Origin of the sequence: Candidatus Enterococcus myersii (genome assembly GCF_017316025.1) — a bacterium.
Classification (GTDB): domain Bacteria; phylum Bacillota; class Bacilli; order Lactobacillales; family Enterococcaceae; genus Enterococcus_C; species Enterococcus_C montenegrensis.
Map to the genome: position 1 here is coordinate 1 of NZ_JAFLVT010000011.1, position 48,632 is coordinate 48,632.

General features: G+C 36.0%; 42 protein-coding genes and 1 pseudogene. 35 read left to right on the top strand and 8 right to left on the bottom strand.

Annotated elements, in window-relative coordinates; all coding sequences use genetic code 11:
• Nucleotides 1-164: 164 nt before the first annotated feature.
• Entirely contained in the window at nt 165-518 is a 354-nt protein-coding gene (locus JZO76_RS09005; RefSeq protein ID WP_206903762.1) for a YxeA family protein, read from the bottom strand.
• A 328-nt stretch (nt 519-846) separates the two neighbouring features.
• Here JZO76_RS09005 and JZO76_RS09010 point away from each other — a divergent pair, with 328 nt between their 5' ends.
• Entirely contained in the window at nt 847-2,448 is a 1,602-nt protein-coding gene (locus tag JZO76_RS09010; protein ID WP_206903763.1) for a CTP synthase, read from the top strand.
• A 403-nt stretch (nt 2,449-2,851) separates the two neighbouring features.
• Nucleotides 2,852-3,721 carry a class II fructose-bisphosphate aldolase gene (locus tag JZO76_RS09015; RefSeq protein WP_206903764.1) on the top strand — a complete coding sequence of 290 codons (870 nt, stop codon included), beginning with the start codon at nt 2,852-2,854 and terminating at the stop codon, nt 3,719-3,721.
• A gap of 139 nt (nt 3,722-3,860) precedes the next feature.
• Here the strand turns inward: JZO76_RS09015 and JZO76_RS09020 are convergent, their stop codons facing one another.
• Complete coding sequence (locus tag JZO76_RS09020) at nt 3,861-4,694, bottom strand: MerR family DNA-binding transcriptional regulator (protein ID WP_206903765.1); 834 nt, start codon at nt 4,692-4,694, stop codon at nt 3,861-3,863.
• Nucleotides 4,695-4,770: 76 nt separating this feature from the next.
• Here JZO76_RS09020 and JZO76_RS09025 point away from each other — a divergent pair, with 76 nt between their 5' ends.
• From JZO76_RS09025 to JZO76_RS09100, 16 genes are all read left to right on the top strand, one after another.
• On the top strand, nt 4,771-6,510 hold the full coding sequence (locus tag JZO76_RS09025) for an ABC transporter ATP-binding protein (protein WP_206903766.1): 1,740 nt from the start codon (nt 4,771-4,773) through the stop codon (nt 6,508-6,510).
• Entirely contained in the window at nt 6,491-8,290 is a 1,800-nt protein-coding gene (locus tag JZO76_RS09030; protein WP_206903767.1) for an ABC transporter ATP-binding protein, read from the top strand. The genes JZO76_RS09025 and JZO76_RS09030 overlap by 20 nt, the downstream gene beginning before the upstream one ends.
• A 258-nt stretch (nt 8,291-8,548) precedes the next feature.
• Entirely contained in the window at nt 8,549-9,292 is a 744-nt protein-coding gene (locus JZO76_RS09035; protein WP_206903768.1) for a MurR/RpiR family transcriptional regulator, read from the top strand.
• A 148-nt stretch (nt 9,293-9,440) separates the two neighbouring features.
• The gene (locus JZO76_RS09040) at nt 9,441-10,865 is read left to right on the top strand and encodes a 6-phospho-beta-glucosidase (protein ID WP_016172682.1); all 1,425 of its coding nucleotides are present in this window, start codon (nt 9,441-9,443) and stop codon (nt 10,863-10,865) included.
• A 16-nt stretch (nt 10,866-10,881) separates the two neighbouring features.
• The gene (locus JZO76_RS09045; RefSeq protein ID WP_206903769.1) at nt 10,882-13,002 is read left to right on the top strand and encodes a glycoside hydrolase family 3 N-terminal domain-containing protein; all 2,121 of its coding nucleotides are present in this window, start codon (nt 10,882-10,884) and stop codon (nt 13,000-13,002) included.
• Nucleotides 13,003-13,269: 267 nt separating this feature from the next.
• Complete coding sequence (locus JZO76_RS09050) at nt 13,270-14,283, top strand: LacI family DNA-binding transcriptional regulator (protein ID WP_016172680.1); 1,014 nt, start codon at nt 13,270-13,272, stop codon at nt 14,281-14,283.
• A gap of 22 nt (nt 14,284-14,305) precedes the next feature.
• A complete protein-coding gene (locus tag JZO76_RS09055) occupies nt 14,306-15,253 on the top strand; it encodes an ABC transporter permease (protein ID WP_016172679.1) in 948 nt (315 codons plus the stop codon).
• Between the two features lie 14 nt (nt 15,254-15,267).
• Nucleotides 15,268-16,182: a carbohydrate ABC transporter permease gene (locus tag JZO76_RS09060; protein ID WP_016172678.1), complete on the top strand. Its 915-nt coding sequence runs from the start codon at nt 15,268-15,270 to the stop codon at nt 16,180-16,182.
• 12 nt (nt 16,183-16,194) lie between these two features.
• Nucleotides 16,195-17,835 carry a hypothetical protein gene (locus JZO76_RS09065; RefSeq protein ID WP_016172677.1) on the top strand — a complete coding sequence of 547 codons (1,641 nt, stop codon included), beginning with the start codon at nt 16,195-16,197 and terminating at the stop codon, nt 17,833-17,835.
• Nucleotides 17,836-17,919: 84 nt separating this feature from the next.
• A complete protein-coding gene (locus JZO76_RS09070; protein ID WP_016172676.1) occupies nt 17,920-18,546 on the top strand; it encodes a YesL family protein in 627 nt (208 codons plus the stop codon).
• Between the two features lie 4 nt (nt 18,547-18,550).
• The gene (locus JZO76_RS09075) at nt 18,551-19,495 is read left to right on the top strand and encodes an ROK family protein (RefSeq protein ID WP_206903770.1); all 945 of its coding nucleotides are present in this window, start codon (nt 18,551-18,553) and stop codon (nt 19,493-19,495) included.
• A 306-nt stretch (nt 19,496-19,801) separates the two neighbouring features.
• Entirely contained in the window at nt 19,802-20,653 is an 852-nt protein-coding gene (locus JZO76_RS09080) for a PRD domain-containing protein (RefSeq protein WP_206903771.1), read from the top strand.
• A gap of 2 nt (nt 20,654-20,655) precedes the next feature.
• On the top strand, nt 20,656-22,626 hold the full coding sequence (nagE, locus tag JZO76_RS09085; RefSeq protein ID WP_206903772.1) for an N-acetylglucosamine-specific PTS transporter subunit IIBC: 1,971 nt from the start codon (nt 20,656-20,658) through the stop codon (nt 22,624-22,626).
• Nucleotides 22,627-22,830: 204 nt separating this feature from the next.
• The gene (locus tag JZO76_RS09090) at nt 22,831-24,108 is read left to right on the top strand and encodes a UDP-N-acetylglucosamine 1-carboxyvinyltransferase (RefSeq protein WP_206903773.1); all 1,278 of its coding nucleotides are present in this window, start codon (nt 22,831-22,833) and stop codon (nt 24,106-24,108) included.
• Nucleotides 24,105-25,403: a transcription termination factor Rho gene (gene rho, locus JZO76_RS09095; RefSeq protein WP_206903774.1), complete on the top strand. Its 1,299-nt coding sequence runs from the start codon at nt 24,105-24,107 to the stop codon at nt 25,401-25,403. Before JZO76_RS09090 ends, rho begins: the two co-directional genes overlap by 4 nt.
• 96 nt (nt 25,404-25,499) lie before the next feature.
• Nucleotides 25,500-25,763 (top strand): type B 50S ribosomal protein L31, encoded by a 264-nt coding sequence (locus JZO76_RS09100; protein ID WP_071863514.1) that lies wholly within the window; start codon nt 25,500-25,502, stop codon nt 25,761-25,763.
• A gap of 31 nt (nt 25,764-25,794) precedes the next feature.
• Here JZO76_RS09100 and JZO76_RS09105 read toward each other — a convergent pair whose 3' ends face one another.
• From JZO76_RS09105 to JZO76_RS09120, 4 genes are all read right to left on the bottom strand, one after another.
• Complete coding sequence (locus JZO76_RS09105) at nt 25,795-27,018, bottom strand: site-specific integrase (RefSeq protein WP_242595843.1); 1,224 nt, start codon at nt 27,016-27,018, stop codon at nt 25,795-25,797.
• A 94-nt stretch (nt 27,019-27,112) separates the two neighbouring features.
• Nucleotides 27,113-27,388, bottom strand: coding sequence for a DNA-binding protein (locus tag JZO76_RS09110; RefSeq protein ID WP_077452078.1), 276 nt, complete (start codon nt 27,386-27,388; stop codon nt 27,113-27,115).
• A 21-nt stretch (nt 27,389-27,409) separates the two neighbouring features.
• A complete protein-coding gene (locus tag JZO76_RS09115) occupies nt 27,410-28,255 on the bottom strand; it encodes a rolling circle replication-associated protein (RefSeq protein WP_206903775.1) in 846 nt (281 codons plus the stop codon).
• Between the two features lie 206 nt (nt 28,256-28,461).
• A complete protein-coding gene (locus tag JZO76_RS09120; protein WP_206903776.1) occupies nt 28,462-28,812 on the bottom strand; it encodes a hypothetical protein in 351 nt (116 codons plus the stop codon).
• A 181-nt stretch (nt 28,813-28,993) separates the two neighbouring features.
• On the opposite strand from JZO76_RS09120, the gene JZO76_RS09125 reads away from it, so the two are divergent.
• From JZO76_RS09125 to JZO76_RS09135, 3 genes are all read left to right on the top strand, one after another.
• On the top strand, nt 28,994-29,860 hold the full coding sequence (locus JZO76_RS09125; protein WP_206903777.1) for a helix-turn-helix domain-containing protein: 867 nt from the start codon (nt 28,994-28,996) through the stop codon (nt 29,858-29,860).
• 228 nt (nt 29,861-30,088) lie between these two features.
• Nucleotides 30,089-33,697 (top strand): DUF7149 domain-containing protein, encoded by a 3,609-nt coding sequence (locus tag JZO76_RS09130; RefSeq protein ID WP_206903793.1) that lies wholly within the window; start codon nt 30,089-30,091, stop codon nt 33,695-33,697.
• 671 nt (nt 33,698-34,368) lie between these two features.
• Nucleotides 34,369-35,349, top strand: a complete 981-nt coding sequence (locus JZO76_RS09135; RefSeq protein ID WP_086270779.1) for a hypothetical protein — start codon at nt 34,369-34,371, stop codon at nt 35,347-35,349.
• A 436-nt stretch (nt 35,350-35,785) separates the two neighbouring features.
• Here JZO76_RS09135 and JZO76_RS09140 read toward each other — a convergent pair whose 3' ends face one another.
• A complete protein-coding gene (locus tag JZO76_RS09140) occupies nt 35,786-35,923 on the bottom strand; it encodes a hypothetical protein (protein WP_206903778.1) in 138 nt (45 codons plus the stop codon).
• Nucleotides 35,924-36,075: 152 nt separating this feature from the next.
• Between JZO76_RS09140 and JZO76_RS09145 the strand changes: the two genes are divergently transcribed.
• The 13 genes from JZO76_RS09145 to JZO76_RS09205 all read left to right on the top strand — a co-directional run bounded on the left by JZO76_RS09145 (nt 36,076) and on the right by JZO76_RS09205 (nt 46,156).
• Nucleotides 36,076-37,224 carry a cation:proton antiporter gene (locus JZO76_RS09145; protein ID WP_206903779.1) on the top strand — a complete coding sequence of 383 codons (1,149 nt, stop codon included), beginning with the start codon at nt 36,076-36,078 and terminating at the stop codon, nt 37,222-37,224.
• A 72-nt stretch (nt 37,225-37,296) separates the two neighbouring features.
• Entirely contained in the window at nt 37,297-37,614 is a 318-nt protein-coding gene (locus JZO76_RS09150) for a DsrE family protein (protein ID WP_206903780.1), read from the top strand.
• A gap of 205 nt (nt 37,615-37,819) precedes the next feature.
• The gene (locus tag JZO76_RS09155) at nt 37,820-38,851 is read left to right on the top strand and encodes an SPFH domain-containing protein (RefSeq protein WP_206903781.1); all 1,032 of its coding nucleotides are present in this window, start codon (nt 37,820-37,822) and stop codon (nt 38,849-38,851) included.
• A gap of 53 nt (nt 38,852-38,904) precedes the next feature.
• Complete coding sequence (locus JZO76_RS09160; protein ID WP_206903782.1) at nt 38,905-39,084, top strand: TA system antitoxin ParD family protein; 180 nt, start codon at nt 38,905-38,907, stop codon at nt 39,082-39,084.
• Between the two features lie 171 nt (nt 39,085-39,255).
• A complete protein-coding gene (locus tag JZO76_RS09165; RefSeq protein ID WP_206903783.1) occupies nt 39,256-40,242 on the top strand; it encodes a LacI family DNA-binding transcriptional regulator in 987 nt (328 codons plus the stop codon).
• 182 nt (nt 40,243-40,424) lie between these two features.
• Nucleotides 40,425-41,165, top strand: a complete 741-nt coding sequence (locus tag JZO76_RS09170) for a sugar phosphate isomerase/epimerase family protein (RefSeq protein ID WP_206903784.1) — start codon at nt 40,425-40,427, stop codon at nt 41,163-41,165.
• Nucleotides 41,162-41,407, top strand: coding sequence for a hypothetical protein (locus JZO76_RS09175; RefSeq protein WP_206903785.1), 246 nt, complete (start codon nt 41,162-41,164; stop codon nt 41,405-41,407). The genes JZO76_RS09170 and JZO76_RS09175 overlap by 4 nt, the downstream gene beginning before the upstream one ends.
• Nucleotides 41,408-41,419: 12 nt before the next feature.
• The gene (locus tag JZO76_RS09180; RefSeq protein WP_206903786.1) at nt 41,420-42,691 is read left to right on the top strand and encodes a gluconate:proton symporter; all 1,272 of its coding nucleotides are present in this window, start codon (nt 41,420-41,422) and stop codon (nt 42,689-42,691) included.
• Between the two features lie 24 nt (nt 42,692-42,715).
• Entirely contained in the window at nt 42,716-43,675 is a 960-nt protein-coding gene (locus JZO76_RS09185) for a sugar kinase (protein WP_206903787.1), read from the top strand.
• Nucleotides 43,676-44,311 carry an orotidine 5'-phosphate decarboxylase / HUMPS family protein gene (locus tag JZO76_RS09190; protein WP_206903788.1) on the top strand — a complete coding sequence of 212 codons (636 nt, stop codon included), beginning with the start codon at nt 43,676-43,678 and terminating at the stop codon, nt 44,309-44,311.
• Nucleotides 44,298-44,840: a 6-phospho-3-hexuloisomerase gene (gene hxlB, locus JZO76_RS09195; protein WP_206903789.1), complete on the top strand. Its 543-nt coding sequence runs from the start codon at nt 44,298-44,300 to the stop codon at nt 44,838-44,840. Before JZO76_RS09190 ends, hxlB begins: the two co-directional genes overlap by 14 nt.
• Before the next feature lie 9 nt (nt 44,841-44,849).
• Nucleotides 44,850-45,488 (top strand): bifunctional 2-keto-4-hydroxyglutarate aldolase/2-keto-3-deoxy-6-phosphogluconate aldolase, encoded by a 639-nt coding sequence (locus JZO76_RS09200; protein ID WP_206903790.1) that lies wholly within the window; start codon nt 44,850-44,852, stop codon nt 45,486-45,488.
• Between the two features lie 197 nt (nt 45,489-45,685).
• Nucleotides 45,686-46,156 (top strand): glutathione peroxidase, encoded by a 471-nt coding sequence (locus JZO76_RS09205; RefSeq protein ID WP_206903791.1) that lies wholly within the window; start codon nt 45,686-45,688, stop codon nt 46,154-46,156.
• A 203-nt stretch (nt 46,157-46,359) separates the two neighbouring features.
• On the opposite strand, the gene JZO76_RS09210 is transcribed toward JZO76_RS09205, so the two are convergent.
• A complete protein-coding gene (locus tag JZO76_RS09210; protein ID WP_206903792.1) occupies nt 46,360-47,865 on the bottom strand; it encodes a helix-turn-helix domain-containing protein in 1,506 nt (501 codons plus the stop codon).
• Between the two features lie 175 nt (nt 47,866-48,040).
• Between JZO76_RS09210 and JZO76_RS09215 the strand changes: the two are divergent.
• Nucleotides 48,041-48,632: pseudogene (locus JZO76_RS09215) on the top strand (hypothetical protein); the annotation flags it as partial.

Genomic DNA, 48,632 nt, shown 5'->3' on the forward strand with positions numbered 1-48,632 from the left:
AAGGAATTGAACCACCGACGCGCCAAAGAGTGGAAAATGCTCAAGCATTATTACATGTTGCAGATTACAGTGGCTATAAAAAAGAAACACTGCTAGTGGTTTAATGTAAAACCTCACGCTAGCACCAATTTAAAAAGTACGGTTTATTTAAGACGTGTATGTTTTTAGTTTAAGTGATTTTCAGCTTTTTTAGGTAGTTGACTTTTCGCGATTTCTTCCCACCCCATAACACCTTTTTTATGATTTACATGAACAATCAGGTAAGCATCTTTTTTCATGGGATGGTCTTTTCTCGAGTTGAAATCAATGTCTAATTCTTCGCCACAAGCATTAAAACTGGCTAATTTGTAACGATATTTATAGACCTTATGTCCAGCTCCTTCACCGATATACGTACGTGTTCCAGCTTGGTTAATTTTTGTGTAATAATCATTGGTTCCGTAGTTATCATGGTACCAATAAAATATCCCGCCACTAGCTAACAAAAATGGGAGGGCAGTAAAAATAATTTTTTTCATACTGATTCTTCCTTCTTTCTAACAGCCTAATTTTAGCTGAGAAGAAATTTTAAAAAAACAGGCACAAGTCGGAAATGAATTTGCGACTTTAGTCGTAAAAAATGAATTAAAATTAAGTTTTAAGGTTTCAGACTTTTTTAAATTGAAACCCCTTTACAAAAATCGATAGTTGACAAAAGAAAGGAGAGATTGTAATATCCTACTTGGGCACCCTAATTACTTAGGGTCAAAGTTCTGGAAAATATGCTCCCTATTCATTTTGGATAGGGAGCATATTTATTTTACAGAAGCTTTTCCTGCGAAAAAATATAGAGGGAGTTTTTAATTAATGACAAAATATATTTTTGTAACCGGCGGCGTTGTGTCGTCGATTGGTAAAGGTATTGTGGCAGCATCGCTAGGACGCTTATTGAAAAATCGTGGATTAAAGGTAACGATTCAAAAATTTGATCCTTATATCAATGTCGATCCTGGTACGATGAGTCCTTACCAACATGGAGAAGTTTTTGTAACAGATGACGGGGCAGAAACGGATTTAGACCTTGGTCACTATGAACGTTTTATCGATATTAACTTAAATAAGTATTCCAATGTAACAACCGGTAAAATTTATTCTGAAGTTTTGCGTAAAGAACGCAAAGGAGAATATTTGGGCGCAACTGTTCAAGTAATTCCACACATCACGAATGAAATTAAAGAAAAAATCATGCGGGCTGCAAAATTAACCGATTCTGATGTCATTATCACAGAAGTCGGCGGAACAGTTGGTGATATTGAATCATTACCATTTTTAGAAGCATTGCGCCAAATGAAAGCTGACGTGGGTTCAGATAATGTGATGTACATTCACACGACGTTGATTCCATACTTAAAAGCAGCTGGGGAAATGAAAACTAAACCAACACAACATAGCGTAAAAGAATTACGTGGTTTAGGTATTCAACCAAATATTTTAGTAGTTCGGACAGAACAGCCTGTTTCACAAAGCACGAAAAATAAATTAGCGCAATTTTGTGACGTGGCACCAGAAGCGGTCATCGAATCTCGGGACGTGGAAACATTGTATTCCATTCCATTAGCATTGCAAGCACAAAAAATGGATCAAATTGTTTGTGAGCACTTGAAATTAGATGTACCAGAAGCAGATATGACTGAATGGCAAGCGTTGGAAGAAAAAGTACTCAACTTGAAGAAAACCACCCGAATTGCCTTAGTTGGTAAATATGTTGAATTACCAGATGCATACATTTCAGTAGTAGAAGCATTAAAACACGCTGGTTTTGCATTTGATTCTGATATTGCTATTGATTGGATTCAATCAGCTGATGTGAATAAAGACAATGTAGCAGAAGTGTTAAAAGATGCTGATGGTATTTTGGTTCCTGGTGGTTTTGGCGATCGTGGAGTAGAAGGTAAAATTGAAGCGATTCGTTATGCCAGAGAAAATGATGTCCCATTTTTAGGTATTTGTTTAGGCATGCAAATGGCTTGTGTGGAGTTTGCCAGAAATGTAGTGGGCTTAAAAGATGCTAATTCAGCTGAAACAAATCCTGATACACCAAACAATATTATTGACCTAATGGCAGATCAAGAAAATATTGAAAACATGGGGGGGACATTGCGCCTTGGTTTGTATCCATGTAAGTTGAAAAAAGGAACAAAAACAGCAGCTGCTTATAACGATGCCGAAGTTGTACAAGAACGTCACCGTCATCGCTATGAATTTAACAATAAATACCGGGAAATGTTTGAAGCAGAAGGCTTAGTCTTCTCAGGTGTTTCGCCAGATAATCGACTAGTAGAAATCGTGGAACTACCAGACAAGAAGTTCTTTGTTGGTTGCCAATTCCATCCAGAATTAATTTCTCGACCAACACGCCCACAACAACTAATTAAAGCCTTTGTTGGTGCTGCGTTAGAAAACCAATAGGCGTGTCTTTCCTGAGTAACATTTAAATAAAAGCCAAATACCTGAAACAAAAAATACCTGCGTCTTGATGTAAAAGTTGCAGAAGTATATTTTTGTTTCAGGTTTTTTGTTAGTTGTTCAAGCTAATTTTCAAAAATTAAGAAAAAGTCTGTGAAATAATTTGCAGAGCAAAATAATTGCTGATGTTATCTTTTGAATTAGAAAAGCAATGGCAAAGGGGAATGTACCAAAGTTTTTCAGAAAAATATTTGAAAACAGCCGCTATTTAAATTTGTGCAATCTTTTTATGAAAGAATTAATCTGCCATTTTAGTGGTAATAGCAGGAAATATTTGCTAAAATAGTAGCGTTGGTTAGGATATGCCTAACAAATAAAGTTTATTAAAACTTAGGAGGAATTTTTTATGCCAGTAGTATCAGCAGCAGAATTTCTAAAAGCAGCCCGTAAAGGTGGTTACGCTGTCGGCGGTTACAACACAAATAACTTAGAATGGACTCAAGCGATTTTGGAAGCAGCAGAAGCTAAAAAAGCCCCTGTTCTAATCCAAACTTCAATGGGTGCAGCAAAATACATGGGTGGTTACAAATTAGCTGTTAACATGATCAACGACTTGGTTGAATCAATGAATATTACAGTTCCAGTTGCAATCCACTTAGACCATGGTGACTACGAAGCAGCTTTAGCATGTATCGAAGCTGGCTACACTTCAGTTATGTTCGATGGTTCTCATTTACCATTTGAAGAAAACTTGAAATTAGCTAAAGACGTTGTTGCAAAAGCACACGCTAAAGGTATCTCAGTTGAATGTGAAGTTGGTTCAATTGGTGGGGAAGAAGACGGTATCATCGGTGCTGGCGAATTAGCTGACATTGAAGAATGTAAACAAATGGTTGCTACAGGTATCGACTACTTAGCATGTGGTATTGGTAACATCCACGGTGTTTACCCAGAAAACTGGAAAGGTCTTGCATTTGACCACTTACAAGAAATCGCAGATGCTGTTGGTCATGATGTACCATTAGTATTACACGGCGGTTCAGGTATTCCAAAAGAACAAATCCAAAAAGCTATCTCAATGGGTGTTTCTAAAGTTAACGTTAATACTGAATTCCAATTATCATTTGCTAAAGCAACTCGTGAATACATCGAAGCTGGCAAAGATCAAGAAGGTAAAGGCTTTGACCCTCGTAAATTATTAGCACCAGGTAAAGCTGCTATCGTTAAAGATGCTGAAGAACACATTGACTGGTTCGGTTCAGCTGACAAAGCTTAATTACATTAAACTTTTAAACTTCAGATCAATTTGGTCTGAAGTTTTTTCTTTTTAAATGACCAAAAACCTCGTTAGAATCAGCTGATTTTAACGAGGTTTTATTTTGGCAGTGAATATCGGTTTATTTGTTTGGATATGCTTAATTAGCTGGTCTAACGGGAATTAAGACTTCAAAAATTTGATCTTCAGGATTTTCTGAGGCGGCTTCATCTTGCCAAAGCAATTCCCAAATATCGCCATTTAAAACCAAATTATTATCTTTTAAGTAATTACGAAAGCGATTGTTAAAAATATTAATATAATGAATTTCATCTTTCATAAAACCAGAAACATAATAACCGGCTGGTCGTTGTATGATACGTTGTTTCTCGTAATGGGCTAAGCGTTCAGGTGGAATTTTAACTAAGGCACGATAAGGCGCAGCATGAAAATTTTCTTCATAAAACGCCGCACCGTCTACTAAAAAACCAATCGGATAGCCACTAAAAAGATCGCTGCTGTCAACAGAATTATAAAAACGTCCATAGACTTGCAGAGCATCAATGTCATCAAAGTTTTCGATAATATCTGAGATTACAAAATACTCAGCTTCTCTGTAAGTATATGTGATTGATTTTAAATCGAAATTTTCTAAAGTAGTGTAGCGTGTAATATAACTATCAAGGGAATTACGAATGCGTTTAAGTTTATTTATCTCTTCGTCGACTTTTTCTTTTTGGCGTTTGAAACCAGCTAAAACAGCAGTAACGTTTCTATTTTTCAAAAAAGTATCAATTTCATCAAGTGAAACGTCAAGATTTTTCAAAAGTAAGATAACGTCCAGTTCAAAATACTGTTCAATGCCGTAATAGCGATAGCCGTTTGGGCCAATTTTTGCAGGCTTGAAGAGATTTATTTGATCATAATAAATTAACGTTCGGCGGCTGATGCCGGCATAATTTGCCATTTCACTTACGGTTAAATATTTTTTCATCAAAAAGTTTCCTTTCTGTCTTGACTGTAACGTTGCGTTACAGTTTATCCTACCATAGGAGAAGGAGGGAAAAAAGATGAAATTATTTAAAATCTTTTTTAAAGAGTATCAGAAGATGTTCTTTGTCACCTTCATTTTAATGGTAGCACAAGCAGTTGGAACATTGTTGATTCCTTATTATGTCGCTGAAATTATTGATGAAGGTATTTTGACACAAAACCAAGGAGCAATTTGGAAAAACGGGCTGTTGATGTTAGCAATTGCCCTTATCACAGGCGTAGTTGCGATTGCCGCGAGTTATTACTCTGCTATTTTAGCTGGTCGATTTGGTTATTTTTTGAGAAAAAAATTAGTAGCTAAAACCCAGAAATTATCCTTAGCAGATTTGGATGCATTTGGGACGCCAACACTTTTGGCCAGAACCACAAGTGATATTACCAATATTCAACAAATTTTGATGATGGTTTTTCAAATGATTGTGCCAGCACCCCTTATTTGTTTGGCGTCAATTGTTTTGACAGGGATGATTTCATGGCAGTTTATTTGGATTCCCATTGCTTCGATCACTTTATTTTCACTTGTAGCACTGCTGGTTATTAAAAAAGCTATTCCTTTAGCAGATGTGATGCAGCAACGAATGGATAAAATGATGCAGATTTTGCGGGAATTTTATACCGGTGTTCGGGTGATTCGTGCGTTTAACAAAACAAATGATGAGAAAAAAAGAACGGATCAAACTTTTAGCAGTTATGCAGAAGTTATGATTGCGGTCAATAAACTTTTTGCAGTGTTAAATCCAACGGTAAATTTAGTGATGGGTTTAGGTATGACAGCTGTTTTAGCCTTTGGTGGTGTTTTTGTGATGCAAGGTATGGTGCCAATCGGCAGTTTAACTGCGATTAGTGAATATACGGTTTTAAGTTTATGGTTTTTGACTATGGCTGCAATGGTAATTGTGATGATACCAAAAGCACTCGCTTCGTTAGAGCGGATTGGTGCAGTTTTAGCGGCAAATGAAGAAATCGTGGATGGTGATATAACCGAATTTGTGCTGGCAGATAATAAACCGATTGTTTCTTTTAAACAGGTTGATTTCACATATAGTGGTGCACAAGAGCCGGTCTTATCTAATATTACCTTTGATATTTTTAAAGGCGTGACGGCAATTGTTGGTGGAACAGGCTCTGGTAAAAGTACAATTGCAAAAGCACTATTGCGCTTTAAAGATACGGCTGAAGGTGAAATCCTCTTTGGTGGAGTGCCGATTAAAAACGTCACGCAAGAAGCATTGCGACAAAAAATCAGTTATGTGCCACAAAAAGCTTTTCTATTTAGTGGTACGATTTTCGATAATTTCCTTTTTGGGAATCCTGCGGCAACAAAAGAGCAAGTGGCTAAAGCCGCTGAAGTTGCCCAAGCCGCTGACTTTATCACTTCTTTACCACAAAAGTATGAGGCCCCAATTGCTCAAAAAGGAAACAATTTTTCTGGTGGACAAAAACAACGCCTAAGTATTGCACGGGCATTGATTAAACCAGCAGCAGTATATTTCTTTGATGACAGTTTTTCAGCGCTGGATTATCAAACCGATGCTAAATTACGTCAAGCTTTAAAAACGTATTTAAAAGATGCAGCAATTGTGATCGTAGCACAACGCCTTTCGACTATTAAGGATGCGGACCAAATTATCGTATTAGATGAAGGAAAAATTGTGGGTCAAGGTACTCATGAGACCTTAATTACAACTTGCAGCGTTTATCAAGAATTTGCCAAGTCCCAAGGAATGGAGGAAAAACATGAGCACAAAGCAGGTTGAGTTAAAGAATCGCGAAATGCCACAAGATTTCAAAAAAACGGGTCAGCGGCTATTTCGTTTATTATTAGAGCAAAAGCGCCGTTTTGTAGTGATTGTTATTTCTGCCATTTTCTTTGCAACATTAATGGCAATTACACCTTTAATTTTAGGCTGGGGGCTAGATGCCATTGTTGCTTTATTACGTGCGGGTGAAATAACAACAGCCAATTTAAGACGGGTATTGTGGCAGCCAGTCTTATTATTATTTTTGGCATGGGGCGGTATTGCGCTATTCTCGCTTTTGCAAGAATACACCATGGCAAGCGTAGCAGAAACATTAACATTACGCTTACGAAAACAATTGACACAAAAGATGAATCATTTACCGATCAAATTTTTTGACCAGTATAAAACAGGTGACATATTGACACGGACAACTCTTGATTTGGATAAAGTATCTGAAGTTTTACAAGTAGGACTGATGCAGATGATTTCAGCAATCTTATCTATTATCATCGGGGTGGGGTTAATGATTTATCTTAGTCCGTTACTGACCTTTGGTATCGTGATCATTTTGTTGCTTAGTTTAGCGCTAACGAATTTCTTAGCTCAGAAAAATCAAGATTATTTTTCGGAAAATCAGGCAGCTTTAGGTTACGTTGGAACAAAGGCCGAGGAAACATATTCAGGAAATTTGGTTATTAAAGCATATAACCGCCAGCAGCAAATAGAATCAGACTTAGACAAATTAAACGAAGCCCAATTTCAGGCTTTTAAAAAAGCTCAATTTGTCAGTTTTGCTATTAATCCCTTGATTCGACTAATTAACCAGCTTGGCTTTGTGATTAGTGCAGTTGTCGGTGGGCTAATGGTTATTAACGGTCAGTTATCAATCGGTTTAGTTCAAGCTTATTTACAATATGTAAATCAAGTATCAGAACCGATTACACAAGTATCCTATGTAATCAACAGTTTGCAAAGTGCCTTTGCCGCTTTGGAGCGAATCTTTGAAATTCTTGATTTACCTTGCGAAAAGGAAAATGAACTAAATGCTACCCTACCATCCCAAATACGTGGGAAAGTAAGTTTCAAACACGTTTCTTTTGGTTATGAAAAAGACCAATTGTTAATGGAAGATGTCAATTTCACTGTAAAACCAAAGCAAATGGTAGCTATTGTAGGACCAACTGGTGCGGGTAAAACGACTATGATTAATTTATTGATGCGTTTTTACGAATTAAGTAAAGGACAAATTGAAGTTGACGGTAAAAATATTCGTCATTTTGCAAGGGGGGAGATTCGTCAAAAATTTGGTATGGTCTTGCAAGACACATGGCTCTTTGAAGGAACGGTGGCAGCTAATATTGCTTATGGACAACCAAATGCCAGTCGCACTGAAATTATTGCTGCGGCAAAAGCAGCGCAATGTCACCACTTTATTTTGACATTGCCAAAAGGCTATGACACGATAATTTCAACCGATGGCAGTCAAATCTCTCAAGGACAACAACAGCTTTTGACGATTGCGCGCGCAATTCTTGCCAATCCGCAACTGTTGATTTTGGACGAGGCAACTTCAAGCGTGGATACCCGTACCGAAGAAATGATTCAACAGGCAATGGACCGTTTAACGGCTGAGCGTACGAGTTTTGTGATTGCCCACCGCCTATCAACTATCAAAAATGCAGATTTGATTTTGGTGATGAAAGATGGTGCTATTATCGAGCAAGGCAGTCACGCTAGTCTAATGAAAAAAGGCGATTTTTACGCCAATCTTTATAATAGTCAGTTTGCAAGTTAATTATAATTACTACTAAAGAGCACAATCTGCTAAGGCTGTTGTGCTCTTTGGTGTAGTAAAAAAATTCTATTTTAACCAAAATAATGTAAATTATACTTACAACTTCTTTATAAGCCAGTGATTTATCCACTAGCTTTTCTGAGAAATAAGCTGAGTAATTTTAGCGGTAATCTTTTTTCTATTGGTGATTTTTCTTTTTTTAGGTAGAATAGTCAAGAAAGCGTGCTCAAAAAGTCGGCCGCTCTAGGAGGATAAAAGATGAGTTTTTTTGGCAACATTGATTTTAACGTACTATCTGATACAGATCAGGCAATTTACCATTATATGAGTAGCAATGCTGATAAAATTCCTTATATGCGAGTTCGAGATATCGCACAGGAATCCCATACTTCAGCGTCTTCTGTTATGCGGCTAATTCGAAAACTAGGCTATGAGAGTTTTACCGAATTTCGTAGCCAATTTAGTGTGCAAGCAGCTAAAAGTGAAGGTTTTGAAGATGCATTGACTATTTTAAGTCGTGAACGTTTTCCACGAGATATCCAAAGTAAGTTAAATCAAATCGTAGAGAAAATCCAATACTGTGAAAATATTATCTTTTTTGGAATTGGTGCTTCTGGATCAATTTGTGAATATGCTGCACGACGCTTTGCATCCATTGGATATAATAGCTATCCTTTAATTGATCCTACTTATCCTATTATGTCCAAATTACAAAATACCAGTGATAATATTTTAGTAACACTATCTGTTTCAGGAATGACAAATGAAGTCGTAGAAGTGGCCAATGGTTTTCGCAATAAAGATGATTTTTTAACAATTGCTATTACTTCGGATATCAACTCTACTCTGGGGCGGATGTCAGATTATGTTTTGGATTATCATGTCGATGTAAGGCGAGTAAAAAAACATGAAGATTTAACGAGCCAGATCCCTTGTATCTTCTTGATTGAGCAGTTGGCAGAACGTTTACAAAGGCAAGAGGATGAATTACATCAAAAATAAGTTACCAAAAACACCATGTGGTACAAGCGGTACCAGGATGGTGTTTTTTTCTTTTTACTGATTCTGATGCCAGAGTTCCTAAAGTTTATTGAGGAATAAAACGCTGCCAATTATACTAAACGTAATTAAGAAAATGAGGTGACAAAAAATGGCAAATAAATTTCCAAAAGATTTTTTATGGGGTGGAGCAGTCGCTGCCCATCAAGTTGAAGGTGCTTGGAATGTTGATAAAAAAGGTGTTAGTACTGCTGATGTTATGACAGCTGGTGCAAACGGCGTAGCGCGAGAAATTACAAAAGGAATTATTGAAGGAAAAAATTATCCTAACCATGAAGCGATTGATTTTTATCATCACTATAAAGAAGATATTGCGCTATTCAAAGAGTTAGGTTTAAAGGCGTTTCGTACATCCATTAACTGGACGCGGATTTTTCCAAATGGGGATGAAGAAAAACCAAATGAAGCAGGGCTACAATTTTACGATGATTTATTTGATGAACTGTTAAAAAATAATATTGAACCGGTAATCACACTATCGCATTTTGAAATTCCGTATCACTTATACGAAAAATACGGTGGTTTTACGAATAAAAAGCTCATTGATTTTTTTGTTCACTATGCTAAAACCGTCATGACACGTTACAAAGACAAAGTGAAGTATTGGATGACCTTTAATGAAATCAACAATCAAGCAGATGGCCAACATACGCTACATACATGGACTAATTCAGCTTTATTATTCGAAGAAGGGGACAATAAAGAAGCCTTAACATTTCAAGCTGGCTTAAATGAACTAATTGCCAGCGCTAAAGTTGTCAAGTTGGGCCATGAAATTAATCCTGATTTTCAAATTGGCTGCATGATGGCTTATGTACCCATTTATCCTTACTCATGTAATCCAAGTGATTTAATGGCTTCAGTGAAAGTGATGGATCGTCGTTTCTTTTATTCGGATATTCATGCTCGGGGGATTATTCCAGCTTATGCCCAAAAATATTGGGAACAAAAGGGGTATGAGATTGAAATCACACAAGAAGAACGGCAAGCGTTAAAAGAAGGGACCGTTGACTATATTGGCTTTAGCTATTATATGTCAGGTGCAGTTACCACGCTACCAGACGTAGCAGGCGATGAAATTACAGAATTTCCAGAAGCTAAAGTAGTTTTAAATCCATATGTTTCAGCAAGTGATTGGGGTTGGCAAATTGATCCTGTCGGTTTACGCTACACATTAAATATCGTTTATGAACGGTATAATCTGCCACTTTTTATTGTGGAAAATGGCTTTGGTGCGTACGATAAATTAGAAGATGGGAAGATTCATGATCCTTATCGCATTGATTATTTACAAAAACACATCGATCAAATGGAATTGGCAGTAAATGTGGATGGAGTAGATTTAATGGGGTATACGCCTTGGGGGGTAATTGATTTAGTCAGCTTTGGTTCAGGTGAAATGGAAAAACGTTATGGTTTTATTTATGTTGACAAAGATAATGTAGGAAATGGGACTTTGAAGCGTTTGAAAAAAGATTCTTTTGCTTGGTATCAAAAGCTGATTCAAGAAAACTAGTTTAAGAGGAGCAAGTATGGAAAAAACAAAGCTTAAAGCAATTTTAGCTGATTTAACTTTGGCAGAAAAAGTGGGACAGTTGGTTCAAGTCACACCTGATTTTTTTGGTAATCCAGGAGAAATCACGGGTCCAATGTCACAGTGGTCAATGAATAACGAGCAGCTTTATCAGATTGGCTCTGTTTTAGGGACCCACCGTAGCGATGAGGTCAAAAAAATTCAAAGAGATTATTTGGCAAATAGTCGTCATAAGATTCCGTTAATTTTTATGGCAGATGTTATTCATGGCTATGAAACAATCTTTCCGATTCCACTGGCTTTAGCAGCTAGTTTTGATGCGGCTATGATTGAAAAAGTAGCTGCTGCTACAGGTGCTGAAGCAGCGACAGAAGGGGTTCACGTAACTTTTTCACCTATGGCAGATTATGTTAAAGATCCGCGTTGGGGCCGAGTTTTAGAAAGTAATGGAGAAGACCCTAGACTTTCTAAAGTGCTAACAGAAAGTTATGTTCGGGGCTATCAAGGGGATAATCTTGCTACTGAAGAAAATCATATTGCCGCTTGTGTGAAACATTTTATTGGTTATGGATCCGCTGAAGGCGGTCGCGATTACAATACTGTGGATATCTCGGATGTTGAAATGTATCAAAATTATTTACCTGCTTTTGAAGGTGCGATAGCTAGTGGCGTCAAAATGGTGATGACGTCTTTTAATAGTTTCAAAGGCATTCCTGTTACTGCCAATAAAAAGCTCATTCAAAATGTTTTGCGGCATGAATTAGGTTTTAAAGGGGTTCTTATTTCAGACTGGGCAGCAATTGGGGAATTAATGCAGCATCGTGTAGCTGAAAACCCCCATCAAGCAAGTTACAAAGCTTTCACAGCGGGGATTGATATTGATATGATGACCGATTGCTACTTGCAAGAGCTAGCTGAAATCATTCTCGCTGAAAATCTTACAGAACAACTAGATGAAGCTGTATTACGGGTATTAAATTTAAAAAATGATTTAGGCTTGTTTGAAAATCCGTATCGTGGTTTAAAAACGCAGGTTGATAAAACCAAATTAAGAAAATTAGCCTATAAAGCAGCTCTTCGTTCGGCAGTTCTTTTAAAAAATGAAGGAGTCTTACCTCTTAAAAAATCAGAGAAAATTTTATTAATTGGGACCAAGGGAACGACCCAAGATGTTTTGGGAGCTTGGTCATGGATTGGGGATAGACAAAAAGCTGTCAGTCTTGCAGACGGACTGACAGCTAAATTTCCTCAAATTGTAGTGATGGAAATTGACGATAATCAAAAAGATTGGCAAACAGTTATAACGGCTGTAAAAGAAGCTGATAAAGTACTTTTAGCTGTTGGTGAAACCAGTGATGAGGCTGGAGAAGCGGCTAGTCGTGCAAATTTGGAATTGTCTGGGGTTGAACAAAAATTAGTGGCTGTGGCCGCCCAAAATAATCCGGCTACGATTTTAATTACATTTAGTGGACGACCACTTGTTTTAACACAAGAAGCAGCAAAAACAGCAGCAATTATTTCAGGCTGGTTTTTAGGCAGTGAGATGGGTTCTGCATTAGCTGCGCTATTAAGCGGAGAGGAAAACTTCAGTGGGCATTTACCAATGAGTTTTCCCCGCAGTGTCGGTCAACTACCATATTCTTATCAGGAGATGTCGACAGGACGTCCCAAAACTAAAGACAATGGTCAAGAGAAATATATTTCGCGCTACTTGGATGAGGAAAATGGACCGTTATATGCTTTTGGTCATGGTTTATCTTATAGTCGTTTTACCTTTAGCGATTTTTCTTTATCACAAAGTAGTCTTGCAAAAGGAGAAAAAGCAACACTTCGTTTTACCGTTGGCAATGACTCGCAAATTCCTGGTTTTGCCTTGCCACAAGTTTATTTTCAAGATGAAGTGACTGAAATGATTCGTCCTAAAATCGAATTATTAAAGTGGAAACAAGTCTATCTTGAAGCAGGAGAGTCAAAAACAATTTCATTTGTTCTTTCACCTAAAGATTTTGCTTACGTTCATGAAAACTTAAAAAGATATTCAGATCCAGGTGAAATTCAGCTGTTTTTAGCCACTAGTGCAACTGAAATTGTGGACAAGGTACAGTTGCAACTGCTTTAAATCTGTTTTAAAAGTAACGCTTTGTCTAAAATTAAATAATCTTACCAAGCTTGACTTAAAAGCTTGGTAAGATTTATTTCATAACTTTAAACCTATCAGTGGTACAACAGGTACCATTTTGACATTTTTTTCCAAAAGTTGAAACGAAAACCAACTCGACTGTAAACTATTGTTTTTGAAAACGTTTTTATTTATGATATGAATGTAAAAAGTAACACATTCTTTTTTATTTAAATAAAATAAAAACGTTTTTATTTGGGAGGAGTTATGAAAGAGAGGGTCACAATTCGGGAAGTCGCAAAAGAAGCTAACGTTTCTATTGCAACTGTTTCAAAAGCGTTAAACGACGTTGACGTGGTGAAACCAAAGACAAAAGAAAAAGTTATTGCAGCAGCAAAAAAACTTCATTATACCCCCAATTTGATGGGGAAAAATTTGAAAGCAAAGCGCACAAAAATGATTGGTTTTTATACGCATACCATTATTGGTCCTTACTTTAGCACTTTAATAGAAGCAATTGTAAAAGAAGCAGAAAAACATCACTATGGGGTGAATGTCATTATCTCTTCTGATAAACAAGTTTTAACTTCACATCTATTAGGGAATATGGTGGATGGTTTTATCGGTTTTGAAGATTTAATTGATGATGAGGCGCTCAGTACAATTCAATCAGAAAGAATTAATGCTGTATTTATGGATCGACAAATCAATGATCGTAGTATCAGCAGTATTGTTTTTGCTTCTCGTAAAGCAGGAAGACTCGCTACAAAAGAGTTGATTGCAAAAGGACATCAAAAAATCGGTTTTTTGCCGGGACATCCTGGCGTTTATGACAGTGATGAGCGTTACTTAGGTTATGTTCAAGCGATGCGCGCCGCCGAGCTAACTGTAAATGATACTTGGATTATCCCTGGATTATTTGAAGAAAAAGCGAGTTTTGAAAATATCGATCACTATTTAAAGACAACCGACAAAAAGGACTGGCCGACAGCATGGATTGCCGGTAATGATTTAAGTGCAATTGGTGTCATTAAAGCTGTGGAAGCAAACAATCTGCAAGTTCCTACTGATTTTAGTGTAATTGGTTTTGATGATATCGAGTTATTACGCTATTTCAAGCCGCGAGTAACTACTGTTCAAAACCCGATTAGAACACAAGGAAAAGAAGCAGTGATAGAGCTTTTGGCTTTAATTGCCGGTGATAAAGCTGGCGAGAATAAAATTTTAGATTGTCGTTTAATCCGTGGTGAAACGACAACAGCAGTCGAGTTGCAAAAATAAGATTAGAAATTAGGAGGAAAATATGTTGGAAGCAAAAGCCAAACCAACCCTAGGGGCACGTTTTAAAAAATGGTGGCGAGATTTTGGACACCAGTGGCAATTACAGTCGATGGCAATTCCTGGGATTGTTTATATGATTATTTTTAGTTTTATTCCTATTTACGGCTTAGTGATTGCCTTTAAAAATTACACCGTAATTGACACCATTGACAGTGCGCAGTGGGTGGGATTTGAAAACTTCAAAATCATTATGGAAGATAAGTACTTTTGGCAATCGGTTGTGAATACATTGGGCATTAGCGCATTGAAACTAGCCTTTGGATTTGTCTTACCGATTATTATCGCCGTGATGATTTACGAATTACGAGACAGTGTCTTTAAGCGGGTGATTCAAACAATTTCTTATCTACCACACTTTTTATCATGGATTATTTTAGGTGGGATGATTATTACCTGGTTTTCTTCAAACGGGATGATTAATGAGTTGTTAAACTTCATCGGTATCCAGACGAAGCAAAATCACATGCTAGACGTTGGTAAATATTGGTGGATTGCTTCTTTATCAGATGTTTGGAAAGAAGCTGGATGGGGAACAATTTTATATTTGGCCACGATGGCGCGTATTGATCCAACGTATTATGAGGCTGCCAAAATGGATGGTGCTTCACGACTACGTCAAATTTGGAGTATTACGATTCCCATGATTCGCAATATCATTTCGTTAAATTTAATCTTAAGTGTAAGCGGTTTATTCAATTCGAATTTAGATCAAACTTTAGTTTTGATGAATTCTCAAAATCAGCCTAAAGCAGAAGTCATTAATTCTTACGTTTATCGTGTTGGTTTAATGCAAGGAGACTTTTCTTATGCAACAGCCGTGGGGCTTGGAATCTCAATTATTTCAGTTATTTTGTTAGCTGCAACCAATATTGTTACGAAAAAATTAAACGATAATCAATCGGTCTTGTAAAAGGAGGAAACGTAATGGAAAAAAGAAGTTTGTCACTCGCTAAACCCAAAAGTAACGTTGTACAAGATAAAGACAGTAAAATCTTCAACTTTGTTAATGTTTTACTCCTACTCGTTTTTACAATCATTATTATCGTGCCGGTTTGGAATATCGTAGCGTCATCTTTTGCCTCAAGTGATGCATTGGCAAAGGGGGATTTCGTTTTCTGGCCTTCAGAAATCTCATTTGATAATTATCGCAAGGTTTTAGGCGATGCTTCCATTTGGCAAGCATTAATTATTTCAGTGGGAAAGACAGTAATTGGTGTTTTAGCGCATACCGCATTTTGTGCCATTATGGCTTATGCTTTATCAAAAAGAAATTTAAAAGGTCGGGGATTGTATTCCACGATGGGAATTATCACCATGTTCTTTTCTGGTGGGATGATTCCAACATACTTATTGATTAAATCTTTAGGGCTATTAAATACTTTTTGGGTCTACATTATCCCAGCCCTACTTTCTTATTACGATGTTATTATCTTGATGAACTTTTTTAGAGATGTACCAACATCTTTGGAAGAGTCAGCTAAGATTGATGGAGCAAGTGATTGGGGCGTATTTTTGAAAATCTTTGTGCCTTTATCTAAACCTGCATTAGCAACAATTGCCCTTTTTCACGGGGTTTGGCAGTGGAATGACTTTATGACAGCTAAATTATACGTAACGGATAAAGCATTATATCCTTTGCAAATGAAATTATACGAAATTATTACGCAATCACAAGCAGCATCCCAACAAGGCTTAAATGCGGCGGTCGAAATTAGCACAACATCTAAGGGGGTACAATTGGCAACTATCGTAGTCACGACCGTTCCGATTTTAATTATTTATCCATTGCTACAAAAACATTTTATCTCAGGCATGATGCTTGGGGCAGTAAAAGAATAGGAGGAGTAATAAATGTTTAAGTTTTCAAGCAAAAAAATCGTAGGGACTTTGGCACTGGCAAGCGCAGTCTTAGCATTAGGAGCCTGTGGTAGTAAAAAAGATGAATCAACAGCAGAAAAAAAGGTGGATCTCCCCTCCATTGAAGACCGATATAAACCAGATGAAAATACACCAGCCTGGAAATTAGATACCAAAAAAGAAGCGACCAAATTAACTTGGTACGTAAACGCTGATTGGTGGAATACAGAATTTGGTAAAGATATGGTAACTAAAAAAGTCAAAGAAGATTTAAATGTCGATATCAAATTCATTACTGGTGATGACACCAAATTAAATACGTATTTTGCTGGCGGAGATATGCCAGACATTGTGACTATCTTTGACTCCAACTCACAAGTAGCACGTAAAGCAAATTCTTGGGCATTACCATTACAAGATTTAGCGAAAAAATATGATCCATATTTTAATAAAGTAGCCCGTCAAGAAACATTAAATTGGTATAAATTGTCCGATGGAAAATCTTATGGCTATCCAGATTATTCCAATACGCAACAAGACTTTGATAGTGGGGATATTTTTGCCCGAGATGCATTTATTATTAGAAAAGATGTCTATGAAGCAATTGGAAAACCCGACTTCACAACACCAGAAGGCTTTGTGGCCGGTATGAAGAAGATTAAAGCACAATTTCCAGATTTAATTCCATTTGGGTTTAATGATTTTGCTAAAGATGGTTCTTCAAATGGCTCTATGGATAGCGTTGTACAAGATATGCTAGGTGTCCCTTATACAAAAGATGGCAAATACTATGACCGTAATTTAGATTCTGATTATATTAAATGGGTGAAGGCTTTCCGTCAAGTTCACCAAGACGGCAATATTTCTGATGATACTTTCACAGATGATGGCGATAAATTCAAAGAAAAATTACAAACTGGTAAATATGGTGCTGTTATGATTGGCTCATTTGTAAACCAAGGGATTCCATTACAAACCTTTAAAGCTGCAAATCCAGACAGCGAATATATTGCAATTGACGGCATTCAAAGTACCCAAGGTAATAAAGCAACATTAACACAAGCTGGTATTTCTGGTTGGATGATTAACTACATTGGTAAAAACTGCAAAGATCCTGCTAAAGCAATGCAAGTGTTCACTTATCTTTTAAGTGATGAAGGTGAAATGTTAACAAACTTTGGTATTGAAGGACAAACCTATACTAAAGAAGGCGATAAAGTAAAATGGACCGATGAAGCACGTAAAATTCAACAAGATGATCCTGAAAAATGGCAATTGGAGTACCGCATGGGTGAGTTCATTCAATTTGGTCATGACCGCTTTAAAGCAATGAATGATGATTCATACGTCGATGCAGTGAAACAAATGCAACAATGGGGTGAAGGGAAATTAACTTCACAATTTTTAACAGAAAATATTGGCCCTGATGCGGGTAGTCAAGAAGCGCGAGCTTTAAGTGCAATCCAAACAAATTGGAGCACAACTCTTGTAGGTATGTTGCGGGCAAAAGATGACAAAGAACTAGACGGTTTGTTAAATAAATACGAAGATTTCCAAAAAGATAATAAGATTAATGATGTAAATAAAGTTCGTAACGATAAAATTGAAGAAAATAAGAAAAAATTAGACATGTAATTTTTCTAGGAGAAGCAGTTTTGCTTCTTCTATACATAGAACAAGTAACCAAGTAATCTGTGACAAAAACAAGGAGGAAGTATCATGCAAAAAATATTTAGTACCGATGGCCTAATCTATGGCGGGATGGAGCGGCTCTATCAAGTATTGTTATTGAATGTTATTTTTATTATTTCCTGTTTGCCGCTTTTTACTATCGGTGCTGCAATCAGCGCAGCATATGGGACTGCTTATAAATTAACCGAACATAAAGAAGGTGTTTTATATAAAACGTACTGGCACCAATTCAAACAAAATTTTCCTCCAGCTACCAAAATGTGGCTACTGATAATCGCGATAGTTGGTGGTATGCTTTTTGCTTTACCGTATTTCCGTTATCTCATTGTGGGAAATAAAGTTGCTTATTATATGGTCATGGTGGGGCTTACATTTATTATTTTGCTGAGTTTGTATCTTTTTCCACTAATTGCCCGTTTTGAAAATACATTGGCCGCAACTATTACAAACGCTATGATTTTATCGTTAAAACATTTACCAATCAGTATTATTTTATTTTTTGTAACGGTGGGCGGGCTGTTTTTATTGCCGGTATATTTACCCAAGTTACTATTTGCTTGGCTCTTTATTGGATTTGGGTCAGTATTTTTTATTAATGCAAAATTACTCCTAAAAGTTTTTAGTCAATACGAGAATATGAAAGAGGGAAGTTGAGAATATGTACGTAGGGTTTGATATTGGTGGAACAACCGTGAAATACGGTGTGTTAGATGAAACAGGAAATATTCTAGAAAAAGCTGCAATTCCGACAAATTATGATTTAGCCGAGTTCTTAGATGAATTAGTAGCAATTGTGGAAAACGCGCAAGAACACTATAAAAAAATTGATGGCATTGGAATTAGTGCACCAGGTATTATTCAAAAAGATGGCTATATGCAGACTGCCGGTGCGATAAAACCTTTTTATGGTGCCAATATCAAAGTTGAGTTAGAACGACGTACCGGTCTTGCGGTTTCAATTGAAAATGATGCGAATGCTGCAGCAATCGCAGAACGTTGGATCGGCAATGCTATTGGTTTGGATAATTATTTGTGTATTGTATTGGGTACAGGTATTGGTGGCGGTATTGTTATTAATGGAGAAGTATACCGCGGAGCCCATGGCATGGCTGGTGAATTTGGCTGGAGTATTATAGATACACTACCAAAGAGCGGCGATATTGAAGAGGTGTCATGGAATAAGCGTGCAGCAACAGTTGGTGGGCTTTGTTATCAATATAATTTAGCGCAAAAAGCAGCCGATAAGAATGCTATAGATATCTGGGATGCACGAAAAATCTTTGCCAAAGAAGCGGCAGGCGAAACACTGGCACTAAAAATTGTCGATCAGTTTTTAACTGATTTAGCAGTCGGGATGCTAAATTTAATCAGCTGCTTTGATCCGGAAGTGATTTTATTTGGCGGTGGCATCAGCTCCAATAAGGAGTTTAATGAACGCTTCCAAAGGAGACTAAGTGAAGTAATGAACCGACATGAGTCAATTCATTATTTAAAAGATCAAACAATCGCAGCTGTACGTCCGGCTAAATTACAAAATGATGCCGGTATGATTGGTGCTGTCTATCAAATTCATCGCCAAGTGACGCAAAAACAGTTTATTTAACTGCTCTATTATCCTTAGAGTGTTTAAAAAAATACAAGAAAATAATAACATTTATGGAATTGTAATAGTTGTTTTTATCAGCTGCTTCATTTATTTTTTTAAGAATTGCGAATTTTTTTAAAAATTGGTATTGACCTTTGCGAACGTTTTCTTTATAATGACGAATGTAAATAATATTATTTCATGTGACTAGATAATACTAGGCGTGGAAAGACTCACTTCAAGCGATTGGTTGAAGTTGGTTTTTTCACGTCTATTTTATTTCTTTGGTTGCAAAATACTTTCTAAAATCTGCAGAGGTGAACCATGAAAGTTAAAAAATTATTGAATCAAAATGCAGTCTTAATCGATGACGACGGTCAGGAAAAAGTTGCAATTGGTAAAGGAATTGGCTTTAACAAAAAAAGGAATGATCTCATTTTTGCAAAAGAAGTCGAGCGGATGTTTGTCATGGAGCCAGACTCCCAGATGAAATTGCAAAATCTGCTAAATCAAATTGACGAGAAATTTTTATTTGCTGCAGAGCACATCGTCAATCATGCAGAAATGGTTTTAATGGAAAAATTAAATGAACACGTTTTAATTGCTTTAACAGATCATTTGGCATTTAGTGCAGAAAATATAAGTAACGGCATTATTGTACGCAATAAATTGCTAAAAGAAATTGAAGTACTCCACAAAGAAGAATTTGGGATTGCACAATGGGCAGTAGATTATTTAAATAGTGAGCTTAAAATTCCGTATAGTTATGATGAGGCAGGGTATATTGCTATCCATTTACACAGTGCGCGTAATGGCGAGCGGAATAACCATCGTAGCATTCGGGAAGTCACAATTGTTTCAGAAATTATGAACTTAATTGCAAAAGAGTTGCAAATTGATTTATATGCAGAAGCAATGGCACTGAACTACTCACGTTTGGCTAATCATTTGCGTTTGTTATTGCAACGTTATCAAAAACAGCAATATGCGGTTTTAGACGATGAAATTGTTGAAATGGTACGAGAAAAGTACCCGGAAAGTTATGAAATTGCCAAAAAAGTTCGGGTCATGCTGATTAAACAGTATCAATTGGCGACTTCCAGTGAAGAATTAGGCTATATTGCAATTCATATTGAAAGATTGAAGCGCGTAGCCCAAAAAGAAGAGGAGAATTAAAAATGAAAGCATATTTACAACGAATTGGTCGCTCTTTAATGTTGCCGGTCGCAACCTTACCAGTAGCGGCACTTTTTATGGGAATTGGTTATTGGATCGATCCGAGCGGTTGGGGTGGAAATAATATTTTGGCTGCCTTTTTAATTAAAGCAGGGGGCACAATTCTAGATAATCTAGGTATTTTGTTTGCCGTTGGCTTAGCTTATGGTATGTCAAAAGATAAAGATGGCGCTGCGGCATTAGCTGGTTTGGTAGCCTTTTTAACACCGATGACATTGGTAAATAGTCAAGCAGTTGCGCTATTTACCAAAGTAGACGTTGAAAAAGTCAACGTAGCTTTTGGTGCAATTAATAATAAAAATGTATTTATCGGGATTTTAGCCGGTTTAGTAGCTGCAGCGATGTATAACCGTTTTAGTGGCGTGAAATTGCCAATGGCGTTATCTTTTTTCAGTGGTAAACGAGCAGTTCCAATTGTGACTGCCGGTTTAATGGCAATTATTTCGGCATTATTAATTTTTATTTGGCCACCTGTTTATAACGCATTAGTAGCTTTTGGCGAAATGATTTCAAGCATGGGACCATTAGGAGCAGGATTATATGGCTTTTTCAATCGCTTGTTAATTCCAACTGGTTTACACCACGCGTTGAACAACGTATTCTGGTTTAACTTAGCTGGGATTGACGATATTGGTAAATTCTGGGCAAGTGAAGGAACAAAAGGAATTACAGGGATGTATCAAGCAGGATTCTTCCCGGTTATGATGTTTGGTTTACCAGCAGGAGCTTTAGCTATTTATCAATGTGCTAAACCGGAAAAGAAAAAAGTAACAGCTTCTTTAATGGTCGCTGCTGCTTTTGCCTCTTTTTTCACCGGGGTTACTGAACCATTAGAATTTTCATTTATGTTTGTTGCATGGCCTTTATATGTCGTTCATGCTGCTTTGACAGGAATTTCAATGTTTATAGCTGCGGCTTTCCATTGGACAGCTGGTTTTAACTTTAGTGCCGGTTTTATCGACTTCTTCTTGAGTTTGCGGGTGCCAATTGCAAACAAACCCTATATGTTAATTGTTTTAGGAATAATTATGGCTGTAATTTACTATGTAACGTTTATGTTTGTGATTAAGAAATTTAACTTAATGACGCCAGGTCGTGAAGAAGACGACGATGAAGCCACTGAGGATATTGATCAATTCGTTGCCTCTGGCGACGATAAGTTTGCTGCTATTGCCAATCAAATTTATAATGCATTGGGTGGGGCTGCAAATGTTACGGCAATTGATAATTGTACAACCCGCTTGCGTTTACAAGTAAAAGATACAGGATCTGTCGATCAAGGTAAGATTAAAAGAACAGGCATGCCAGGGGTCAAAGTTATTGATGGAAATAATATTCAAGTTATCGTGGGGACAGAAGTGCAATTTGTTGCCGATGAAATGACACGCTTACATCACGGTGGAGCAAAACCAACCAATACCGTAATAAAAGAAGCAGCCAGTGTAAAAACGGCTAGCAAAAAGCAAGATATTTTTGCAATTAGTGATGGAACAGTAAAAGATATTACTTTAGTAAGTGACGATGTTTTCTCGCAAAAGATGATGGGAGAAGGCTTTGCAGTTACACCGACTGATGATGCAGTATTTACACCAGTCGCTGGTGTTATCACTAGTGTTTTCCCAACAAAACATGCTGTAGGAATCAAAGCAGATAACGGCTTAGAAATTCTTGTTCATATGGGAATTGACACAGTCAGTCTAAAAGGAGAACCCTTCACTGTTTTTGTAACCGAAGGGCAACAAGTTGGCCATGGCCAAATGTTAGCTAAAATGGATCTCGCTAAAATAACAGCCAGCGGCAAAGATACAGATATCATGGTAGTTTGCACCAATAGTAATGAACTAGCTAAACTAGAAGTATCATCGCAAATTTCCCAAGCAAATGATGTGATTGGAACGATAACAAGTAAATAATTTTATTTAGGAGAAAAGACATATTCGGGTAATTGTAGTGACCTCAAAAGGTTGGATTTTTAATCTAACTTTTTGGGGATCGACACAAAAACCAGTATGTCTTTTTTTGTAATTCTTTTAAGCTAGATGCCTCCGCTCTTTTGCAAAGACTGTGTCTGTGTTAAAATTAGCGAGTATGAATAAATTAGGAATAGGTGGCTTTTTATGAAAAAAATCATCATTAATGGGGGCCGTAAACTTCAAGGTGAAGTAACAATTAGCGGTGCCAAAAATAGTGCAGTTGCACTGATACCTGCTGCAATTTTAGCCGACTCCCCTGTTGTTTTAGAAGGTGTACCCGATATCAACGATGTTCATTCCTTGATGGAAATTTTAGAAATTATGGGTGTCAAAGTCCAATTTGAAAATAATACGATGACCATTGATCCAACTGGGATCATCTCCATTCCAATGCCAAGTGGTAAAATTAATAGCCTACGTGCTTCTTATTATTTTATGGGAGCTTTATTGGGTAAATTTGGAGAAGCCGTTGTCGGATTGCCTGGGGGCTGTTATCTAGGACCTCGGCCAATTGACCTTCACGTTAAAGGATTTGAAGCATTAGGTGCAAAAGTCACCAATGAACATGGCGCAATGTATTTAAGAACTGAAAATAAAGAATTAAATGGTGAACGCATCTTTATGGATGTTGTCTCAATTGGTGCAACAATCAATGTGATGTTGGCAGCAGTGAAAGCTAAAGGGCGGACAATTATTGAAAATGCTGCACGAGAACCAGAAATTATTGATGTTGCAACTTTACTTAATAATATGGGGGCAAAAATTCGGGGTGCTGGCACCAACGAAATTAGAATTGATGGTGTAGAAGAATTACACGGCTGTCGTCATGCAATTATTCCTGATCGTATTGAAGCAGGAACTTATTTGGCTCTTGCAGCTGCTTGTGGTGATGGCATTAAAGTTCACAATGTTATCTACGAACATTTAGAAAGCTACATCGCCAAATTAGAAGAATTAGGTGTTCCAATGGAAATCAGTGAAGACACCATTGAAGTTTTCCCCGTTGAAAAATTAAATCCTGTCCACATCAAAACATATCCTTATCCAGGCTTTGCAACTGATTTGCAACAACCGATTACACCACTATTAATTAAAGCAAGTGGCACTTCAGAAATTATCGATACGATTTATTCCAAACGAATCAATCACATCCCTGAACTGGTCCGTATGGGTGCTGATGCCCAAATTGAAGGCAATATGATGATTTTAAATGGGCCCAAACAACTCCATGGCGCTGAAGTTATTGCTTCTGATCTAAGAGCAGGAGCTTGCTTAGTTATTGCAGGTTTAATGGCAGAAGGTACCACGACAATTACTAATGTTGAATATATTTTACGCGGCTATGACCATATTGTTGAAAAATTAACAGCGCTAGGTGCTGATGTTCAAATGGTAGAAACAGAACGTGAGGATCAGGCATGAAAAAAGATTATTTAACGATGGCGGAGCTAGAAAACAGCACGCTAAAAGATATTTACCAATATGCTAAACAGTTTAAAATTCCTTATTACAGCCAAATGAACAAAAAAGAATTGTCTTTAGCTGTCATTCGCGCACAAGCAGAAAAACAAGGTTTCTTTTACATGGAAGGTGTTTTGGACATTGTCGGTCAAGACGGCTATGGTTTTTTGCGCCCAATTAACTATGGCCCTAGTGCGGAAGATATTTATATTTCTTCTTCTCAGATTCGCCGTTTTGGCTTGCGTAATGGAGACAAAGTAGCCGGGAAAGCTAGACCACCAAAAGAATCCGAACGCTATTATGGTTTAATGCATGTGGAAAGTGTTAATGGCAAAGATCCTGAAGATGCAAAAGAGCGGCCACATTTTCCTGCGTTAACGCCACTTTATCCTGATCGCCAAGTGAAATTGGAAACAAAACCAGGTCGTTTGGCAACGCGGATGATTGATATTTTTGCCCCAGTAGGTTTTGGGCAACGTGGCTTGATTGTCGCGCCACCTAAAGCCGGTAAAACTAGTATTTTAAAAGAAATCGCCAATGGTATTACCGACAACTATCCAGAGGTGGAATTAATTGTTCTCTTAATTGATGAACGACCAGAAGAAGTAACCGATTTAGAACGCAGTGTAAAAGGCGATGTTGTTTCTTCAACTTTTGATTTACAACCACAAAACCATACCCGAGTTTCTGAGTTAGTTTTAGAACGGGCGATGCGTTTAGTAGAAGACAAACGGGATGTTGTAATTTTAATGGACTCCATTACCCGTCTAGCTCGAGCGTATAATTTAGTCGTACCGCCAAGTGGCCGCACATTAAGTGGGGGGATTGATCCAGCCGCTTTATATAAGCCTAAAAAATTCTTTGGTGCTGCCCGTAACATCGAGGAGGGCGGTAGCTTAACGATTTTAGCAACTGCTTTAGTAGATACAGGCAGTCGCATGGACGATGTTATTTACGAAGAATTCAAAGGAACTGGCAATATGGAACTTCATCTTTCACGAGAATTAGCCGAACGCCGCATCTTCCCAGCGATTGATATTAAAAAATCAGGTACTCGTAAAGAAGAATTATTGATGGGGGCGGAACAGTTAGAAGAAACATGGAAATTACGTAACAATATGGTCGGCGATTCCCTTGAATACACGGATCAGTTTGTTCAATTTCTAAAGAAAACAAAAAATAATCAAGCGCTTTTTGGCGCGTTTAAAGAAGTTTCCTTTGGTAAAAAAACACCCCGAAGAAATGTAAAAAGATAATTGCATCTATGTTTAAAACGTGATAGTATATTCTTGTTGTAATTAGACAAATAACTCTGGTGCAGCAAATGAACCAGGGCAAAGGAGCGAAAGTAAATGAAAGCAGAAATCCATCCAGATTACCATCCAGTTGTATTCATGGACTCAACTACAGGTTTCAAGTTCTTGTCAGGTTCTACTAAAACTTCACAAGAAACAGTTGAATGGGAAGATGGCAACACATACCCATTAATCCGGGTCGAAGTTACATCTGACTCACATCCATTTTACACTGGTCGTCAAAAATTCACGCAAGCCGACGGACGTGTGGACCGTTTCAACAAAAAATACGGTCTCAAAGACGCAAACGCTGCGGAATAAGAAAAACGCTGATATACCAACGTTTAGCAGACTATCTGATAGGGATAGTCTGCTTTTTTTCGCTTTTGACCATACTTTTGACCTTCTGCAAACTTCCTTGTTTTTCCTCTGTGGAACTCATGAAATCTGCAAAACGATTTGCCGTTTCTTCCGTCTGTCTTTTCGTGACATGGGTGTAGATATCCATAGTCGTTTTAATATCTGTATGTCCAAGTCGAACTTGAACTTCTTTGAGTGAAGCACCGGATTCAAAGAGTAAACTACAATGAGTGTGTCGAAACCCATGAGGTGTGATTCGTTTTAAGTTATTCTCTTTTATAATGATTTTTAAGTTGTGATTTACATAGTCTAAATAAAGCGGTTTATTTTCTTCTGATACAAAGAGGAGCTGTTCACCATTTTTTGCCGGTTTGATTCCCATTTTTAGAAAATATTCTTTTTGCTTCAATTGCCATTGTTTAATCACTTGTAATGTTTCAGAGTCTATCGAAATTGTTCGAAGGCTCTTTTCTGTTTTGGGAACTTGGAATTTGATTTCCCATTTATCACATGTGGCTAAGGTTTGTTTGACGGAAAGGGTTCTTTTTTCAAAATCAATGTCTTTCCAACGTAAAGCTAAGAGTTCACCTTTACGTAATCCTGTAAAAGCTAAAATCCGAAAAATTGGATAAATAGGATCTGGATAGTTTTTTGCAATTTCGAGGAACTCCAATAGTTCTTCCTTTTCATAGTAAGGTGCGGAATAGCGTTCTTCGTCAATTCGCTTTTTACGTTTTGGACGAATTACAGCATCCATGGGGTTACTTCGAATGAGCCGTAAACTCAAAGCATACTTGAAAACCGATGAAGTCAAACCAATTAAGTTGGAATATTTCTTGTAATAGCTATACCAATGATTTACTTGTTTTTGACAGTATGGAATTGAAATTCTTGAGATTTTCAAATTGCCAAAAAGAGGGAAGATATGCTTTTTGTAAGCTAATTTTTGGGCGACATAGGTACTTTCACGAACCGTATTTTTGTATTGTTCAAACCACTCATCTGCCAATTCTGAAAAAAGGCGTTGTGAATCTGTCACTACATCATTTTCTTCTACTTGCACCATCAAGCGATTGTAAGCTTTTCTGGCTTCTTTCGGTGATTTAAACCCACGCTTGGTGGTGTATTTCTTTTTTCCTGTAACAGGATCAATGCCAAGATAGGCTTTGAACATATAGGCGATTGTGCCATTTTTCTTTTGATATTTTTTGATCATAATTGTCTCCTTTGATTCACTCGCCAGTATATCAAAGAGAAGATTTACTCCTTTCTTATGGGTATCATAGGCAGCCACAACAGGTAAGTCAAGGCTAGATTTTTAGACTATCTAAAAATAGTTTTACATCCTCACGGTCAAATCGAGTTTCTTTCCCAAAAGGAATGATTTTTAAACCATGATTAATCCAACTATTGAGGCGAGTATCCCCAATTTTTAGGTGTTGTTTTAATTGTTTCCTTGTTGGATAGGGAGGCAACTCGTTTAAGTTTGGTTGTTGCGTTTGTTCTTCCTCAATTTTTTGCTTCGTTAATTGAACAAGTTCTTCAATTATTTCTTGATTAAATTCAATCGGTACAGTAACAGTCATATTTTTACCTACTTTCGAGATTCATTTTTTTATTTTTGTATAGCGAACAATGCTTTCTTGGAAATCCATCACTTGTTCAGGGTTTCCACCTTCATTTATCGCACTGTAAAATATTGGACGTCTTACGAGATACTCATTGGTATAAAGCACGTCTTGATTGGTGGTATCAAAAGGTTGATCCACGAGTTGCTTCGTGACACTAGGCACTTTGAGGTTGCGAGACTTGAAAAATGCCTTTTTCTTGTGTTCCTTCATATCCAAGTCCTTGTCGAAGTATTTACTGATATAGCGACCGCGATTTTCAATGCTATCCACATCAATCTTGTTAATTTTGACAAATCCATTTCCCCAGATGGTAGTAAGATGATTGACGGAGATAAAAGGAAAGCCAAACAGGATAATGTGGTAATGGATGGCACCTCGTTCTTGTTTTTCCCACGTGGCTAGGTATTTTAGATTTGCTTTCTTTGTATGATAGAGTTCGTAGTTTAGTCGTTTGATAAATTTTTTGAATTCATTATTTGCATAGGCAATGTCTTGAATGTTTTCTCTGAAAGTGAGGGTTAAAAATTTTGTCCGATTGTCAAAGTTCATATCCACGAGTCGGGCAATTTCAAAGCGCATATTTTGATAGTATTTTTGTTTTCGTTTTAAGCTGTCGTATTGCCCTTGAGCAGATAGGTCATCATAGTTTCTTCCTTTATCAGTAGTCGTATTTTCTTCTTCATAAAGCCAGGCTAATTCTTTTTTTCGTTTTGGGCTGGTTTCATTTTTGTCTGCTTTTTGTTTAGGAGTAATGATTGCTTCATAATCATAAATTTCAAGGTACGTGGGAGTTTCAATGATTTTCTGATTATAAGCTTTCAAAATCATCACTCCTTGATGTGTGTGTATTCAGTTGTCAAAGAATCATCATTTTTCGCCTGATGTTGTTCTATAAATCAAGTTAAGGGAAGTCCTGCAAAGCAGTCCTTCCAGCCTATGGGTTTATTGGGCGGTCTTAACGGACAGAAGCGGCTCTATGGCGCTGCCCCGCCGTTTCGTCCTAACCACCCAACAAACCCATAGGAAAATTAGTTTTGCGTAGTGTTACCTTGTTTTTTCGGAATCAAAGTTGCCGCATCTGCCGTGGCCGATAAACCATAGCTGACGAATTGACCGTTAGAGCGACCCCAAGGCGCAATCACTAAATTGGCAAATGTAACCATTGCTAAACCTTGTTGAGTAAGTTCTTCTGGAGTAATCACAGGAGTTTCAGATTTAACTTTGACACTGATTTTTTCGTAGCGGAGTTTTGGTAGGATACATTCATAACTCCAACCTAAAATTTCTCCGTCTTTTTGCCAGCGAGTAACATTGACAACTTGATATTCTTTTTCGAGTTTTTCTTTTGGTAAAGTGAGATCATTGATTTTAATTGGCATAATAGCCCTCCTTCTTGGATATACGATAATTTATACGATTGGTTTAAAAAAATATAGACGGCCATCTATGATTTGTATTTTATACGTTTGTTTATACGAAGTCAAGAGAATTAGCAAAAAATATATACGAAATTTTATACGAGTGATATAATGAGTAAAAATGACAAGGAGGAAGTAATCTATGTTTGGCTTATTACAACCTGATAAAGTGAAGGTAGGACAACGAATCAAAGAAATCAAAGAGAGTATGAATCTGTCCTTTACAGAGTTAGGAAATCGCTTGGGGATAAAGAAACCAACAATCAGTTCCTATGTTCAAGGCTATGCGCTAGCTCCTGAAAGTGTCATTAATCAATTATCGAGTATTAGTGGGAAACCGGTGGGCTGGTTTTACTTTGGTGACGTTGAAGAATATATTGCGGACTACTTGCGGTTAAAAGGGCAGAACAGGATTGTGCAAGAACATCCAGAAGTTGTGAAAGAAATTAAAGAAGAGTTTTACACTGGGGAGTTTAAAAACCCTGCATGGGAAAATGAAGTTGGGTATCCTTGCGAGGAATTCATTGATGATTATTTCTATGAGTTGCAGCAAGACGTAATCAAAGAAGAAATTAAAAAGTTGACAGCCAATGAGATTGATCATTTACCATTTGCCAGTGAATTATCTAATGCGAAAAAAGATGAAGCAATCCTTGTCATTACAAGCTCAATCTTAGAGTATATGGACATAGCAGGCGAGTTCAATTATGAAGATAAAGAAACGATGGGAAAGTTAGTGAAGGCAGAAATCGCTAAATTTAATTTTTATGCAGATCGAGTATTCGATGAACGCTATCTGATTGGTAAATTGATCAATGTTCTTGCGAATAATCAAGAAACAGTACAGATGATAAATCGTTTATCTCAAGAACTGACAGATAAACCTTTTACCAATATATTTGGTGGAGAAGAGTTAATCAAAACAATTCAGACGTTGCGTCCAGCTTTGATTAAGCTGTATGAAGAAGTTGGTTCAGATGAGTTGGAAGATTGGTTTAAGAGTGAGTAAGTAATAAAACACCCGTGTTGAGAACAGCTATTTATACTGAATATAAATGTTTAATTAACAATTGTTTTTTTTAGTATTTTTTCAGCTTAAGTTTAAAAGGTTTCTTTATACCAGATTGCTTCAAGAGATTACTTTTGTTTGTTCTCGTTAGCTAGTCTACAGCATTGTGATATAATTATCTTGACTATAAACAAATTACGTGAGAATAACGAAATGGAAAGGAAATATATGGCTATAAAAGGGCTCACATTAAAAGAAAGTATGAACAAAAATGTTCAGGCAATTATGCCACAGGAGGATGAAAAAAAAGAGTTTGAGAGCAAACTTATCTCATATATTGAAACACTGGATTCAAAGAAAGATGAATCAGAAGAGCATCAAAAAAATATTATCTCTAGTTTCCTAAAATCAGTCCTGCCTAATAACTTTATTAACACCAGCAATCGCATTGATCTTGCTATATATAATGGACAAGATAGTAATAGTACACTTGGGGTTACTATTGAAACAAAGCGATTGAATAATCTTAACGAAATGATGACAACTGAAAATCTCAATACTAAAGCTTTTCAAGAGGCTGTTTCATATTATCTTTTTGAGCGTACTATTTCTGAAAACTTGGAGATTAAAAAGTCAATTATTACCAATGGTTTGTCATGGTTTGTTATTGAAGCAAAGGAACTTGAAAAATACTTCTACAATAATAAGAAGCTTTTGAGTCTATATGGAAAATGGCAAAAAAAACAACTGTCTAGCTCGAATACGGATTTTCTCTACACAGAGGTTATTAGACCGGAAATCGATAAAGCGATTGATAAAGGGATCGCTATTGCTCATTTTGATTTAAGAGATGCCTTGGCTTCAACTAAACCAATCACGTTAAAGAAACATAATCTTACACAGCTTTATCGTTTTTTCTCATCAGAGAATCTTTTAAATAAAGAAATTTTTACTGATTCCAATAAATTGAACAAAGCGTTTTATGATGAATTACTTTATATAATGGGGTTAGAAGAGGTAAAAGAAGGTTCATCAAAAGTTATTAAACGATTTAAACCGGAAAAAAGGCAGTATGCTTCTTTGGTGGAATCTACAATCAGTAGATTGGATCAAAATGATGTGCCTGAAGAAGAACAATATGATAATGCGGTTCAATTAGCAGTTGTATGGGTAAATCGAATTTTATTTTTAAAACTTCTGGAGTCTCAACTTGTTGCGTTCAATAATGATGAAAGCTTCAAATTTTTGACCTACGATAAAATTAAGACGTATGGTGATTTGAGTGATTTATTTTTTGGAATATTAGCTAAACGTCATGAACAGCGCAATCCAAGACTAGAAGAAAAGTTTGGATATGTACCATACCTGAACAGTTCCTTATTTGAAGAGAGTGAACTAGAACTTAACCGTGATAAGGGAACTACAATTGATAGCTTACGGGAAGAAGATATAGATATTTATAGTAAAACAGTTTTGAAAGGAGCTGGAGGAAAGCGTAAAACTGGGAAATTAGATTTTCAACAATATCTGTTCGAATTCTTGAATAGCTTTGATTTCTCAACGACGATTACCGGGAAAGTGAACTCAAAAAATGAATTGATAAATGCTTCAGTATTAGGATTAATTTTTGAAAAGATTAATGGATACGCAGATGGTTCATTTTTTACTCCCGGCAAGATCACAATGTATATGTCTAGGAAGGCTATACGAACCGCGGTAGTTGATAAAATCAATGTTGTTCTTGGCTGGAAAGCAAACAATATACAGGATATAAAAAGTTATATAAATGAAATAGAAAATATTGCTGATCGGACAGCAAAACGATTGGAAATATCTAACATCATTGATACGTTAAAAATATGTGATCCAGCAGTAGGTTCTGGTCACTTTCTTGTTTCGGTTCTAAATGAAATTATTGCATTAAAATCGGAATTACGTGTTCTTTTTGATAAGGAGGATCAACCCTTAGAGATTAATGCTTATGTAACCAACGATGAGCTGGTTGTTCAAGATAGCTATGGAGACAATTTTTCTTATCACACCAAAAAAAAGCAGACATTGAAGATACAAAAATCGTTGTTCATTCAAAAGCAATCTATTATCGAAAATTGTTTATTTGGAGTTGACATTAATCCAAACTCTGCCAATATATGTCGTCTACGTCTTTGGATTGAGCTATTGAAAAATTCTTACTATGATGAATCGGGAGAACTTGTGACGCTTCCCAATATTGACATTAATATTAAAGTCGGAGATAGTTTGCTTCATAAATTTGATTTAGACTTTAGTTTTGATATGCGTAAGACTATTTTTAAGGATTATTTACAACTTGTTAAAAGTTACAAAAATACAAATAACAAGCGAACAAAAGCAGAAATGTTTGAAAAAATTAGTAAAATCAAAGCTTCATTTGATGATTCGGCTACAAGTCCTGAGCTTAAAAGACTGAAAAAAATTCAAAATGAATTGAAGTCTGCTCGTGTATTTGATTTGTTTGGGGATGAAAAAGCTGAACAGGAAAGATTTAATGAAGTTAATAAGCAACTCTCATTAGCACAAAAGGATTTTGATAGAGCTATGCAAAATCCAATGTTTGCAAGTGGGCTTGAATGGCGGATGGAATTTCCAGAAATTCTAAATGAAGATGGAGAATTTATTGGGTTTGACCTTGTTATTGGTAATCCACCTTATATTTTTGCTCGTAATCACTCATTTAGCGAAGATGTGAAAAATTATTATTCTAGGACATACAGAGTTAGTGAATATCAGGCCAACACGTATACACTCTTTATTGAGTTAGCATATAAATTGATGAGGAAAGGCGGGACGTTTAGTTTTATTATTCCAAATAATTTCTTGACCATTCAAACGAATTCAAAGATTCGCGAGTTCATATCTAAAGAGACTAGTGATGTTGTATTAATTAATTCCTTAGATAAAATCTTTACGGATGCTAATGTTGACAATTGCATTATTTTCTTTAAGAAAAAACAACCCAACTGGATTGAAATGGTAGAGCTTAAGTCTCAAGAGTTTACAACAATTGGAAGAGTTTCTTCAGATTTTTTTGGTGATATTCCAATTTTTAGTATATCAATGGTGAAATATTCAGATGTTATTAGTGCTTATAAAAAAATACAAACTTTTCCAATTTTAAATAGACCAGAAATTGCAAAGGCAACAACTGGTATTAAAGCCTATCAAGAGGGAAAAGGAAAACCAAAGCAATCTGCAGAAGATGTAGAAAACCGCATTTATGATTCGAAGACACAGATTGATGAATCATACGTCAGGTACCTTGAAGGGAAGGATGTCAAACGGTATAATTTGATTTGGAGTAATGAATGGCTAAAATATGGCGACCATCTGGCTGAACCAAGATATTCTGTTAAATTTAATGAACCAAGAATTTTAATACGTGAAATCTTAACTTTAAAAAACTATGCATTTGAAGCCACTTATACAGATGAATACTTTATTAATAACATTAGCTCTTTGGTTGTTACAAATATCCAGACAAATCCTTATTATTTACTTGCTCTAATCAACTCCAAACCTGTATCAATTTGGTATTATATAACTTTTGACAAACTATCAAGGAAAATGTTTCCTAGGCTACAAGTCAAAGAACTTAAACAATTTCCCATACCTGATGCGACAGATGAACAACAAAAAAAATTGGAAATTATTGTGCATCGTCTCATGAAAGAAAGTAAAAAAGAGGAAAGGGATGATTACCTAATTTCCAATCTTAACACTGAGATTGACGAGGTAGTTATGGAACTTTTCAAACTAACAGAAGATGAGAAACAAAGTGTTCGAGAGTTTGAAGTATAGTTTCTTTGGAAATAAAATAGACTTCTTGACCAAATCGTCAAGGAGTCTACTTCTGTAACCCATCAAAATATTAACTTATTTTTCCGCCTCTTTTTTGGCGGGGAACCATCAAATTTTAAATAGAATTAACCCTTCTATAACCCGTAAACCCATATTAAATCAGCGTAAAAACTTCAATTAGATTATATCCTTTATTCCCACTCAATACTTTATGTATTTAATGGTATTGATTTGGCTCGCAAATAATTGACACCATTGCTTTCAAATAATTTGAAAGTCAATAAAATTTTTCATGTTTCAATCTCTTTAGATCATTGCTATTAAAGCATTATGAAGCTGTTTAAAAAAACGGTTGGTCTAACCAGGTCTTAAGAAAGCTCGTAAAGCTTCATAGTTTTTTAGTATTAATATTTGCTTTATACCAATAAGACATTTCACATCTAAGTTTGTGAAGCATATTCTTATTGTTGATACCTTTGTTGATCCTATTTTGATTCGTAGCTTTTAGTGACAATTTGTGGTAGTCAATCACCTTGACAGGCACAATGATCACGTTTGCGGCGTATGAATGGACTGATAGATTCCATGATTTGGAATTATTGATATAATAAGGGAAAATTTAACAAAGCAAACGTTTGTTATTGATGATATGTGTAGGGGCGTGAAAAGAAGTGTCTAAAAAAGCAAAGAAGAGTAACAATCCTTTCTTCAATCTAGCTTCTGAGCAGTTTGAAGAACTCAATGATGAATTTTACAAGAATTACAACAAAGATTATTATTCAATAAAATTAGATTCTTTACTCAAAATGATTGAGTCCTCGGAATCTTACTGTAAAGGGTCAAATATGAAAGTAGGCATTTTAGAATATGAAAGATCTTTTGAAGAAGAAGAAATTTTAAAATATGCAAAAACAGAATTGGCGGTAACAGTTTTCCATTGTTTGGAATCTTTTTTACGTTTGTACATGGCACATTGCTCTATGAGAGGATGTCCTTGGTTAGATTTAGCGGACATGACCTTAACAAAATATAATAACAACATACAGAAATTGAAAAAGCAAGTCTATAATATTTTTAATTTATCTGACTTTACCGATGATGAAATTATTACTGCTGTATTTTATGGAAGTAAGAGTGTCCCAGCGGAGATTATTGATAAGACAAATTTGACTGAAAAAGAAATAGTAGAGCGTTTTAAAAGGTATATTCAATTTGCGGTAACATATCTGGATAACAGACAGGATTATAACTCTTACAAGCATGGGCTACAAATAACGCAAAAAGAAAATGGGTTCTCTTATGGTGGTACAAGAGGAACGAATGAAATTTTATCAGTACATGGTGATTCATTAACATATTTACAAGTAAAAAAAGATGACAAGAATAATAAAAGATGGGTTAAAACTACTAAATGGATTGATTACAAACAACAGGCAACACTTATATTCTTTTTTAATCTATTAATTGCTGATGTTATTGATATTTGGTCACCTGATAGGGAAAAGTATCTCAAAACTTTCCCAATTGTTGTAACCATTGAAGAGCTTCTAGAAAATCGTGAAAACTACGTCGGTGGAAAAATAGGCCGAGAAATAGAGGGGTTCCAAGTTACAGAAATGTCAAGGGAACTTCTTTATTATGAAAATGATTAGTTCAGTTAAAGGAATGCTATTCTGTGATACTTAATCTGATCGAAAAGTCATCAATTTCAAAGTTAGCAAATTGTACATGACAAAATCGTTTCAATTCGCATGGTTTTCTCGTTAAATCGATATTATGGATTTAATATTATTTGAAAACAGTTGGAATTTTACAGTGCAAGTTAGGTAATACTCTTTGATATTAATGGCTTTTAAAGCGTATATAAAATCTGAGTAAATGAATCAGGTTTTACAAAAACGGATAAAACATCTTAACTCATATGAAAAGTATAATATACTGGCGAGTATTTTTTGACCATACTTTTGACCTTCTCAATCAAAATTCACTGGATTGTATTAGATTTTGCAATTTGTCAATAATCCCATATCTAAGCTGTTTTTTGACTATCAGGTAGCACCAGAAATCAATCCAGCTCTCAATACGGTCTCAAAGACGCAAACGCTGCGGAATAATTCTAACTTGGTTAGAACGTTGGCTTGCCAACGATTTAGAGATGTCTTCCTTTCTGGGGGACATCTCTTTTTTTGCGTTGGTTCCATTTTTAGTTGCGATATTTTTAATCATAAATTTAATAGTATCAAAAAAATTAATTCGCAATAATTTGCTGCAAATAAGCACTAATATTTCTCATAATGCTTCTTTTTCGCTAGACTGATAGTGAATCCAATTGACATTTAATAAACCATATTGGATTTGGTAAAGAGAGGGTGGAAACGATGGAATTTATTGGGGTTTTATGTCTAATTTTAGCTAGTACAACAATTGCAAGTCATTTTTCAAGAAGAATTGGTATTCCAGCTGTAATTGGACAACTTCTAGTAGGAATTTTATTAGGCAATGCTGCTTTAAAATGGGTTCATCCAGATATTTTAGTAGAAGACTTTTCAGAAATTGGTGTCATATTGTTAATGTTTTTAGCTGGCATTGAAAGTGACTTATCTTTATTAAAAAAATATTTTAAACCGGGAATGTATGTGGCAATTTTAGGAATTTTATTACCTGTTATTTTAGGAACTGCTGGCGGAACACTTTTTCATATTTCCTTATCACAATCTTTTTTCTTAGGATTAATACTCGCTGCTACTTCTGTCAGCATCTCTGTTGAAGTATTAAAGGAATTAAATGTGATTAATACAAAAGAAGGTTCAACAATTTTGGGGGCTTCGGTAGTTGATGACATCTTAGTTGTACTGATTGTTAGCCTTAGTATGTCATTTGTCGGGACAAGTTCCAGTAGTAATACCTCGTTAGGTCTGATGTTATTAGAACAATTTCTATTTTTTATGGGAGTATTCTTTTTAATTCGTTGGGGTGCACCTTACTTAATGGAACTGAGCAAGAAATTAATGGCCGAGTCATCCATTATTATCGTTTCACTTGTTTTGTGTCTAGGAATGTCTTATTTAGCTGATTTTATTGGATTAAGTTCGGTCATTGGGGCTTTTTTTACGGGAGTAGCGATTGGACAGACAAAAGTTTGGCAAGAAGTTTCTCGTAATATTGAGGCAATTGGCTATGCCGTATTTATTCCAGTCTTTTTTGTTAGTATTGGTTTGGAAATATCTTTTGTTGGAATTGGATCACAGTTGACGCTGATCATAATTTTGACCGCGATTGCAATCTTTTCAAAACTTATTGGGGGCTTTCTTGGAAGCAAACTTGTGGGATTTGATAACAATAGTAGCCTCATGGTTGGTTCTGGCATGGTCTCAAGAGGTGAAATGGCATTGATTATCCTTCAATTAGGATTTCAAGCCAATATGGTAGCGGAAAATTATTATTCTGCATTTGTCTTAATAATTTTATTAACGACACTTTCTTCGCCATTTTTACTAAAATATTTTACAAAAAAGATTTATGACTAGAAGCTTTTTTACATGAGACAAGAAGATTTAATTAGTCTCACAAATTACATGAATAGCCAAGGAGGAATAAAAATGAAAGTAGTATTTCATGTTGATGAGATAAACAAATGGCAAGAGGCAACAAATAATATTTACAATTTACTAAAGTTACGCAGTGATGCCAAAATTGTCTTGCTCGTAAATGGAAGTGGCATTCAAAGCTATCAATTAAAACGTGCGCAAACTTTTATTGCTGAAAATCCTAATGTATCTTTTCATGCCTGTCAAAATGCTATGAATGCTTTTCATATGCTACAAGATGAATTGCCACTGGGAGTGGAAGTTGTTGCTGCTGGTGTTTTAGATTTAATCGAACTTCAAGAGCAGGGCTACGCTTATATAAAACCATAAGGATTTGTAGCTTTCTGCCATAAGAATAGAATTTACAAAAAGATCAATTTTTTAAACCACAATTTTTGAAAAAAAGCGCCTGTTTAGGTGCTTTTTTGTTTGATTTTGTAAGCGACGTTACTTTAGTTTGCTAATTTTATCTTGTCATGATATTATTTGCATGAAGATTAAAGTGATATCAAAATGATATCAAAGGAGGAAGCAAATGAATAATGAAAAAGTAGCGTTAAAACAACCGACAGAAGAAAAGATTTTAAAAGCTCATAAGGGTATGCCGGTATTTTTAATGATGTTGTTGGGGATTGTTTTATCAATTGTTGCTTTTATTTGGGGGATTTTTATTTTAAGTGAAGGTAGTCAACCAGTTTTAGGTGGAATTTTACTGGGTTTAGGTATCTTCTATTGGGTATTACCTTTATGGTTACTTATAGCAGGATTAAAAGTTGTTCATCCCAATGAAGCTTTAGTAATGACCCTTTTTGGTAAATATGTGGGAACTTTAAAAGGAGCAGGATTCTATTATGTTAATCCTTTTATGACAGCCGCACCCGTTGCTAAAAGTAGTTCACAAGAATTTACTACAGCAGATTCTGAAACTGATCCAGTTACAGGGGCGAAAAAAGCTGCTGGGAATTTACAAAAAAAACGTTTGTCATTAAAGACAATGGCTTTAAGTAACAATAAACAAAAAGTAAATGACAAGTTAGGAAATCCAATTATCATCTCCATCGTCGTTATCTGGCGGGTGCATGATACTGCCAAAGCCATGTTCGATGTGGATAATTTTGTTGATTATTTGTCTATTCAGTCTGATTCTGCTTTACGAAATATTGTGCGCCTATATCCTTATGATGCCACTGACGATGAAGATGCGAATGAAAAAAGTTTGAGAGGTTCAAGCTTAGAAGTTAGTGCTCGTCTGGCTGAAGAAATTCAAAGCAAAGTCAACGTTGCGGGAATAGAAATTTTAGAAGCCAAAATTACGCATTTAGCCTATGCCCCAGAAATTGCAGCCGCAATGTTACAACGTCAACAAGCAGCAGCGATTGTCGATGCGCGTCAGTTGATTGTTGAAGGAGCGGTTGGTATGGTAGAAATGGCAATAGAAAAATTAAATGAAAAAGACGTTGTTGACTTGGATGAAGAGCGAAAAGCAGCAATGGTAAGTAATTTAATGGTGGTCCTTTGCGGCAATCGTGATGCCCAACCGATTGTAAATAGTGGTTCCTTATATTAGCAAGGTTCGCTATAATACTACTGGATAATAAAAAAGAAAAAGGAGCGGTACTTGTGGATAATAAAAAAACAAAGGCAAAAAAACAAGTGCCGCTGCGTCTTTCAGCAGATTTGTACGATGAATTAGCGAGTTGGGCAGAAGATGAATTTAGAAGTGTAAATGGGCAAATTGAGTATCTTTTAACAGCAGCAGTAAAAAAGCGCAAAAAAGGAAATAAGCAAGCAGAAAAATAATTTATATCGTAATCAAAGTAAGAGAGTAAAAGCGTTGGTTTACACCAGTGCTTTTTTGTTTAGACATTCATATGCAATGAAGCATAGCACAAGTGGAATTTAAATGAGTCTTTCTTTTCTTTATAAAAAAAGTTCGCTACAATAAGAAAAAAGACAGTTGGAGAAAGAAAAATGAAAAAAATTACCATTAATGATGTTGCCCAAGAAGCAGGGGTCTCAAAGACAACCATCTCACGTTTTTTAAATCATAATTATGGCAATATGTCCAAAGAAACAAAAGCCAGGATTAAAGAAGTTATTGAGCGCCTAGATTACAGGCCAAGTAAACAAGCACAAGCATTAAAATCAAAACACAGTTATTTGATAGGTGTTGTCGTTGCTGATATTTCCAATATGTATTCTTCATTATTACTGAAAGGAATTGGCGAAATACTTGAAAAAAATGGCTATCAAATGATTATTATGGATGCAGGTAACTCGATTAACAGAGAAAAAGAGCTGTTACAACGGCTACTTGATCAGAGTGTTGAAGGCATTATTTTGCAGCCATCTTCACGGCAGTCAAAACAATATGAATTTATCAAGAAATCAAATATCCCACTACTATTAGTAGATCGCCAAACAGAACCAGAAGAATGGTCTTCTGTGTTAACCAATAATGTTGACGCCACAAAAGAAGTAGTAAAAAAGGCTTTACAAAAAGGATATGAAGATTTTTTTGTCCTAAGTGAGCCAATTACCAATGTTAGTACCCGTGAATTGCGTTCGCAAACGGTTATTCAAAGTGTTTTAAAAGCTCGTAAACAAGGGCAAGTAATTGAAGTAAATAGTAAAGAAGAGTTGGAAAATGCGATTGCAACAATTCTTTTGAAACCACAAAAAAAATTACTATTTGCTTCAAATGGTCGTGTCTTAATGGATAGTTTGGCTATTTTAATTAATCAAAAAATTAATATGCCTGATACAATAGGAATTACAGGTTTTGATGATTGGAGTTTAACAGAACTTGTAGGACCTGGGATTACAAGCATTGAGCAACCTTCGCAAAAAATTGGCGCAATTGCAGCAGAAAAATTGTTAAACGTATTACGCAATAAAAGTGACGATGTGGCAGAAATTATCGTGCCTTCGACAATTCGTTGGCGGAAATCTGTCTAGTTTAAGTTTTTTTTAAAAAAATATATTCGTGAAAGCAGCCTTTAGAAACCGGTTTCTGAAGGCTGCTTTCATTTTTTTGATTAAAAGGGTTGTTCTTTTAAAATGTAACCGTTGACATTTTTTAGAAACCGGTTTACTATACTTGTATAGAAACCGGTTAACTAATTGAGAGGATGGGCTTTATGAAGAGCAATCAAATCGTACTTAATTTTTTAGTTTTTGCAGAAAAAATTGAAAAAGGTATCCAACAAAATGAATTATTATCCCATATCGCTGCTTTAGGTTTTCAAGCTGTGGAAATCCGGCGCGAGTATTTTAAAGATGTTGCAAAAGAAATGCCGCTTATCAAAAAAGAGGCAGAACGTTTGCATCTTGATTTATTTTACAGTGTTCCAGATGAAGTCTATGTTAACGGTGAAGTTAATCCTAAATTAACAGAATATATTTCCGAAGCAAATCAAATGGGTGTGAAACAAATTAAATGGAATATTGGAGATTTTAAAGGAGAGCTTCATGTAGAAAAAATGAAAGCGCTTATTGAAGAAGGCGTAGTGATTACAATCGAAAATGATCAAACACAAACTTCTGGAACAATTGCAGCAATTAAAAAATATATGACGGCTGTTAAAGCTGCTGACTTAGCTATTGGCTATGTTTATGATTTAGGAAATTGGCGTTTTGTAGGAGCAGACGAACTAGAAGCTGCAAAAGAATTAGCAGAATATGTTCATTATATCCATGTTAAAGATGTCCTTTACAAAGAGGATAAACCACAAGCTACTGGCTTAGATCATGGTGTTATCAATTGGCGTAAAGTTTTATCTATTTTGCCAGATGATTGCCCCATCGCAATTGAATACCCAACAACAACCGATGAAGAAATTTTGGAAGCAAAAGCACTTTTAGAGGAGGAAGTAAAATGAGTGACCAACAAACAAAAATAGATGCCGAAAAATTTGCTTATCATTTCATGGATACGATTAATCGACCTGAAATTGATACAGAAAATATGCAAGATGCAGCCAAGGAAGCATTAGCTGCTTACTTAACAGCTTATTATTTAATTCAAAAATTTAATCATTTAGAAAATGACTTTTTCGTAGAAGATCATAAGAAACCTGTTTCCAATTATCAACGTATTTTGAGTGAGTTAAACAAATATTAGGAGGCGTAGAACATGGGTGGCGCAATAACTGGAATTTTACTTGCATTAACCTTTATCGTATTTGTCATTTACGCGATGAAAGGCGGAAACTTAACCGTCGGCTTCTTCGTTATGGCAGTTTTATGGACGATTATTGGCTTGGTTCCTTTTAACCAAGCAATTAAAGAAATTTTTACTGAACCTGTTTTGAATTATGGGAAAACAGCAGCATATATTATTTTTGGTTCTTGGTTTGGACGTGTGCTAGTAGATACTGGTATTGCAGGAAGTATTAGCCGTCGGACAGAAAAAGTAGGAAAGAAAAGCCCGGTATTAGCGACAATTTTAATCGCTTTTGTAATCGCTTTAATATTTACCAGCTCTTACGGTGTAGGGTCTGCGATTGCTGTCGGCGTGATCTTGTTTCCAATTATGTTCTCCATTGGTGTACCACGAAATATTGCCGTTTCGGTTTTTACGATTGCAATTGGTGCAGCGATGTATGTGAACAATGTTTTGTTCGTTCAATTTCAAGTGTTCTTCCCTAAAGTTGCTTGGGGCCCACATTATCAACGTTTTGGTTTTGTTGCAATGGGCATTCAGATGGTTATTTTAGTGCTATTCATTTTATTTAATGCAAAAAAAATTCGCAATGGCAAACCTGAAATTATTGAAAGTGACAGTGAAGAAGAGATCGTGGAAGTACCAATTTGGACGTATGTTTTACCAGTATTACCAGTTGCTTTAAGCATTTTTGCTAAATGGGATGCCGTACCAGCTTTGCTGCTTTCAACGATTATTGCTTTTGCAGCAACTGGGAATATGAAGAAGTATACAAAGTTTGTCATGATGATGAATGAAACTGCAAAACATGCAATTAGTGATATTGCGGGATTGTTAATTATGTTGTTTGTCTTAACGATGTTCCAATCTGCAGCAGTTCATGCAATGTCTGGTTTTACGAGTGTGTTCCAACAAGTTATTCCAGATAGCAAACTAGCCTTAATCATCATTGTAGCGATTATTGCACCGCTTTCTTATTTCCGCGGTCCTTTGATGTTGTATGGTGCAGGTGCTGCTACGGCGGCAATTTTAGTAGGAACGGGAATGTTCGATCAATATTTCTTATACGGTTTACTGGTAGTTCCTTCTATGATGGGCGTTTCTGCCTGTATTACACAATCTTGGAACTTATGGTCAGTTCAATATGCAGGTTTGGATACAAAAACATTCTTATTAACGGGTCTGCCTTGGGCGTGGGCCGCAACAGTTTTGAATTTAATCGCAGCTTATATCTTACTTTAAAATAAAAGAAAAGAGGAATTTAACATGAGTGAATTTTTAACAATTGGTGAACCTATTGCATTATTTGGATCAGAAGAAGTAGATAAGTCTTTAAAAGATGCTCTGCATTTTCAAAAATTTTTAGCCGGAGCAGAAGTTAATGTAGCTGTTGGGGTGGCTCGTTTAGGTCATAGTAGTGAATATATTACACAAGTAGGAAAAGATCCGTTTGGCGAATTTATCATTGATCGACTACATGAAAATAAAATTGGGACTGATTATATTTCAGAGTCTGCAGATTTTTGGACAGCATTCCAATTAAAAGATAGAGTAAGTGATGGCGATCCAAGTATTTTCTATTTCCGTAAAGGTTCAGCAGCGGCCCATTTTGAAAAAGAGGTCCTGGATAAAATTGATTTTTCTGAAGTCAAAATGGCACACTTATCAGGTATTTTTCCAGCTATTTCACCAGAAGCACAAGAAGCATTCCGGTATTTAATTAAGCTTTTGGAAAAACATCAAATTCGGACAACCTTTGATCCAAATTTACGCCCACAATTATGGGCTAGCACTGAAGAAATGGTAAGTACAATCAATGACTTAGCTTCTCATGCGGAAATTGTTTTACCTGGTATTAATGAAGGTGAAATTTTAATGGGCAGTCGCAATCCCGAAAAAATTGCTGACTTTTACTTAAACAACGGCAACGCAACGAAAACAGTCATCGTGAAATTGGGAACAGAAGGTGCGTATGTCAAAGAAAAGAATGGTACAAGTTACACGGTTGCAGGCTTTAAGGTTGAAAAAGTAGTCGATACAGTTGGTGCAGGGGATGGCTTTGCCGTCGGATTAATCACTGCTTTAATTGAAGGCGAAGATCTAAAAGATGCAGTAGTCCGTGCCAATGCCATTGGTGCGATGGCTGTTCAATCTCCTGGGGATAACGACGGCTATCCAACGCCAGAACAATTGCAGGAATTTTTACAAAATCAGAAGGTGAAATAAATGAAGTTACAAACCGCAATTGATCGTATTTCGATAGAAGAAGCAGAAGAATTAGCGCAACAGCTTAATGGGAAAACAGATATTTTAGAGATGGGCACTTCTTTAGTTAAAGATTATGGGAATGTTGCAATTTGGCGCATGCGCCAAAAACTGACTCAGACAACGTTATTAGTAGATAGTAAAACAATTGATGAAGGAGCCTATGAGTTTAATCAGGCTTTTCATTATGGTGGAGATATTGTCACGGTGATGGGGGCTGCGTCTTATGACACCCTTGTTGCTTGTTATAAGGTTGCACAAAAAGAAAACAAAACAATGATGATTGATTTATTAGAAGTAAGTGATGAAAAAATTGCAGCAATAAAAGATTTTCCCGGGGCAATTTATGCCTTGCATCATTCGATTGATCGCAAGGATAAATTGGATGCTGTGGCAACTGTAGCAGCATTCCACGAAAAATTTCCTACAATCAAACGCTTGGCTATTGCTGGAGGTATTGATTTAGAACAAACAAAAAAATTAGCGCAACAAGGATTATTGGAAGTGGTAATTGTAGGTTCAAAAATTGCCAAAGCACAAGATCCAATTAAGGCAGTAAATGAATTTATGGAGGCAATTCATTATGAAAACAATTGAAACAATTATGGCAGAAATTAATCACGTCATGGCATTAGTGGATGAAAAACAACTGGAAGATGCATTACCTTTGTTTCAAAAAAACAAACGTATCTTTGTTATTGGCGCAGGTCGAAGTGGCTTTCAAGCAAAAGGATTTGCTATGCGTCTAATGCATATTGGCTATACTGATTTTGTGATGGGAGAAACCATTACACCTTCAATTCAAAAAGGAGATACCTGGGTAGCTATTTCAGGTTCGGGGACCACCAAAGGAATTGTAGCAGATACACAAGCAGCTAAAAAGTTAGGTTTAGACATCGTTGTTTTGACTAGTGATTTGACATCTCCGCTGGCCGAATTAGCTGATAAAGTTATTGTTGTGCCTGGTGCAACTAAAACAGGTGCAGGGATTAAATCTGTTCAATTATTATCAAGTCTTTTTGATCAAACTGTGCATATTACATTAGATGCATTGACGTTGAAATTAGCCGCACGAGACGAAACTTCGAATGAAGATGCGCTACATGAACACGTCAATGTAGAGTAGAGGTTCGCGATGAAAAAAGGAGAAGTTTTAGCTCGCCTTGAAAAAACAGGAATTGTTGCAGTCATCAGAGAAGAAACGACGCAACAGGCGCTAAATGCGGCAAAAGCAGTTGTTGCAGGTGGAATTTTGGGATTAGAAGTGACGTTTTCTGTACCTAATGCTGCTGCTGTGATTACACAGCTTAAAGAAATCTATCCTGTAAAAAGTGGTGTAGTCATTGGTGCAGGTACGGTACTTGATGCAACGACGGCGCGGTTGGCAATTATGGCAGGGGCTGAATTTATTGTGAGTCCTACTTTTAACAAAGAAACGGCTCAAATCTGTAACTTGTATCAGATTCCTTATTTGCCGGGATGTATGACAATAACAGAAATGCAGCAGGCGTTGATGAGTGGAGCAGAAATTGTAAAATTGTTTCCTGCTAACAATTTTGAACCAACATTAATTAAGAGTATTAAAGCTCCGTTGCCGCAAATTAGCATTATGCCCACAGGTGGCATTAATCTAGATAACCTGGCAGCTTGGAAAAATGCTGGGGCTCTCTTGGTTGGGGTTGGTGGTAATCTTTTTCAAGGCGTTGCCGAAAATGACTACGCACAAGTAACCAAAACGGCCGCGCTCTATAGCAAAAAATGGCAGCAAATCTGATTTTGGAAACATGAATTTTTTTAACGAAATGAAGACTTGGGTCTCGAGGTGCTTTTTAGTTGGATTTTTTCTGACGTATAAAAGCAACACTTATGGACCAAGTCTTTTTTTGCCGTCATGAAGTAAATCAACAAAATACGCAAGAATAGAAAATTAACGTATAATGAGTGCATTGATAAGTAATTAGGAGGGATAAAATGTCAATTTATGATTATACAGTAAAAGATGTCACTGGAAAATCTGTGTCGATGAAAGACTATGCAGGGAAAGTTTTGCTCATTGTAAATACTGCTACAGGATGTGGTTTTACACCACAATATGAAGGACTGGAAAATTTATATCAACGCTTTCAGGCAGAAGGATTTGAAATATTGGATTTTCCTTGTAATCAGTTTGGTAATCAAGCTCCTGGTAGTAATGAAGAAATTCAGGAATTTTGCCAATTACGTTATCACACGACGTTTAAGACATTTGGAAAAATTGAAGTAAATGGTGAAAATGAGGCACCTTTATATCAATTCTTAAAAAAAGAACAAAAAGGATTAGGCGCGGCGATTAAATGGAACTTTACAAAATTTATTGTTGACCGTAACGGCAAAGTCGTAAAGCGCTTTGCATCTGCTACTCCACCTGAAAAAATTATCCCAACCATTGAACAATTACTTTAAAGAGCTGCAAAAAAACTTTTAGCCTTTTATCACTAGAAATTCAGTCAATAAAGCAAAGGTCTTTATTGCTTATTTCTAAGTAAAGGGCTAAAAGTTTTTTTATCTCTAAGAAAGTATAAGTTTTTGATAAGTAAAAAGATTAGAGCAACAGTTTTAACAAAATCTGACTTCACATGTTGCGAGGATTTGCGAAGCTTTTTTATTTAAAAGCTATTTTTCGTTCTTAAAATAAAAATTTGGTTTGCTACTTTTTTGATTAAAGACTGCAATGCCGCTTGATCTAATTGGCTTTCAAGTAGATAAATAATTTTGGCTTCGTAACGGACATCTGTTAGTGGGCAATCTGTAATAATGATATCGCATTGGCTAAAAACACGTCTTTTAAATAGAAGCTGGTCTGTGCCAAAGATATGTTCTAATTGTGCACACAAATCATCGGCTACGTAATAGTCTCGGGTGTAATTGACTCCAATTTGTATTTTTGAAGTTGGTTTGAAGCGATCATAAAAATGCAGCAAATCTTCAATCATCCAATCTGAATCGTATTTTTTTATAACGTGATTTTGAGTATTTGCAAAGTCCTGGTAAAAGGCGGAAATTTTTTGTTGAATAATACCATGATTCAGTTCATTTTGTAGGCTAGAGCTGGGTAGGGTCGTGTTAGGTTGAGTAGGCACAAAGAGCTTGGCGTAAAGTTGATGCCGGATAAAGTTTAACGTATAAAGTTCGAGTTCTTCTAAAGGTACCAGCAAATTAAATTGTGAGATAAAATCAGTCAATAAATCTTTTGTTGCCAAAAAAATGGGTGCCTGTAAATTTTTTAGTTGAAGATATTGTTTGTGATTTAACGTAGGACTGTCAATTTTTGCAAGAGAAAGTCGCGCTAATAGATTAATGAGATAACGCTGATCTTGCGTCACAGGCGCCTGTTCTTTTACGATATCAAAAGATTGGATAAATAGACTAGAAAAATTTTCCAAATTTTTGAGACTAGCGCGAAATTCAGTTAAACTCGTGACGGGAAAATAAGTATGAACGGACTGAAAAATGACAAAAAGTTTGTCTAGCATACTAGAATTAAGCTCCAAAATAATCCTGTCTGTAAAATAAGTACGTAAAACTTGGTTTCTATTTGCGTTTTTTTGCGCATGAAAGATAGGACCTGTATTGGTATGAATATTCCAATAGATGTCTAACATACAGTATTGAATTTGAATTTCACTGCCACTAATTTTTTTGGTTCCATTGGCTGCAAAGTTTATTGTAATCCCATACAGTGCTAAAAAATTATTGATTTCTTTCATCTTAGAATAAACATGTGGTGCACTAAAATGGGTTGCTTGACTAATTTTAGTAATTGAAGTATTCGACTTATCCAATAACGAAGTTAAAATAATATAATTTGTCGCAGCTTCGCAGTAATTTGTAAAAAGTTGATAGTACAGACGTGCGCAATCTTGGGAAGCAATATCTAAAAAAATGAATTTATTTTCTTTTTTGATGGCTTTAACTGGATAGTCAATCTGAAATAAATCTTTTTTTAGTTCTTGTAAATAGACTGTTAAATTCGCCTCAGAAATTTTAAAACGATTAGCAATGAAATGCGTTGTAATTGGAAAATCGAGGTCTGCCAAAAACTTGAAAATATTTAATTTGATTCTGTTTTTTTTCTTTAATAAATGATTTTGAATTGCGGCTTGCGTTTCCATAGTTTCACCTCACCTAGATAGTAGCACGCAATGAAATTTTATGAAAAAAATATCACTTTTCAAAAAAAATATATAATAAAACGACTGTTTTCAAACGTATACTCAGTGCAACATTTAATGAAACGGGGTATATAATTTGAAAAAGACGAAGAAAATCTTTATTGTTAGTATTTTTATGACATTTTTTATGACAATAACTGGTAGTGTTGCTCATGGAAGCTCTTTAGACGAACAAAATCAAGCAACTGTTGCATCTAGTGGTTGGGCAAACGCCAATTGCATTACCTTTTCTGATGATTTTTACTTATTTAATTCTGGAGTAACTAAGATGCAAGTAGGTCAAAAAATTACCGTTTATGGTGAAATAGATTTCTCGGGAGATACGCTTCCAATTGGTCAAGCTCAAATTATTTTTTCCAATGTAGACCCTGCGTTAGCTGCATCTTATGATAATAATTTGACTTTTGACTTTACGAATAAAAAAGGATACTTCTCCTTTTCGATTGTTTTGCTGGATTCAATTGTTGGTCCTAAATTATTCACGGTGAAAGTTTTGGATAGTAATCCAGAAGATAAACAGCATTTGACTCCGTATAGCCAAACACAAACGATTATCCAAGATCCAAACGATCCATACTTAGATACGAAGAATGATGACCCAAGTGACCCAAGTGAGCCAAGTGACCCAAGTGACCCAAGTGACCCAAGTGAACCAAGTGAACCAAGTGAACCAAGTGAACCAAGTGAGCCAAGTGAACCAAGTGAAC

Excerpts from the sequence above, each read along its gene's own strand:
- JZO76_RS09035 (WP_206903768.1), top strand. The coding sequence starts at position 8,549 with ATGAGTTTTTTTGGCAACATTGATTTTAACGTACTATCTGATACAGAT.
- JZO76_RS09165 (WP_206903783.1), top strand. The coding sequence starts at position 39,256 with ATGAAAAAAATTACCATTAATGATGTTGCCCAAGAAGCAGGGGTCTCA.
- rho (WP_206903774.1), top strand. The coding sequence starts at position 24,105 with ATGAAAAAAGATTATTTAACGATGGCGGAGCTAGAAAACAGCACGCTA.
- JZO76_RS09120 (WP_206903776.1), bottom strand. The coding sequence starts at position 28,812 with ATGCCAATTAAAATCAATGATCTCACTTTACCAAAAGAAAAACTCGAA.
- JZO76_RS09130 (WP_206903793.1), top strand. The coding sequence starts at position 30,089 with ATGGCTATAAAAGGGCTCACATTAAAAGAAAGTATGAACAAAAATGTT.
- JZO76_RS09155 (WP_206903781.1), top strand. The coding sequence starts at position 37,820 with ATGAATAATGAAAAAGTAGCGTTAAAACAACCGACAGAAGAAAAGATT.
- JZO76_RS09170 (WP_206903784.1), top strand. The coding sequence starts at position 40,425 with ATGAAGAGCAATCAAATCGTACTTAATTTTTTAGTTTTTGCAGAAAAA.
- JZO76_RS09015 (WP_206903764.1), top strand. The coding sequence starts at position 2,852 with ATGCCAGTAGTATCAGCAGCAGAATTTCTAAAAGCAGCCCGTAAAGGT.
- JZO76_RS09180 (WP_206903786.1), top strand. The coding sequence starts at position 41,420 with ATGGGTGGCGCAATAACTGGAATTTTACTTGCATTAACCTTTATCGTA.
- JZO76_RS09125 (WP_206903777.1), top strand. The coding sequence starts at position 28,994 with ATGTTTGGCTTATTACAACCTGATAAAGTGAAGGTAGGACAACGAATC.
- JZO76_RS09140 (WP_206903778.1), bottom strand. The coding sequence starts at position 35,923 with ATGATTAAAAATATCGCAACTAAAAATGGAACCAACGCAAAAAAAGAG.
- JZO76_RS09210 (WP_206903792.1), bottom strand. The coding sequence starts at position 47,865 with ATGGAAACGCAAGCCGCAATTCAAAATCATTTATTAAAGAAAAAAAAC.
- JZO76_RS09025 (WP_206903766.1), top strand. The coding sequence starts at position 4,771 with ATGAAATTATTTAAAATCTTTTTTAAAGAGTATCAGAAGATGTTCTTT.
- JZO76_RS09205 (WP_206903791.1), top strand. The coding sequence starts at position 45,686 with ATGTCAATTTATGATTATACAGTAAAAGATGTCACTGGAAAATCTGTG.
- JZO76_RS09075 (WP_206903770.1), top strand. The coding sequence starts at position 18,551 with ATGTACGTAGGGTTTGATATTGGTGGAACAACCGTGAAATACGGTGTG.
- JZO76_RS09070 (WP_016172676.1), top strand. The coding sequence starts at position 17,920 with ATGCAAAAAATATTTAGTACCGATGGCCTAATCTATGGCGGGATGGAG.
- JZO76_RS09040 (WP_016172682.1), top strand. The coding sequence starts at position 9,441 with ATGGCAAATAAATTTCCAAAAGATTTTTTATGGGGTGGAGCAGTCGCT.
- JZO76_RS09110 (WP_077452078.1), bottom strand. The coding sequence starts at position 27,388 with ATGACTGTTACTGTACCGATTGAATTTAATCAAGAAATAATTGAAGAA.
- hxlB (WP_206903789.1), top strand. The coding sequence starts at position 44,298 with ATGAAAACAATTGAAACAATTATGGCAGAAATTAATCACGTCATGGCA.
- JZO76_RS09020 (WP_206903765.1), bottom strand. The coding sequence starts at position 4,694 with ATGAAAAAATATTTAACCGTAAGTGAAATGGCAAATTATGCCGGCATC.
- JZO76_RS09145 (WP_206903779.1), top strand. The coding sequence starts at position 36,076 with ATGGAATTTATTGGGGTTTTATGTCTAATTTTAGCTAGTACAACAATT.
- JZO76_RS09010 (WP_206903763.1), top strand. The coding sequence starts at position 847 with ATGACAAAATATATTTTTGTAACCGGCGGCGTTGTGTCGTCGATTGGT.
- JZO76_RS09055 (WP_016172679.1), top strand. The coding sequence starts at position 14,306 with ATGTTGGAAGCAAAAGCCAAACCAACCCTAGGGGCACGTTTTAAAAAA.
- JZO76_RS09050 (WP_016172680.1), top strand. The coding sequence starts at position 13,270 with ATGAAAGAGAGGGTCACAATTCGGGAAGTCGCAAAAGAAGCTAACGTT.
- JZO76_RS09175 (WP_206903785.1), top strand. The coding sequence starts at position 41,162 with ATGAGTGACCAACAAACAAAAATAGATGCCGAAAAATTTGCTTATCAT.
- nagE (WP_206903772.1), top strand. The coding sequence starts at position 20,656 with ATGAAAGCATATTTACAACGAATTGGTCGCTCTTTAATGTTGCCGGTC.
- JZO76_RS09185 (WP_206903787.1), top strand. The coding sequence starts at position 42,716 with ATGAGTGAATTTTTAACAATTGGTGAACCTATTGCATTATTTGGATCA.
- JZO76_RS09060 (WP_016172678.1), top strand. The coding sequence starts at position 15,268 with ATGGAAAAAAGAAGTTTGTCACTCGCTAAACCCAAAAGTAACGTTGTA.
- JZO76_RS09005 (WP_206903762.1), bottom strand. The coding sequence starts at position 518 with ATGAAAAAAATTATTTTTACTGCCCTCCCATTTTTGTTAGCTAGTGGC.
- JZO76_RS09200 (WP_206903790.1), top strand. The coding sequence starts at position 44,850 with ATGAAAAAAGGAGAAGTTTTAGCTCGCCTTGAAAAAACAGGAATTGTT.
- JZO76_RS09105 (WP_242595843.1), bottom strand. The coding sequence starts at position 27,018 with ATGATCAAAAAATATCAAAAGAAAAATGGCACAATCGCCTATATGTTC.
- JZO76_RS09080 (WP_206903771.1), top strand. The coding sequence starts at position 19,802 with ATGAAAGTTAAAAAATTATTGAATCAAAATGCAGTCTTAATCGATGAC.
- JZO76_RS09030 (WP_206903767.1), top strand. The coding sequence starts at position 6,491 with ATGAGCACAAAGCAGGTTGAGTTAAAGAATCGCGAAATGCCACAAGAT.
- JZO76_RS09065 (WP_016172677.1), top strand. The coding sequence starts at position 16,195 with ATGTTTAAGTTTTCAAGCAAAAAAATCGTAGGGACTTTGGCACTGGCA.
- JZO76_RS09190 (WP_206903788.1), top strand. The coding sequence starts at position 43,676 with ATGAAGTTACAAACCGCAATTGATCGTATTTCGATAGAAGAAGCAGAA.
- JZO76_RS09150 (WP_206903780.1), top strand. The coding sequence starts at position 37,297 with ATGAAAGTAGTATTTCATGTTGATGAGATAAACAAATGGCAAGAGGCA.
- JZO76_RS09045 (WP_206903769.1), top strand. The coding sequence starts at position 10,882 with ATGGAAAAAACAAAGCTTAAAGCAATTTTAGCTGATTTAACTTTGGCA.
- JZO76_RS09100 (WP_071863514.1), top strand. The coding sequence starts at position 25,500 with ATGAAAGCAGAAATCCATCCAGATTACCATCCAGTTGTATTCATGGAC.
- JZO76_RS09090 (WP_206903773.1), top strand. The coding sequence starts at position 22,831 with ATGAAAAAAATCATCATTAATGGGGGCCGTAAACTTCAAGGTGAAGTA.